We start from the raw sequence: 57,095 nt of genomic DNA on the forward strand, positions 1-57,095 counted from the left end.
GGTCTTCGCTGAAGACATCACGCTCTGGACGCTGAACTTCGACAATAACGCTGCGAACGTAGCCCTGAAGAAGGTCGCCAGCGACTTCGAGGCAGCCAATCCCGGCACCCACATCGAGATTGTTCAGCGCGCTGTCGACGAGCACAAGACGGCGTTGCGCGTCGCCGCAGGCTCAAACCGCGGCCCCGACATCTACTTTAGCTGGGCGGGTCTGGGCCTTGGCGGTGAGTACGTGAAGGCTGGTCTGTCGCTGCCGCTCGACAAGTACTACACCGAATACAAGTGGACCGACGAACTCCTGCCCTCCGCGGCCGCTTTCGCCGACCTCTATCCTGGCGGCAAGCATGGCACGCCGTTCACCTTCAAGGGTGAAGCGGTCTACTACAACAAGAAGCTGTTCGAGCAGGCCGGGATCAAGGATGAACCCAAGACCTACGACGAGCTTCTCGCGGCGGCTGAGAAACTCAAGGCAGCAGGCATTCCGGGGTTCACCTTCGGCGGGACCGTCAACTGGCACGTGATGCGCCTTATGGATGTCATCCTTGAAACAAAATGCGGCGCTGAAAAGCATGATGCGTTGAAGTCCATGAAAGTGGACTGGACGAAGGAGCCGTGTGCGACGGAGGCCTTCACGGAGTTCGCAAAATGGACGAAGGACTACACGCTGCAGCCATTCATGGGCATCGACAACAAGCAGTCGTATAGCCTGTTCACGGCTGGCCGCGCGGCCATGATGCTGGAGGGCGACTGGCTGGTCGGTCAATTGACGGGCAGCGGCGCCAATCTCGACGATTACGGGATCTTCCCCTTCCCGACCAACACCGACCGCCTCTACGGGTTTGCCGAGTACAACTACGTCAGTACGAAGAGCAAGAACCCTGACATGGCGGCGAAATTCCTCGACTATTTCCTCTCGAACAAGGTTCAGCAGGATCTGGTCGGGCAGGTCAGCTCGATCTCGGTCAACAAGAACGTGCAGTACACCAACCAGAAGCCGCTCGAGGCGGAATGGCTGGATATCTTCAAGAAGTACAGCAAGATCTACATGAACGGCGACCAAGCATTTCCGCTCGATGTGACGACGGAATATTTCCGCGTCATCAACGACGTCGCATCGGGCAACATCGAACCGGCTGAGGCCCCGAAGCAGCTGCAGAGCTTTATCGCAAGCCGGACGTAATTCCTCCCAAGTCGCCAGTCGACCGCTCCGCATGTCGGTCGGCTGGCGCACCATCATGAAGACAGGCAGCGGCCTCGCGCTGCCCGGAGGAGAGCATGTCACTACGACAAACGACACATGATCCGAGCGTGCAAGCGCTCATCCTGCTCGTGCCTGCGCTGGCGATCTACGCAGTATTCGCCCTTTATCCGATGCTCAATGTGGTCATTTTGAGCTTTCAGAAGTGGAACGGACTGGATCCGCAGCGGCAATTCGTCGGGCTTGCGAACTACTCCGCGATTTTCACGAGAGATCCGGTCTTTTGGGTCGCTTTCCGCAATACGGTCATCTGGACGCTGATGAGCCTGGTGTTCCCTCCGACGGTGGGTCTGCTGCTGGCGCTCAGCCTCAACCAGAAGATTTTCGGGCGCAACAGCCTCCGGGCCATTTTCTATCTTCCGGTTATCATTGCGCCGATCGCGGTCGCGACGATGTGGAAGTGGATGTACGATCCCTTCTTCGGACTGTTCAGCCAGCTGCTGACGTCGTGGGGTCTGCAGACCTGGATCCAGGACTGGCTGGGTAACCAGAAAATCGCCCTCTACTCGGTTTTTGTCGCCTACCTCTGGCAAACAGTCGGCTTTTCAATGGTCCTGTTCCTGGCGGGCCTCCAGAATGTCTCCCAGACTCTCGTGGAGGCTGCCCGGATCGACGGCGCTGGCCGGTGGGCCGTCTTCAAGCATGTGACCCTGCCCGCGCTCCGTCCGACCGTGACGATCGTGCTGGTTCTTTCGATCATCTCGTCGCTGAAGGCTTTCGACATCGTCTATGGTCTGACAGGCGGTGGCCCGGCGCAATCCACCCAGATGCTCGCGCTCTGGGCATTTACACAGGCCATGCAGATCTTCGATTTTGGTCGAGGCGCGGCCATATCGGTCGTCCTGCTCCTGATCACCATCGCAATCGTCATTCCCTACCTGCGATGGACCCAGAAGAAGGAGGAGGCAGAATCGTGACAGCCGTTCAGACCGACTCAACCGTTGGACAGGCTCACGCCGAGACCTCCACGCTCAAGCGCGATCCGGTCCTGATTGCTCTCTGGATCGCCTTGGTCCTGGTTGCACTCATCTGGGTGGCACCGTTCGTCTTCATTGTGTTCACATCGCTGAAGACGCCGGCCGCGGTCACGAGTACAGGCGCATTCATGCCGCCGACGGAGCTTGCCTACGACAACTACAGCGGCGCATGGAGCCGCGGGAACTTTGCCAGCTCCTTCTTCAACAGCGTCATCATCACGGTGATAAAGGTGCCGCTCGGGCTCGCGCTTTCCGCCATGGCGGCCTATGCCCTCGCGAAGATTAAGCTCAAGATTACCAAGACGCTGCTGCTGGTTGTCGTGTTCGGCACGATGATTCCTTTTCAGGTCATGCTTGCGCCGTTGTTCACGTTGGTAAACTCTTTTGGGCTTATCGACACCTATCCTGGCGTTATCCTGCCATACATCGCCTTCGGGGTGCCTTATCAGGTCTTCATCCTGCACGGCTTCTTCAAGGCAATTCCGAAGGAACTGTCGGAAGCGGCGTTGATTGACGGCGCAACTCACTTCACGATCTTCCGGCGCATATTCCTTCCGGTCTGCCTTCCTGTCCTTGCGGCACTGCTCATCCTCGACTTCGTTTCGACCTGGAATGAATTCGCCATGGCGCTGGTGCTGCTTCAGGATCAGCACATGTGGACCCTGCCGCTTGGTCTTATGTCCTTTCAGGGACAGTTTTCGAGCAACTATGGTCAGCTCAACGCCGCGATCGTCATGACCGTCCTGCCGGCGACCATCGTCTACCTGATGTTCCAACGCTACTTCGTGTCCGGCCTCACGTCCGGTGCCGTCAAAGGCTGATGGCCAGAGAAATTTTCATGAGGAGAGAATTCTATGTCTAATGCAACAGTCGAAAAATGGGGCGTGTTCGAAGCTTCCTTTGATGGACCCTCCGACGGCAACCCGTATCTCGACGTGGCATTCGATGCCGTCTTCACCCACAAGAGCCGGGAAGTTCGGGTTCCGGGTTTCTATGACGGCAATGGGACCTATCGTGTCCGCTTCATGCCCGACGCCGAGGGCGAATGGTCTTTCCTGACCCGTTCCAAGACCGCGGCACTCGACGGCAAGACTGGTTCACTGGTCGCGACGGCCCCATCGGCCGGCAACCACGGCCCGGTGCGTGTGCGCAACAAGTTTCATTTCGCCTATGCCGATGGGACGCCGTTTCTGTCTTTTGGCACGACCTGCTATGCCTGGACGCACCAGCCGCTTGAGATGCAGCAGCAGACGCTGGAGACGCTGATGAAAACACGCTTCAACAAGATCCGCATGGGCGTCTTTCCGAAAGACTATCCGTACAACGTCAACGAGCCTCTCCATGCGTGCTTTGAGAAGGGCGCCGATGGCAAGGAAGACTTCGATAGACCCAACCCCGTCCTCTTCCGGCACTTCGAAAAGCAGGTGGCAGCACTTTGCGAACTCGGGATCGAAGCCGACATCATCATCTTCCACCCTTACGATCGCTGGGGCTACGCGGACATGTCGGCCGCGCAGGATTTTCGCTATGTCGAATATCTGGCCGCGCGTTTGTCCGCCTACCGGAACGTCTGGTGGTCGCTTGCCAACGAATATGACTTCCTCATCGATACGAAGCCGATGGAGCAATGGGATCGATACTTCCACATCCTGGAAGAGAACGATCCCTACCAGCACCTGCGCTCCATCCATAATGGCGACGTGACGGCAAACTTTGACCATCGCAAGCCTTGGGTCACTCATACGTGCATTCAAAATCCCGACGTCAAGCGCACCCAGGAGTGGCGCAACGCCTACGGCAAGCCAGTCGTCAACGACGAGCCCGAATATGAAGGCGACATCATGCAGTCCTGGGGCAATCTCAGCGCCCGGGAGCTGGTGCACCGCTTCTGGATCACAATGGCGCGCGGCGGATATGCCGGCCATGGCGAGACTTATTCCCACCCGGAGGATCTGATCTGGTGGGCCAAGGGCGGAGAGCTGCGCGGCGAGGCGTGGAAGCGTATCGGCTTCCTCAGGGACCTGCTTGAGGCGGACGTGAAGCACGGGCTGGAGCCCCTTGGCGTCATCGGCGAGTGGCCCTGGTCCCGCGTGTCGGGAGCGCGCGACGGCGACGGCGATTTCCGTCTGATCTACCTCGGCGAGCACCAGCCGGTCATCTGGTCCTCGGGCTTGCCGCTCGACAGCGACGATTATGACGTCGATCTCATCGATACCTGGGAGATGACCATCACGCCGGCGAAGAAGGTGGAGGCTCCCGTTCCCCATCCCACCCGTCACGGCGCAATTGTCCGCGGAGGCAAGCCGGACGCGGCCTTTGGCGTTCAAATTCCGCGCAAGCCGTACCAGGCACTGCGCGTCCGCCGGAAGCGCTGAGGATATTACAAGAGGTCCCGATGTCAGGGTTGAGCATCAAGAACGTCAAGAAGTCCTTCGGCGCAGTGGACATCATCCACGGCGTCGACGTCGAGATCGCCGACGGTGAATTTGTCATTCTCGTCGGCCCCTCCGGCTGCGGCAAGTCGACATTGCTGCGCATGATTGCCGGGCTCGAGGAGATTACAGCCGGCCAGATCAGCATTGACGGCCGGGTTGTGAACAATCTGCAGCCGAAGGATCGCGATATCGCGATGGTCTTCCAGAACTACGCGCTCTACCCGCAAATGACGGTCGCCCAGAACATGGGATTTGCGCTCGAGCTCGCGGGCGTCAAGCGGCCGGAAATCGAGAAGAAGGTGAGTGAGGCTGCGGCCATCCTGGGATTGCAGCCCCTCCTCGATCGAAAGCCCGCCCAGTTGTCAGGCGGACAGCGGCAGCGCGTTGCCATGGGTCGCGCCATCGTTCGAGATCCGAAAGTGTTTCTCTTCGACGAGCCCCTTTCAAACTTGGACGCGAAGCTGCGTGTGAAGATGAGAGCGGAGATCAAGGCGCTGCACCAGCGCCTCAAGACCACCATCGTCTACGTCACCCACGACCAGATCGAAGCCATGACCATGGCTGACAAGATCGTCGTGCTCCAAGGCGGTCGTGTCGAACAGATCGGCAGCCCGCTAGAGCTCTACGACCGGCCTCGCAACATCTTCGTTGCCGGCTTCCTGGGCTCCCCCGCCATGAACTTTCTCGAGGGAACCCTGCAGGATGCCGGGAGTCCGGCATTGTCGCTATCGGGAGGTTCGCGCGTGAAGCTGTCGCGGGCGCCAGCCAACTCGGCAAGCCAGCCGTTGACGCTGGGCATTCGTCCCGAGGACATCGCCTTGGGTGGCGAGAACGGTGTGGACGCGGTGGTCAAGGTGGTCGAGCCTACAGGCTCGGAAACCCACGTTGTCGTGGAACTCGAAGGCAGGGAACTGACATGGGTCGTCCGCGAACGTGTCGAACTGGTTCCGGAACAGCGCGTGAAGCTTTCGTTCGCAACGGACAAGGTTCATTTCTTCGACCGAGAGACGCAGCAACGCTTGAACGCCTAGGCGCTGCCTCTTTCGTCGCGTCGACATACCACCAAGTCAGATACCGGCGCCGCTTTGGCAGCGGCGGCAATCAAGCTGTCGTCAGCGGCGAAGCCTTCGGTTGCCGCACCAGCTCGGCATCAGACAGCGCTCCTCTGTCTCGATCGGTCGGAGTGACGATCCCTATTCACATTTGAATGTCGTCGGCTGCATAGTAAATCAAAAACTTGGGAACCTTATCCCGTTTTGATCATCCAATTCAGGATTGGAGCCCGAATGAAAACGACCTATCCTGAAAACCGAAAGCTTGCATTGCCCTCAGGATCCACCGATGCGGATCTCGTCGCCGGCGCGCGTCGCAGGGAGCCTGAAGCCTTTCGCGCCATCATGCGCAGATATAACCAGCAGCTGTTTCGCATTGCCCGCGGCGTGGTCCGCGACGACAGCGTCGCCGAAGACATCGTCCAGGAGACCTATGTTCGCGCTTTTCAGCATCTCGACCAGTTCCGAGGTGAGGCGCTGCTGTCGACATGGCTGCACCGTATCGCCTTGAACGAGGCGCTGGGCAGGCTTCGGCAATCAGCGCGTCGATCCGAAGTTCCTTTGGCAGCGGAAGAAAAGGGAGCGGAGATCTTGCGGTTTCCGGCCGTTATGGATGTAGACGATCCGGAAAAGGTGATGGCGCAGCGGCAGATAGTGCGATTGGTCGAGGAGGCGATGGATACATTGCCCGAGAGTTTTCGCCTGGTTTTTATCGCGAGAGTCGTCGAGGGCATGAGCATAGACGACACGGCGAGCCTTCTTGGCATTCGGGCCGAGACCGTCAAGACGAGGCTCCACAGGGCGAGAGCGCTGCTGCGGCGCAAGCTCGACGAGCAGATCGGTCCGGCTTTTCTCGATGTTTTCCCGTTCGCCGGTTGGCGCTGCGAGCGCTTGACAGAAAAAGTCATCAATCGGCTTGGCCTTACCGAATAAGCGGGAACCTTTTTGGTCCGCGTGCATCCAAGAGGTTGTTTTGCAACACCATCGGGCCGCTTTGGCCCGCAAAGAGGAGCATCCCCATGTTTGCGCGACTAACCACAATGTACGCCGCCCTCAGCCTTCTAGGTACGCCTGCGTTTGCCGCCGGCACCGCACCGACGGACCCTCAGATCGCACACATCGCCTACACCGCGAGCGAAATCGATATCGATGCGGCCAAGCAGGCGGTCGAAGTATCGAAAAACCAAGAGGTCGTCTCCTTTGCCAAGGACATGATCCGCGACCATGAGGCCGTAAACAAACAGGCGCTCGACCTGGTCAAGAAGCTCAACGTGAAGCCCGAGGACAACGCGACCAGCAAGGATTTGACAAAGGCTGCAGGCGAGGAGAAGAAGCGTCTTGCCAAGCTCAAGGGCGCCGCGTTCGACAAGGCGTATATCGAGAACGAGGTTGCCTACCACAAGCAGGTCAATGGCGCGCTCGAAACCTTGCTCATCCCCTCCGCGAAAAACGCGGACCTGAAGGATCTGCTGCAGACGGGTCTGAAGGTGTTTCAGGGACACCAGCAGCATGCCGAACACGTCGCGGCGATGTTGAAGTAAAGTCATCGCGATGGCGGCAAAGCGCTTCCTTTCAGCGCTGGGCGGGGTGGCCATGACCTTGGCTGCCCTCCCAGCCCACGCTGCCACCGTCCAGGTGGTTCTCGACAAGCTGGGTTTTCAGCCTGTGGAAGTCACGGTGGTGGTAGGCGATACAATTGAATGGGTGAACAAGGATCCGTTCGCCCATACAGCAACTGTCAAGGGCGGCTTCGATGTCGTGATTGCACCTCACAAGTCAGCGTCGATGGTGATGAACAAGGCGGGAAGCCTCGACTATTTCTGCCGCTTTCATCCGAACATGCGGGGTCGCATTACCGTAACGGAACGGTGAGCGGCGCGGCGTCCTCTCCGCCGGGAGTAGGATGCCCCAGAGATCGTGCTGGACCCGTTCCGATCGCTCGGGTCCAGCAGCTTGCCCGTCTTCGCCTTGCTATAGCCACCGCCTAACACGGGCCTTGTAGGCGAGATAGACGTCACCGAACTTCCACTCGAGATAGGCCTCCTCGCGGGCGACAACGCCGTAGCGGATGACGAGATAGAACGGTACCAGCAGGACGATCAGCCACAGGCTGTCGAAGGCGACAGAAAGCCCGATGAGGCCGAGGAACATGCCGGTATAGATCGGGTTGCGCGTGAAGCGGTAGGGGCCTGCGGCGACGATCGTCGTCGTCGGCTGGGTGGTCGGGATCTGTGTCCCCGCGCGGCGGAAGGTCGTCGCCGCCCAGATCAGCAGCGCCAGGCCGGCGACGAACACGATGCCGCCGAGCCAGCCGCGCGGCACTGCCGACGGCAGGAACGGCAGCGGATAGACCCAATCGAGCGCAAGCCCGGCGATCACCGCAAGCGCCCAGGCGATCGGCGGCCGTATCACCGCGCCTGAACTGTCGCGCAAATTCTCGCTCGCCCCGTTCATGCCGCGTCCTATCCGCTCCTTCGTCTCCGAAAATCTAAACACCCGGCAACCTGTGTCGCAGTTTACTTCGCTGAGGCGCGGACAGCTAGGGGACCGCCGGGCTTGGTCAGACCGCAACCGGCGCTTCGATCGCAGGGTGAGAATCGTAGCCCGACACCTCGAAGTCCTCGATCCAATAACCGTCGATCCCATCGGGCTTCCGCTTCAGCACCAGCTTGGGAAAGGCCATTGGCTCGCGTGAGAGCTGCTCCTTGGCTTGCTCCAGATGGTTCAGATAAAGATGCGTATCGCCCCCGACCCAGATAAGCTCACCGCGATCCATCCCGGCCTGCTGCGCAACCATGGCAAGCAGCGCGGCCTGTTGGCAGATGTTGAATGGCGCGCCGAGGAAGATGTCGCAGGAGCGCTGGTTCACGAGCATCGAAAGCCGCGGCCGGCCCTCACCTTGCAATCCGGAGACGTGAAACTGATAGACCATATGGCAAGGCGGAAGCGCCATCTGATCCAGTTCGCCCACGTTCCAGGCGTGGAACAGCATGCGCCGGCTCGTCGGATTGGTCTTGAGGCTATGCATGAGAGCGCCGATTTGATCGTGCTCGACCCCATTGCCGTCCAGCCATCGTCTCCATTGCTTGCCGTAGACCGGCCCGAGATCGCCCCACTTTGCCGCAAAAGCATCATCCTCGAGGACCCGCCTCTCGAACGCCTCCTGGGATATCTCTTCGCCCGTCGCCTTGCGGTATGCGGCGAGCGGCCAGTCCGTCCATATCTTGACGTTTTCCCTGAGCAGCGACTGGATGTTTGTCTGTCCGGTCAGGAACCAGAGCATCTCCTTCACCGCCGTCTTCCAGTAGACCTTTTTGGTTGTGAAGGCCGGAAAGCTGCCGTCCGAGAGATCGAAGCGCATCATCGCGCCGAACATCGACAGAGTGCCTTCGCCGGTGCGGTCCATGCGCCGGTCGCCCTTCTCAAGCAGATGGGCCATGATATCGAGGTACTGATATTCAGGATGGCGCAGCATCCGTGTCTCCCTGTTTGCGATCACGTGGATTGCAGAACAATCCGCACGTCCAGCCGGCCACTCAGCGCCGCCGCACGCGCTCAAGAGAGCCGAGTGCCGACCGTCGCAACTCGTCGAGTCATTGCCGCCGCCGATTCCGTTGGGTCAATCTAAGCGCTGCCGCCGCCGAAACCAACGTCCGAATAGGCGTTGTCCCGGCAATTGTCTTGCCGCCCGCAACGCTTTTGTGACGTATCCCCTTTCCATACGCTTCTGAAAACACTATATCAGCACTGCCGGTTTTCGGACCGGCTATGGCGATAAATGAGCGGTGTAATAAACCTATTGGACCCGGGGGCGGTACCCGGCGCCTCCACCAAAAACAGGCGGTCGATCTTAGTGGTCTGGCCTGCTTTTGATGGGGGCGAAATAGGATCGACAAGGGTGTAAAGATCGACTTTTTGCTCGGCATGATACCGCCGTTATCGGGTCAAAAGTGTAGTTGCAAACGACAACAACGCTAAGGAATACGCTCTCGCTGCCTAATGGCGGTGCGGGAATTCCGCTCTAAGTCCTTGCGGTTAGCACCGAAAGGCGGGGTCCGAAGGCACCTGGCAACAGAAGCCTTCACCTTCTCCCTGCCACCCAAATCATGTATGTTTGTGACGCGTGACCCGGATACCAGACTTTCCCAAGGCTGCCGGACGTGGCATATAACCTTGAGAAAAGACTTCCGAACCAAAGAAAGACAGGAAAAGCATGGGGCAGGATCATATCCGCTACGACATTCTGGCACAGGACGCGCTGCGCGGCGTGATTCGCAAGGTCTTGTCCGAAGTCGCAACGACGGGCCGCCTGCCCGGCGACCATCATTTCTTCATCACTTTTCTGACCGGCGCCCCCGGCGTCCGCATCTCGCAGCATCTGAAGTCCAAATATCCGGAGCAGATGACCATCGTCATCCAGCACCAGTTCTGGGATCTGAAGATCACCGAATCGCTGTTCGAGATCGGCCTCTCCTTCTCCGACGTTCCTGAGAAACTGGTGATTCCGTTCAACGCGATTCGCGGCTTCTACGACCCTTCGGTGAATTTCGAACTGGAGTTCGACGTGCCGCTGGCAGACGGTGAGGAGCAGCCCGACGCTGAAATCACTGCCTATCCGGTCGCGGCCGAGAAGGGCGAAGAAGCCGCGGCCGCCAAGCCTGCCGAAGGCGGCGATGAGAAGAAGCCCGGTTCCGTCGTCTCGCTCGACGCTTTCCGCAAGAAGCAGTAAACCAAAGAGGGGAGCCACGACTTCCCTTTTTCATGCGCCCTTTCGAAGCCGGATGGAGGCAAGCCATGAGCGCCGAAATCGTCAACCTCCGCCAGTTCAAGAAAAAACAGGCCCGCTCCGAAAAGGAAAAGCAGGCCGAGCAGAATCGTATCAGCTTCGGCCGCACGAAGACTGAGAAGAACCTGACAAAGGCGCTGAATGAAAAGGCCGAAAAGGCTCACCGGCAGAGCCGCATAGAAAAAGACGAAGACCGCGAATGACGGCGCAGCGGAGCCGAAAGAACGCTCCGATCAAATTATTGGCAGAATTTCCTCACTTAGTTCTTGAGAAAACTGGCTTACGGGACGTCCGATGATCCGCAAGCACTCTGCCAGTCTGCATGGCCACCGCACCAGTTTCTCACTGGAAGATGAATTCTGGGCCGAACTGAAGGCGATCGCCGCCGCTCGCGCAATGCCCCTCGCCGCCCTTATCTCCGAAATCGATGACAAGCGCCCGCCGGACAGCAACCTCTCCTCTGCTTTACGGCTTCATGTCTTGAGCTGGCTAAAGGATCGCCGCTAGAGCCTCACTGCGGCAGCGTCACGCCCGGTAAATCCTCGAAATTGAGCTGGTTACCGATGAGCGGTGACTGATTGAGCTGCTGGGCGCGGCGCGCGGCTTCGGCTTCCGCAGCGGCCTTCGCCTCTGCTGCTGCTTTCGCCTCGGCGGCTGCCTTCGCTTTGGCTTCTGCCTCGGCGGCTGCCTTTGCCTTCGCCTCCGCCTCTGCCTTGGCTTTCGCCTCGGCCTCGGCCTTTTGCCTTGCAGCTTCCGCGGCGAGCATCCGCAGACGTTCTTCCTCGGCCCTGCGCTCGGCTTCGATCTTGGCCGCCCTGACGCGCTCGCCATCGTTGAACTTGTACAGAGCCACCTCACGCCGCAACCGCTGCTTTTCGAGCACGTTCGACTGGAGCCGTTCGACACGCCGGCGTTCGCGCTCGAAGGCGCGCAGCGACAGATATCCGGTGATGTCGGTGACATCCATGGTGCGGCCGGGCGATGCGAGCAATCCGGAGTAATCCAGCCGGATTGCTGGCTCTGCGCCCGGAAGGGTCTCCTTGCCGGGATTGAGGGCAATGTTCAGCGATGCGGTGATGCGTTTCTGCGGCAGGCTGACCTGCGCGTTTCCGGTGACCGTGGCGAGCTCGTTGGCAGCACTGACATTCTGCACGCGAAGAACGCCATCGGCGATGTTGAACGGAATCGCCGTCGGCGGGAGCTTCGCCTCTCCGTTGTTGAGCAACGTCTCAACGATCGGATGTATCTTCCCGGCGTTAAGCTGATCCTGCATCGGGTCGGTGGCGGCAAGCAGCGGCGCCAGGACTGCAAGATTGAGCCCGCGCACGCTGGTCTCCGCGAGCTGCAGTTCGCCGGATCCCGTTACGGAACCTGCGAGGTCGGCCATCGTCTTGCCGGAGGCTTCCATGCCGAGCGAAAGTCCGAACTTGCCGTTCGCCAAGGGCGCCCCGTCCCGCTGCCAGACGACGCCGCCGAGATCCGAATTTGCGAGCGAAAGCTGCGTCTGGAACAAACCGGTGCCATTGGCATTGGTGAATAGCGCATTGCCGGAAAGCTGGCCGCCGTTCCATCCGCCCTTCATGTCGTTCAGCTGCAGCTCATCGCCCTTATAGGCGACATTGCTCGTGAAACCGGTCACGGCCCCCGACCATCCCGGCCAGAACTCCTTGGCCGAAAGTTTCAGGTTGACGTCCATATCCTTGAAGATCGGCTGCCCAAGCGCGGCCGTCGAGAGGCTGCCGGTTGCAGCATCGGTCATCGGGCCATAGATGGCCTCCCCCAACCAGGTCGCATCGGCACGGTCAAGCGCAAGCTCGCCGCTCGCCGTCGATTTGTCTGCCTTGCGATCGATGATCACCGCACCCGAAAACTGATTGTCCGCCGCATGCCCCTTGAGGTCGGCAAAAACGATCTTGTCCCCATCGACGGTCGCGGTCGTTTGCAGGCCGAAGGGCAATCCGGTGCCGATCTGCGGCAGCGCCATACCGTTCATGATGAGATACGGGTCGAGATCCGCGCTCTCCAATGAGACGCCGATCTGGCCGTTCATGAAATTTCCCGGACGAACATCGACTTTGCCGTTGGCGGTGAAGGATGTGCGGTCCGTTGCAAAGGTGAGCGACGCATCGGCCGGATCGGTGCCGCTTGCCAGCACCTTCAGAGTGAGGCGTCCGTTGGCATCAGCCTCCACCGGCAGGGGATCGAGCCCCGCCTGACCGAACAGGATCGAGGTCGTGCTGTTTTCAAGCGTGGCCTCCAGGCTTGTCGTACCCTTGCCGGTCAGCGCCAGAAGGTCCGACATACGGTAATCGAGGTTCACACGGCTGCCGTTCGACACGCCGGCAAGCGTAACCGCGAGCCCATCGCCCTGATCGCCGCCGAGCGTGAGTGCACCGCGCAGGGCTGTATTGGTATACCAGGCAGCATTGCGCACCAGTCTGTCCATGACCGGATGATGCGGCAGATGCTCCTTCAGCATCGTGAAGAACGGCCCCGGATCGGCCGACTTGAAGGTGATCTCGCCGGAACCCTTGTAGTCGAGCAAAGAACCCTCGGCCCGGCCGGTGGCCGTCAATTCCGCGCCGGCCAGATTCTTGGCGTTCAGTTTGTCGACGGCAAGCGCGCCATCGGCAATCGTAAAGCTGGTCTCGACATTCTGCGCCTCGACGCCGAAAGCGCTGAATTTGTCTGCCTTCAAATGCGCAGTGATCTTGTGGTCGAGCACATTGTCGCCTGCGTCCTGCCCCGTGAAAAGGCCGGTCAAGGCCCTCAGTGCATCGAGGTCGAGGGCATCGCCGGCGAGATCGACGTTCAGCAAGGGCGTCTGGTTCTCCGGGGCCTGCCGATCCAACTTGCCTTTCAGCGTGGCAGAACCGACGGCAATCTCCAGGTTGTTGAAGCTCTGGTGCTGGTGGGTCAGGCTGACATCGGCTGAAAAGCCCGCCTGCTTCAACTGGCGGATCGCGGGGTCGACCAAGCCCGCAAGCCAGGAGGCAAGCCCGGAGGGCTGATTGGAGGCAACGGTAAGCTGGCCGTTAAAGGAAGGTTCGCCCCTGAGCTTCAGCTGGCCCATACCCTCCACCTGAGTCCGCCCCGGCAGTGTCCCGACGGCATTGTCGATCGTCCAGCCGTCGCCCGCCGGTTCCAGATCGAGCTGCACATCCCGAATGGTCGTGTCCCCCGCAACGATCGCCGGCAGCTTGACGCTCGCCTTTCCGGGCACCTGCGGCACGGGAACCTGGGCGACGATGCTGATCAACGAATTGAGCCGCTGCCGCGCAGATTGCGTGGGGTCCCGCGTGGTCTTGCCGCCCGCACCCTGATTTCCGATCCTGTTGACATCGATCTGCTGGCCATTGGCAACCAGCAGAAATTCCGGCGCGGTTCCGGTATCGAGCGTCGCCTCTCCGGTGATGATATAGGGATCGTCCGCAGACCCGATCTCCATCCGGTATTCGGGTACCCGGATGCGTTCGTTGGTCAGTTCGAAGCGGCCCTTGACGCGTGGCGGCAGCGTGCTTTTGTCGTCCGACTTGGCTCGGCTTTCAATCGCGGCCGACATGAGGCCCTGATAATTTGGCTTGCGGTCGACCAGCTTCAGTTCGCCGTCGAGATCGATTTTGACCGGATGCCGATCGGGTGCCAGCTGGGTGCGAACCTTCAACACACCGTTCTCGTCTGGCTGACCGCTTGAAATCGAGAAGCTGCCATGATCGCCATCCAGCGATGCGTCGCCTTCGATCCGCCATGGGCCTGCCAGCGACTTCGCGGACATCTCGGCGTTCAATCCCGTGATGCGGCGGGAGCGGCCCGATTGATCGTCGATGAACTGCAGGTCGCCGCCCGTCACATGGACACTTTCGAGGACGACCGTTTTTGCCGGAATCTCCGGCCGGCTGCCGCGCATCCAGTCGAGCGTTCCGTCCTTGAGCAGCCGCAAGCGCAATTTCGGATTGACGACGCGCATGTCGAAAATCAGCGCCTCGCCGGAAAGGAACGGCGCAAGCTCGGCATCCATGGCGAATTGCTCGACCTGGACGACCGGCTGGCCATCTGATTCTTGGCCAACGCGCACGTCATGCAGAGTGACCGACGGGAACGGCAAGAGGCGCGCATCGACGGTGCCATGCACCGTCACCTTCTTGCCGATGATGCGGCTGGCCTGATCCTCGAAATTCTTGCGGAAGTCGGTCCAGTCAATGAAAAGCGGAGCGAGCAGCGCCACGAAGAGCACTACGACGATCACTCCCCCCAGAAAGACGAGGAACCGGCCTATCAAATCAAGCATTCTCCAATCGGGAATCTGTTGCCGACACTACTGTTATTCATGTCGGGAGCAAGGCCGAAGATCATGAGCTTGTTCCGTTTTCAGCCAAGATGAAAGATCTTGCCGGGATTGAAGATATCGTCAGGGTCGAGCGCCTGCTTGACCTGCCGCATAAGATCGACGGCACCGCCAAGTTCCTGCTCGAGAAACGCCATCTTGCCCTGTCCTATCCCATGCTCGCCGGTGCATGTCCCATCCATGGCCAAAGCTCGCTGATTGAGCCGCGCCACGAAATTCTCCGCAACGGCGACGCCTTCAGCCGTCTTGTCGTCGAACAGCAGGAGCACGTGAAAGTTCCCGTCCCCCGCATGACCGACGATCGGCGCCAGCAGACCATGTTCCTGGATGTCGGCCTGCGTCTCGGCAACACAATCCGCAAGCCGTGATATTGGAACACAGACATCGGTCGAAAGTGCGGCAAGGCTGGGCGCCAGCGCCCGGCAGGCCCAGTACGCGTCATGCCGCGCCTTCCAGAGCTTGTTGCGCTCCTCGGCGTTCACCGTCCAAAGGAACTCCTCGCCGCCGCATTCGGCCGCAATCTCCGCAAACTGCGCCGATTGAATCTCGACGCTTTCATCCGTTCCGTGAAATTCGAGGAAGAGCGTCGGGCTTTCGGCATAGCTCAGTCCCGAATAGGCGTTGCAGGCGCGCATCTGCACCTCGTCCAGCAATTCGATGCGCGAAACCGGAATACCCATCTGGATGGTCATGATGACCGCGTCGCAGGCGGCCTTGATCGTCGGAAAGGCGCAGGCGCCCCCTGCGATCTTCTGAGGAATTCCTTGCAACCGCAACGTTACGGAGGTGAGAATTCCAAGCGTGCCCTCGGCCCCGACGAAAAGCCGGGTCAAGTCATACCCTGCCGAAGACTTGCGCGCCCGACGCGCGGTGCGGATCTCCTCGCCGTTGGCTGTCACGGCCGTCACCGACAGCACATTGTCCTTCATCGTGCCGTAGCGAACGGCATTGGTTCCGGAAGCCCGCGTGGAAGCCATCCCGCCGATCGAGGCATTTGCACCGGGGTCGATTGGAAAGAACAGACCGGTATCGCGAAGATAGACATTCAGCTCTTCACGCGTAATGCCCGGCTCGACGGTGCAATCGAGATCCTCGGCATTTACTTCAAGAACCCGATTCATTCGGCTGAAATCGATTGAAATTCCGCCATTCGGTGCATTGACCTGCCCCTCCAGCGAAGAGCCCGTACCGAAGCCGATAACCGGCACCTTGTGCTCCGCGCAGAGCTTGACCGCCGCCTTCACGTCGTCTGCGGTTTCGGCGAACAGCACGCCATCCGGCAGCTGCGCGGGAATGTAAGTGGTTGTATGCGCATGCTGTAGGCGGAAGGATTCTCCGGCCTGGAAGCGCTCGCCGAAGCGCTGCTTCAAGATGCCGAGAACGGCCGAAATGCCTGCCTCATTGCGTTTTCCGGCTTTTGCATCCTTGAGCGCCATCCTGTTGATCCCCCATCTTTTCCGCCGTCACAAGCAGGTTGGTATGGGGCAACGGATGGCGCGTGTCCAGTATCGATCAAACGAGCGGTGGATTGAGCCGGGCGAAACCCTCCTGCCGCCTGTATGGGAAATAGGGATACGGCGCCGACACGCTGCTGACCTTGTCGAGCCTCTCGACCTGCTCCTTCGTCAAAGACCAACCGACGGAAGCGAGGTTCTGGCGCAGCTGCTCCTCGTTGCGCGCCCCGATGATGACGCTGGAAACGGTTGGCCGGGTGGTTAGCCAGTTGATGGCGATTTGCGGCATCGTCTTACCGGTCTCGGCGGCTATCTCGTCAAGCACGTCGACAATATTGAACAGCGTTTCGTCATCAACCGGTGGCCCGAATTCCGCCGTCTGGTGCAGCCGGCTTCCTTCCGGCAGCGGCTGACCGCGGCGAATTTTGCCGGTAAGCCTGCCCCACGCGAGCGGGCTCCAGACCAGCGCACCCACGCCCTGGTCAGCAGCGAGCGGCATCAGCTCCCACTCGTAATCGCGGCCCGCCAGTGAATAATAGACCTGATGCGCCACATGACGCGGATAGCCATGTTTCTCAGAAACGGCGAGCGATTTCATCAGCTCCCAGCCGGCGAAATTCGAAGCGCCGATGTAGCGGAGCTTTCCGGCAGCGACGAGGCGATCGAGCGTCGAAAGTACCTCCTCGACCGGCGTCGAGGCATCAAAGGCATGCAATTGCAGCAAATCGATATAGTCGGTGCCGAGACGCCGAAGCGCGTCATCGACGGATTTGATCAGCCGCGAACGGGAGCTTCCCCAGTCCGCCGGCCCGTCGCCCATCGGCAGCGCCGTCTTCGTGGAGATGAGCACCGCGTCGCGCTTTCCGCGGATCGCCTGCCCGAGGACCTCCTCGGATGCGCCCGCGGAATAAACGTCAGCGGTATCGAAGAGGTTTACGCCCGCCTCGAGGCAGATATCGACGAGGCGCCGCGCCTCCGCCGCGTCGGTATTGCCCCATGCTCCGAAGAGCGGCCCACTGCCGCCGAACGTGCCGGCGCCGAAGCTCAAGACCGGTACTCTGAGACCGGATGCACCGAGATTCCTGTATTCCATGACTTGTCTCCTGTTGCTGCAAGAGAGATAGACACTCATGAAGGCACGATATAGATTGCCGGCAAGAAACTCATTTGTGATTTGAATTCATCATGAGCCGTCAGGACATCAATCGCTCCGGCGAAATGGAGGTCTTCGTCCGCGCTGTCGAGCTCGGCGGTTTCAGCGCCGCCGCAACGGCCTGCCGCATGACGCCGTCGGCAGTCAGCAAGCTTGTCGCGCGGCTCGAAACGCGGCTGGGCACGCGCCTGATCAACCGCTCGACGCGACGCCTGCAGCTGACGCCGGAGGGCTGCGCCTTTTACGAACGAAGCGTTTCCATCCTGGCCGATATCGCAGAGGCCGAGCGCCACGCTTCGACGGGGGAACAAGCGGCGGGCCCGATCCGCATCAATACCAGCGCTTCCTTCGGCAATCATGTGCTCGCGCCACTGCTGCCCGCCTTCATGGCGCTTCATCCCGCCGTGACACTCGACATTTCCTATACGGACAAGATCGTCGATCTCATGGAAGAGCGCGCCGATGTCGCGGTCCGCGCCGGCCCGCTTAAGGACTCCAGCCTGATTGCCCGCAAGCTCGGGGCAGCCCGCAAGCTCATCGTCGCTTCGCCGGACTACCTGCACCACCACGATGAACCGAAATCGATCGCCGATCTCGAAAAGCATTGCCGTATCGGCTTTTCCTATTCTCGGGCCATCGCCGGCTGGCCGCTTCTCGATCAGGGTGAAACCGTCCATGTGCCGGTCACGCCGGGGATTCAGATCGGCGATGGCGACGGGATGCGCCACATGGCGATCGCCGGAGTGGGTCTCGCCCGCCTTGCCGATTTCACCGTTCGTGCCGACATCGCCGCCGGGAGACTCGTCCCCGTCCTCGAAGACCTCAATCCCGGCGATATCGAAGAATTCTACGCGGTCTATATAGGCGCGGGAGGTCCGCTGCCGGCCCGCGTCCGCGCTCTGCTCGACTTTCTGGCTGCGAACGTCCGGCTTTGATCGATACTCCGCCAAAGCCAGATTTCGCAGTTGACCCCGGTACACGCTGACAAATATACCGGTGGCGTCTGCGGCAGCCCCCGCCGCTTCTTTCATCCCGCCGATACTTTCCCCAATGCGCGTGGCGGCGCTCCTGTGAATTCGCCAAGAAGAAACCGCTCCATGCTCTTTAAATCCGCAAGCCGCGCCATGCAGAAAGCCAGCCTGCCGAGATGGGCATTGCTGCTTGCCCTCTCCGCTGGTCTTGTCGCCTTTTTCGAGCTTTTCGGTCTGCCAGCCTCGCTTCTCGTCGGACCGATGATCGCCGCGATGTTTCTCGCCTTGGTCTTCGGCAAGGGTGAGGTGCGTGTTCCCTATTGGCCGCTGCAGTTCGGGCAGGTTGTCGTCGGCCTGCTGATGGCGCGCGCCATCACGCCGGATATTCTCGGCACGATGGTCAAGGACGCGCCGCTCTTCATGGTGGTCATCTTCTCGGTCATCGCGGTTGCAAGCCTGCTTGGCTATGTCCTCACGCGCTGGCAGGTGCTGCCCGGCACCACCGCGGTCTGGGGTTCCTCGCCTGGCGGCGCCTCGGCCATGGTCATCATGTCGGAGTCCTACGGTGCTGATGCCCGCCTCGTTGCCTTCATGCAGTATCTGCGCGTCGTCTTCGTCGTCATTGCCGCTTCCGCCATCTCGCATCTCTGGGTCGCCACAGACGGTGGAGAGCCGCCGCCGCTCATTCTGTTTCCACCGGTCGACTGGCCGGCTCTTGCGATGACGCTGCTGCTTGCCTGCTGCTGCGTCTATGCGGTCTTTCGTTTCCACATCAAAGGCGGAACCATCATCACGCCTCTCTTTGCCGGTGCGCTTCTGCAGGGGTTCGGCTTGATGAAGATCGAATTGCCGATGTGGCTGCTCGCGTTCAGCTATGCGATGATCGGCTGGAGTATCGGGCTCCGCTTCACCCGCTCCATCATGAAACACGTCGCCCGTGCCTTGCCGCGCGTCTCCGCGTCCATTCTGCTTCTGATCGGGATCTGCGGCCTCATGGCTGTGGCGCTGCACAAGCTTGCCGGTATCGATCCACTGACGGCCTATCTTGCCACGAGCCCCGGCGGCGCCGATTCGGTCGCCATCATCGCTGCCTCCAGCGATGTCGACCAGCCGTTCATCATGGCGATGCAGGTCGGGCGGTTTCTCGTGATTCTGTTCACCGGCCCAATGCTTGCGCGTTTCATTGCCCGCAAGAGCGGCCTGGCTGAGAAGCCCGCCTGAGCGAGGCCCACTGGCCGGGCGTCATGCCATAGGCCTTCTTGAAATGCCGATTGAGGTGGCTTTGGTCTGCGAAGCCGGTCGCGAAGGCGACATCCGAGAGCTCACCTCCCGCGCCGATCATCGCCCGCGCCTTCTGCAGCCGTCGCATCAGCAGGTAGCGATGCGGACTGGTCGCAAATGCAGCCCGGAAGTGCCGCGAAAGCGCAAAACGATCGAGCCCCGTCACGGATTCCAACTCGCCGGAACGCACTATCTGCGTCGTATGCGCTTCGAGGTAGTCGCGGGCACGGCGTGCTTGCCCCCAGGCAATGTTGCCTGGCAGCCGCCGCTGCGCTTTCGCATGTTTCGCCAGCCCATCCGCCACCCGCATCAGGAAATCGTCGACGAACAGTTCGTCGAGCTCCCCATCGAGATCGGCTAAAGCGCCAAGCAACACACCAGCAAGAGCCGCATCATCGACAACAGGCTGATCGACAAAGGGCAGCCCGAGTTTCTCCGCTTCGAGACACTCGGCAAGCAACGCGGGCTCCAGATAGAGCATGCGGTATTGCAACCCGTCATCAGAGCCTGCCCCGCCGTCATGCTCCTCGTCCGGGTGGAGCACGATGACCTGTCCCGGCAGGCTGATGCGTCTTTCGCCGCGATAGTAAAATGCCTGCGCGCCCTTGAGCGTTACCCCAAGTGCGTAGGTATCGTGACGGTGCGGCTCGAAGGCGTTTCCCCTGAACTGCGCCTCGATGCGCTCGATCCCCGGGAAAGCGGGCGCGGTCAGAATGCCGTCGCCATCCCGCAGCGTGCACAAACGTTCAAGACCTTCGAATACCGGCGGAGTTAAATCCTGGCTCAACGCGACCTCAGAAGGCATGAAAGAGACTGGAATGTTTGATACCAAAATTGCGATCATCCTGCGAAACAATCTTGCGTCATGGCAGAAGCTGAATGTGACCGCCTTCGTGATGAGCGGCATCGCCGGCCAAAGTCCGCAGATCATCGGCGAGCCCTACAAAGACCGCGCCGGCAACCTCTACAACGCCATGTCCATCCAGCCCATTATCGTCTTGTCCGCCGACGAGGCAACCATCGCGGCGATACATCGCCGGGTGCTGGAGCGTGAGATTGCCGCCTCGCTGTTCATCGAGGAGATGTTCGCGACCGGCCATGACGCCGCCAACCGTGCGGTCTTTGCCGAACACGCCCCGGAAGACGCCAAGGTCGTCGGGATCGCCTTGCGCGCCGATAAGAAGATCGTCGACAAGATCACCAAGGGCGCAAAGATGCATGCCTGAAACGACATAGCGGTTGTGAGTTCCGGCAAGGCGATCTTCGCCAATCCTAAGCGACCGAATTTACGTCTCCATTTACCGTTGCGTACTTCCGCATCTGCCGATTTTCACACACGCTTTCCGGTGCGTACTTCATCACTGCCTATTTCACCACTAGGAGACTCCCGATGGAAGATTGTGAAACCGGAAGGACGCTCGACGCGCCCACAGCGGTCAGCCGCCGCGATCTGCTGCTCGGCGGCAGTTCGCTTGCCCTCGCTGGTCTCGCTGTCGCGTCCACCGCACAACGCGCTAGCGCACAGACGGCACAGACCGCCCAACCGCAGTCAGCCGGCTCTGGAAAGCCTCCGAACATCCTCGTCATCTTCGGCGATGACATCGGCATACCGCAAATCAGCGCCTACACGATGGGGCTGATGGGCTATCGCACACCCAACATCGACCGCATTGCCAGGGAAGGCGCGATCTTCACGGATTCCTATGGCCAGCAGAGCTGCACCGCGGGCCGAGCGTCCTTCGTCCTGGGCCAGGAGCCGTTCCGTACGGGATTGCTGACGATCGGCATGCCGGGCGATCCGCATGGCATTCAGGACTGGATGCCGACGATTGCCGATGTCATGAAAACGCGTGGCTATGCGACAGGCCAATTCGGCAAGAACCATCTTGGCGACCAGGATCAGCACCTGCCGACCAAGCATGGCTTCGACGAATTCTTCGGCAATCTCTATCACCTCAACGCAGAGGAGGAGCCTGAAGGCTATTTCTACCCGAAGGACCCGGCATTCCGCAGACAGTTCGGCCCTCGGGGCGTGATCAAGTCGAGTGCTGATGGAAAAATCGAAGACACCGGCGCGCTCACCATAAAGCGCATGGAGACGGTCGACGAGGAATTCCTGGCAGCAGCCAAGAACTTTATCGATCGGCAGGCAAAAGCAGACAAGCCCTTCTTCTGCTGGTTCAACTCAACACGCATGCACGTCTTCACGCACCTGAAGGCAGACTCTCTCGGAAAGACGGGCAAAGGTATCCATGCGGACGGCATGGTCGAGCATGACGGCCACGTCGGCCAGCTTCTCGATCAGTTGGATCAACTGGGCATCGCCGAGAACACCATCGTTCTCTACACGACCGACAACGGCGCAGAGCTTGCGCTGTGGCCGGACGGAGCCCAGACGATGTTCCACGGCGAGAAGGGCACGACATGGGAGGGTGGCTTCCGCATTCCCATGATGGTTCGCTGGCCGGGCGTCGTCAAACCGGGAACCGAAATCAACGAGATCGTCACGCTTATGGACTGGATGCCGACGTTCGCGAGCGCGGCTGGCGTATCGGACCTCAAGGAGCAAATGAAGGCAGGTTTCAAATCTGGAACCAAGGACTTCAAAGTGCATCTGGACGGCTACGATCTGATGCCCTTCCTGAAGGGCGAGGTTCCGACCGGGCCGCGGGATGTCGTCTACTACTTCGATCAGGGGGGCAATCTCAACGCAATCCGTTGGAACGATTGGAAGCTGAGCTTTGCAATCGCCAGCCACGGCAATATCGCAACAGCGACCAGAGAAGTGCCTAGCTGGGCTGGGATCGCCAACCTGCGAATGGATCCCTATGAGCGTGGTATGGAAGATGGCGGCGGCGCGATCGAGTTCCTCGCCAGGAACATGTGGCTCCTTGTGCCTGTCCAGGGCAAGATCAAGGAGTTCTTCTCGGACTTCAATCAGTTCCCGTTCCAGGAGGGCAGCTCGCTCAACGCCAGCGGCATCAACTATAACATGCTGCGACAGCAGGCAGCACTGCAGCGGCTGAATGAATTGGAGCGCCTAACGCCGCAATAGTTCTCCCTGCCCTGAGACGGCTTGGTGGCATGCACCACCTAATGAATAGAAACAGCCGGGCAATGGCCCGGCTGTTTGACTCGGTTTTGCTGAGATCAGCTTTCCGTAATCGGCGCGATCTGAATTTCGACGCGGCGGTTCTGGGCGCGTCCGGCTTCGCTCGCATTCGACGCGACCGGCTGCGACGGACCAAAGCCGACGGCGGAGACGCGGCGCTGGTCGATACCCTGCCCGCCGAGATAATCGGCAACCGAAAGGGCGCGCCGCTGCGACAGATCCTGATTGTGCTGCAGGCTGCCGGTGGAATCCGTATGGCCATTGATATCGATCAACGTGCGATTGAACTTCCGCAACACGATCGCCACCGAGTTCAGCGTCGGATAGAAGCCCGGCTTTACGGCGTCCTGATCGACGTCGAAGGTGATGTTCGATGGCATGTTCAGGATGATGTTGTCGCCGTTGCGCGTGACCGAAATGCCGGTGCCCTGGAGCTGGGCGCGAAGTTCCGCTTCCTGCTGGTCCATGTAGTTGCCGATCGCACCACCGGCGAGCGCGCCGAGACCGGCACCGATCAGCGCCGCGTTGCGTGGGCCGTGGCCGCGTCCGCCAAGGGCGGCACCGGCAAGCGCACCGCCGACAGCTCCGAGCATAGCCCCGCCCGCGGTATTCGACATTTTCTGCTCGCCCGTATAGGGGTCGGTCGTAGTGCATGCGGTCAAATAGCTGGCAGCAACTGCCAAGAGTACGAATTTCTTGATCATAGACAGAAAGCTCTCCCTTCGAAGCTGATGCGAGCAAATATTAGGAAATGCGGCGACAAGATGAACGCATTCCTCTGGATAGAGCAGAATCGGTGGATTGGACACGTGCCGCTTGCACAAATCCCGGCATATTTACCGATTTGCCACAGGCGTTACCGCGGAGCGTGGAGACCAGCGGATGGCCGGGCCGCCGGAACGCAGCAGGATCGACCGGTTAAATGAGGCGCTCAGGAGCAGAAACGCCGCCGTGTTTGACGGCGGCGCGCCTTCGGGCGAGAGGTCGAATCTATTCCGCGGCCTGAAGATGCTTCGGATCGGGCACGACTTTCGGACGTGTCGCAACCGCCATTTCCTCGTGCAGCCGGGCCTCTTCGTGAGCATGAGGCGTGGCAAAACGCGCGATGAGGAAATACGCGACCGGCGTGATGAAGAGCGTGACCAGCGTCGCGAAACCCAATCCGCCGACGATGACCCAGCCAAGCGCAATGCGCGCTTCCGCGCCCGCTCCATGCGCGAAGACCAGCGGAACGCCGCCGAGAATGGTCGCGATCATTGTCATCATGACCGGACGAAGGCGAAGCGCGCAGGCACGCTCGATCGCCTCGCGAACCGCTACCCCGTGATCCCTCAGCTGGTTGGCGAATTCGACGATCAGGATGCCGTTCTTCGCCATGACGCCGACAAGCAGCACCAGGCCGATCTGGCTATAGATGTTGAGGCTCGACCCAGTGATGATCAGCGCGAAGACCGCGCAGGCAAGCCCAAGCGGAACGGTCGACATGATGATCAGCGAGGAAAGCACGCTTTCGAACTGCGCCGCCAGCACCAGGAAGATGATAACGATCGCAAAGGCGAAGGTAAGCGCCATGCCGCTTGAATTCTCTTCAAGCGTGGCCGCTTCGGCAAGCGGAACCAGACGCGCGCCAGGCGGCAGGATCGGGGCAGCAAGCTCCGACACCTGCTTGACGGCATCGCCGAGCGACATGCCATCCTTCAAGCCTGCGGTGATTGCGACCGAAGCCAGCTGCGATTCGCGGTTCAGCTGCGGCGCGACCGCCCCTTCCTTCATCGAAGCGATGACCGATATCGGTACGATCTTGCCGTCGCCTGTTTTCAGGAAGACGTTTTCGAGATCCGTCGGATCGTCGAGCGGCCGGGTGGTCGAGGTCAGCAGCACCGGGTAGGCTTCGCCCTTGACGAAGACGTCGACGACGGAGCGTCCCTCAAGCAGCGATTGCATCGCCGTCGATAGCCCCGTGATATCGATGCCAAGATCCGAAGCGCGTTCGCGGTCGATGGCGACCGAGACCTGCGCCTGCGTCGGCTCGTTGGTGAGGCGCGGCGTATCATACTGCCCGGTCGCGTCCAGCGCCTGCACCAGCTTGACCGCGGAAGCCGTCAGGCTCTCGTAATCATTGCCGACGACCGCCATCTGCAGGCCGTTACCGGCGCCGCGAATGCGTAGGCTGTTCGACTGGATCGCATTGCCGCGGAGTGCGGGAACACGCGCTGCCGCCCGGTTGATATCCTGAACGATCTCTGCCTGCGTCCGGTGACGCTCACTCCAAGGCGCCAGCGTCAGCACCATGAAGCCGCTATTAGCCGAACCGCCCTGCCCGGAGATCGTGAAGATGTTTCGGATGTCGCCGCTTTTGAGCAGCGGCTGCAGGTATTCTTCGACGAGCTGCAGCTTGTCGCGCGTGTATTCGAGGCTTGATCCCTGCGGTGCGGTGAGCCGCATCATCACCATCGCGCGGTCTTCGTTTGGCGTCAGTTCGTTTTTGACGGTCGAGAATGCGACAAGCGCTGCGCCGGCAAAGAAAATCGACGCCACCAGGACGACCAGGGGGGCGTTGAGGCAGCGCTGCAGGCCCCATTGGTAGACACGTGCGAAGATGCTGCCGAACCGGCCGAGCGCGCCGTGATCTTCCAGCATCGGCTTCGTCAGCATCCGTGACGCCAGCATCGGACATAAAGTGAGCGCGACGATCGACGAGAGACCGACCGAGAACGCCAACACGAACCCGAATTCCCGGAAGAGGCCGCCGACCTGTCCCGGCAGGAACGATAGCGGAATGAAGACCGCGGCAAGCGTTGCCGTGGTCGCGATAACGGCGAAGAAGACCTCGCGCGTGCCGAGCACCGCCGCCGCCCGCGGCCCCATGCCTTCGGCCCGCCGGCGCACGATATTTTCCAGCACCACGATCGCGTCGTCGACGACGAGACCCGTGGCCAGAACGATCGCGAGCAGCGTCAGGATGTTGATCGAGAAGCCGACGAGGTAGATTGCAGCCAGCGTGCCGATCAATGCAACCGGCATGCTGACCGCCGGGATGAGGGTTGCCCGCCAGTCGCGCAGGAAGAGATAGATGACGCCGGTAACGATGACCGCGGCAAGGATCAGCGCCAGGACGACCTCATGGATGGCGCCCTGGATGAACACCGCATCGTCGCTGGTGATCGCGATCTTGGTGCCCTCCGGCAGCGTCTTCGACAGCTGCTCGACAACCGTCTTGATGCCGCTCGAAATATTGAGCGTGTTCGATTGCGCCTGGCGAATGACGCCGAGGCCAATGCCCTGAATGCCGTTGGAGCGCAGCGCCGTCTCGCCGTCGCGCGGTCCGAGGGTCACGGTCGCGACATCACCAAGGCGTACGTGGTCCTGCAGGATGACCTTGGCGAAATCCTGCGGGTTCTGCAGGTTCGCGGTCGCGCGCACGACGATATCCTGCGTCGCACTCTTCAGCGATCCGGCCGGAACGTCGAGCGCGGAACTGGAGAGCGCCTGCGTCAGATCGCCGACCGTGAGACCGCGGCTGGCGAGCGCCCCCTGATCCACATCGACGCGGAAGATCTTTTCCTGGTCCCCATACTCCTCGACATCGGCGACGCCATCGACGGAAGCCAGGCGGTCGACGATCTCGTTTTCGACGAGAAGCGTCAGATCATCCATGTTGAGATTGGTGGACGTCACCGCAAGACGCATGATCGCCTGCGAATCCGAATCCGCCTTGACGATCTGCGGCGCGTCGGCTTCGTCCGGAAGCTGCTGCGTGATGCGGCCGATCGCGTCGCGCACGTCGTTTGCGGCAACTGCAAGGTCGACGCTGTCGGAAAACTCCAGGGTCACGCGGCTTTGGCCGAACTGCGACTGCGACGAGATCGACTTCAGGCCACTGACGCGCGCAGCCGCGCCTTCGATCACCTTGGTCAGCTCCTGATCGATCGTCTGCGGCGACGCGCCGTCGAAGGTCGTGCGTACGGTCACGACCGGGCGGTCGACATCCGGCAGCTCGCGCACTTCGATACCGGCATAGGCCGCGAGGCCCGCCACAACCATCAGTGTGTTGAAAACCAGCGCCAGGATCGGCCGGCGCACGAAGAGGGCCGTAAAGGTCTGCTTGCCGGACGCTCTCTCGGGGAGTTCGGTCACGCTCATTGTGCCGTGACCTCGCTGCTCGAGGCCACTTCATTGGCGACCCGCACCGCCCCGGCTTCGCGGACGCGCTGCAGGCCCTGCGTTACGATGGCGTCGCCATCCTTGATGTCGGCCTTGACGAGCACGAAATCCGGATTGCGCTGCACGATGCTGACCCGCACCTTGCGCGACTTGCCGTCGACGACGCGCCAGACGAAGGAACCCTGCGAATCCCACTGAACGGACAGCGGGTCGACCGCCGGGTATTTGTCGCCGGCAAACTTCATGCTGACATTGAAGGACATGCCGGCGCGAAGCTCGTCCGTACTGTTATCGATCCGTCCGCGGATGCGCAGTGTCCGGCTTGCCGCGTCGACGCGGTTATCCACCGCCTCGACTTCGCCGGTGAACACCTGGCCCGGCCGCGCGACCGACATTGCCTCGACCGGCTGGCCAACGGAAACCGTATTGGCGAAACGCTCCGGCACCCAGTAGTCGACCAGGATTTCGGAGCGGTCGTCGAGCGTCACGATCGGCGTGCTGGTGGTCACGTTGTCGCCGATGTTGACCGGGACGATGCCTACGATGCCATCGATCGGCGCGACGATATTGCGCCGGGCAAGATTGAGGTCGGCGGCCTGCAGCTGCAACCGCGCACCCTGCTCGACGATCTCGGCATCGAACACATCCATGCGCGAAACGCTGGATTTGATGTTGTGGTAGAGATTGGATTTCTCCATCGCGCTCTTCAGCGCCACCTCCGCCTGCCCCTTGGCGATCACCTGTTCTTCGCTGTCGAGCTTGGCGAGCACCTGTCCCTGTTTGACCTTGTCGCCCGACTTGATGAGGATTTCGCGGATCGTGCCTGTTGCCTGCGGCGTCACGGCCACCGAGCGGATCGCGTCACCCGTGCCGATCGCGTTCAGCCGGTCGTTCACGACGCCCTGCACGACAGCCTGCGTCACGACGAGAACGGCGCCATTGCGCGCCCCGCCGCCGTTGCGGCCTCCACCCTGGCTGCCCTGCCCCTGCTCTGATCCGCCGGCATCGGATGTCTTCATGGCCGGAGCCAGCTTGGCCACGAGGCTTTCCGGAACTCCCGCATTTCTTAAAGTATCAGCCGAACCCGGCACAAAGAAAATCCATCCGGCAAAGCCGGCCGCAATAACGATGATAGAAAGAACAATCTGCTTCCAAAAAGCCATTCACGTCTCCAGGAGGGACTCGAGGTTAGACCAGGGTCGGTCGTAAGAGGCGTCTGTCAGACACAATCGCGTGTCTGCGGCAATATCGCCTCTTTACAAACCGGCTTCAAGCGTATCCATCCGTCATTACAGAATTGTAATCTCGGCGAGATCCGAAAAGTCGAGATGCAGGTCACTTTTGCTTGAGCATCCACGTATTTTTCGACAGATTTCAGCCGCCGCTTCTTCAGTAGAACAGAAAAGCGCAGTAAAGCGGCAACGCCCGTCCCGACAGTCCGAGGGAGACCTATGCGCCCCGCCTTTCCCTTCCTCCTCAGCTTCACCGGCGGTTATGTGGACACAGCCGGGTTCCTGGCGCTCGGCGGTCTGTTCACCGCCCATGTCACCGGCAACTTCGTGACGCTCGGGGCTGCACAGGCCTTCGGGACCTCGGGCATCATCGCCAAGCTTCTGGCGCTGCCGGTCTTCTGCATCACCATCTTCCTGCTGCGTTACCTCACGCGACGCACGGCGGATGAGCGCAGCTTGCGGACGATGCTGGTCCTGAAACTGCTTTTCCTCATCGCCGGAGCCGCCATGGCAATCCGCCTCGGTCCTTTTTCCGATCCCGACGGCCTGCCGCTCGTTGTCACCGGCATGCTGCTCGTCATCGCCATGGCGATCCAGAATGCCGCGCACCGCATCCACCTCTCCGCCGCGCCGCCCGGCACGCTGATGACCGGCACGACGACACAGATCATGATCGACCTCGCCGATCTCGCCCATGGAGGCCCGGCCGATGCGGAAAAGCCCGTGAAGCCGCGGCTTGCCAAGATGGCGCTCGCAGTCGCCACCTTCGCGCTCGGCTGCGGGCTTGCAGCTCTCGCCTATGTGCTCGCAGGCCTCTGGTGCTTCGCGTTTCCGCCGCTTCTTGCGCTCGTCTCTGTAACCCTCGCCTTCCGCCCGCCGGAAAGCCCGTAAAACTTGGCGGAATGAAAGCAGAACATCTTTTCTGGTCTTTCCAGCCCGAATCACTACATTACGCGCCATGAGCAACAGTTTCGACGATATTCCCTTCTTCGACGAAGAGCCCGGCGAAGCGCCGCGCAAGCCGCAGGCGCCCGCTCCTGCAGGCGGTGGGCTCGCTGCCCGCGCCATGGCAGCGCGCGACGGCGGCAGGCGGCCGGACTACCTCGCAGGCCTCAATCCGGAGCAGACCGAAGCCGTCGAGACGCTGGACGGCCCGGTCCTGGTTTTGGCGGGTGCTGGCACCGGCAAGACCCGCGTGCTGACGACCCGTATCGCCCACATATTGAGTACCGGCCGCGCCTTCCCTTCCCAGATCCTCGCCGTCACCTTTACCAACAAGGCTGCCCGCGAGATGAAGGAGCGTATCGCGCTGCTCGTCGGCGGCACCGTCGAAGGCATGCCCTGGCTCGGCACCTTCCACTCAATCGGCGTCAAGCTGCTTCGCCGTCATGCCGAACTCGTCGACCTGCGCTCCGACTTCACCATCCTCGATACCGACGACGTCGTGCGCCTGATCAAGCAGTTGATCCAGGCCGAAGGCCTCGACGACAAACGCTGGCCGGCCAAGCAGTTCGCCGGCATGATCGACACCTGGAAGAACAAGGGCCTCGGCCCGGCCGACATTCCCGAAGGCGACGCCCGCGCCTTTGCCAACGGCCGCGGCCGCGAACTCTATTTCGCTTACCAGTCCCGGCTTTCGACGCTGAACGCCTGCGATTTCGGCGATCTCTTGATGCATCCGATCGCCATCTTCCGCAGGAACCCGGACCTGCTCAAGGAATATCACCAGCGCTTCCGCTATATCCTCGTCGACGAGTATCAGGACACCAACACGGCACAGTACATGTGGCTGCGGCTGCTGGCCCAGCGGCCGAAAGGCGAGCTGCAGAACGTCTGCTGCGTCGGTGATGACGACCAGTCGATCTACGGCTGGCGCGGCGCGGAAGTGGACAACATCCTGCGCTTCGAGAAGGATTTTCCCGGCGCCAGGGTCATCAAGCTGGAGCGCAACTACCGCTCGACCGAGCACATCCTCGGTGCCGCCGCCCACCTGATCGCCCACAACGAAGGCCGCCTCGGCAAGACGCTCTTCACCGATCGTGCCGATCCTGAGGACGTCAAGGTGCAGGTGCACGCCTCCTGGGACAGCGAGGAAGAGGCCCGCGCCATCGGCGACGAGATCGAGGCGCTGCAGCGCGACAAGCATCTCCTCAACGACATGGCAATCCTGGTGCGCGCCTCCTTCCAGATGCGCGAATTCGAAGACCGCTTCGTCACGCTCGGCCTCAACTACCGCGTCATCGGCGGCCCGCGATTCTACGAGCGTCTCGAAATCCGCGACGCCATGGCCTATTTCCGCCTCGTCGCCCAGCCGGCAGACGACCTCGCCTTCGAGCGCATCGTCAACACGCCGAAGCGCGGCCTCGGCGACACGACGGTGCGCGCGCTGCACGACTATGCCCGCGCCCGCGACATCCCGATGCTGGCAGCAGCAGCCGATATCATCGAAACCGACGAGCTGAAGCCCAAGGCGCGCAAGGCGCTCTTCGACGTCGTGCAGTCCTTCCGCCGCTGGCAAGGGCTGCTCGAAAACACGCCGCATACCGAGCTTGCCGAGCAGATTCTCGAAGAATCCGGCTATACCGACATGTGGAAGGCCGACAAGACGGCCGAAGCGCCGGGACGGCTGGAAAACCTCAAGGAACTCATCCGCTCGATGGAAAGCTTCGAATCGCTGCGCGGCTTCCTGGAGCACGTCGCCCTGGTCATGGACGCCGAGCAGAACGAAGACCTCGACGCTGTCTCGATCATGACGCTGCATTCAGCCAAGGGCCTGGAATTCGACACCGTGTTCCTGCCCGGATGGGAGGAAGGCCTCTTCCCGCACCAGCGGGCGCTGGATGAAAGCGGCCGCGCTGGTCTCGAGGAGGAACGCCGCCTCGCCTATGTCGGCATCACCCGCGCCAAGCGCCGCTGCCACATCTGGTTCGTCTCCAACCGCCGCATCCACGGCCTCTGGCAATCGACGCTTCCCTCGCGCTTCCTCGACGAGCTTCCGGAAACCCATGTCGCGGTCGCCGAGATGGAGCAGTCCTACGGCGGATACGGCCGCGGCGGCTACGGCCAGTCGCGCTTCGACAAGGCCGATCCCTTCGCCAATTCCTATTCCACTCCCGGCTGGAAACGTGCACAGCAGAACAAGACCGACGCCACCCGCGACAACTGGGGTACCCGCTCCGGCCACGCCGTCGAGCGCATCGGCTACGGCGAAAGCGGCCCCAAGGGCCGCACCATCGAAGGCGAACTGGTCGCCAAATCCACCTCCACCGAACCCTCGCGCTTCCAGATGGGCGACCGCGTCTTCCACCTGAAATTCGGCAACGGCAACATTACCGGAATCGAGGGCAACAAGCTGACGATCGATTTCGACCGCGCGGGGCAGAAGCGGGTGCTGGACGGGTTTGTGGAGCGGGTTTAGTGCCTAACCGAACGATAACGTGCGCGGCATCTCATCCCACGTTTGGCCTTGATATTCGCGTCCGGTCTTTTTCTTGTTTACGCCGCCCCACTGCTTGAAGAAAAAGGCTGTTCCCGCCTCATCGCAGGCTGCTTTGATTTCATCGATCCAAGCAATGTCCATGGGCCGAGCGCCCGGGCCTGACTCCCCACCAACTATTGCCCAGTCAATGTCCTTCAGGGCTACGTGTCCTACGCTGCGCAATAACGGCTCAAAGGATACGAATCGGACAGCAGCCGGAGTTGCACGAAGATCGTCGATGCGATCGACATAGTCGCCGCTTTCGACAGACGTGCCCAACCAAACATTTTCAAGTATTGGGAAGTTACCTGACGCAAGAATTCGGGCCATATTATCCGGCCTCTTTGTCAAAACCTGGAAGACATGCCAATGCGCATCGGCCATCGTCTCCCAAACCCGACGGATAAACTCGACGGGAACCTTATCTTGAAATAGATCGGACATTGAATTGACGAAAATCATCCTTGGCTTTCGCCAAGAAATGGGCGCCGCAACGACGCGCTCATTGAGGACCACTTTGCCTGTCCAAACATGACGTTTTCCGCTTTTGCGGGTAGTTCCTCGATAGCTACCATGCCCCATAGCATCTAAACGCGCAGCCATGCGCATGGCATAACAGTTGGTGCAGCCAGGCGAGATTATGGTGCAACCAGAGACCGGGTTCCAAGTCGCGTCTGTCCATTCGATATCCGATAGACCTGCCATTATTTCCTCGTCATGATATCGCGCGCCACCCTCTGAGCTAAGGTTTTTGCTCTGTCTCCCGGATTCGCACAAGCAAAAATCAAGGAATAATAATGTCGTCCATTCCTTCCCAACGGAAGCCACTTCTTAGATACGCCACCTCCAAAGTTCGTCTCCATGCACTCAATCATGTATCGAGTGATACCATCGGCGGTGGCAATCTTTTGCTTATCGGTATTGCTGGCCGCAAACATATCTGTCTGAGCGGACATTGTCTCCGCAACAACTTCTTTTCGCCAATCAAACGGGCCAAACATCCGATCGATCGATTCTTCAGCATCCTTCAAGATAATCCCAGACGCTTTGATTTGGCGAGCCACACCAAGCCATGCCGGAAACAGATACCAAAGATCAGCTTTCTTAGACTCAGCGATAACTCTAAGCGTGTCCCATCGCACCTGATTGCCGAAGGGGTCGAGGAAAATCAAAGCTCGATCAGAAGGCCCGAGTTTGGTGCAAAAGTCGGTTACAACATCATTCGCGTCCCCATCGCGAACCTCTATGCGGTCTTTCAAATGGGGATAGGTGTTTGCGAGTTGTTGTAGCTCGCTGGCATTCTTTCGTTTCAGATCGGAGAACACATACCTTGAAAACGGTATCTCCACATCCAACGCTCTTCGAACAGATCCGACAATGACTGCTTCAGAATCTTGGATACCCGGAAGCAAAGGCATTGCTGCCCCAACTGGGATTTCGCCTGTCCCGGCAAATGCATCAAGATAGTGAAGCCTAAACGGCCGCTGCGGAGAGGGCTTATTTTGCAAAACCCTCGTATAAAAATTTGCGTAATCGAAAACAGTATCTAGTTTGACTTTGGTATGCGTGTGCCCGAACGGTTTTTGCACCATCAATTTCCCCAACACAGAACATAGAGAGAACTTAGCAAATAGAAACGAGCAGTCAATTACGGTTGAAGAATATTTTCTTTGTACTTTTAAATTGTAAGCACCGCGTTCCATTCGTGACTTTGCATCTGCGTCTCGCGTGAGCTCGCTACACCGCTCACCCCAGCATCGGCATCCTGCCCAATCCGAGAATATCGTTGACCAGCGCAACCGCGATCCCCACGGCGACGACGATAAGCCCGATGAGGAAAAGCCGCCGCGAGCGGTCGTATTTGGCGGCAATCAGCGAATCCCGCGCCAGGAGATCGGCAAAGACCTTTACCTGGATAGCGATGCCGGCTGTCAGGAGCAGCATCGGCAGGATGTCGATGCGGCTCCAGTCGTTCGGGTTCGAAACCCAACGGCTGAGGAATGTCAGCGAAAAGCCGAGAATGATGCCTGCCGCCGTCAGCGAACCGTTGCGGAACGTCGCGTCGATCTTCTCCTCAGGACCGGGCTCGGGCATGGCTTGGTTTCCGGCTGCTCTCCTTATGCAACAAAGGCAGAAATGGCCTCAAACGGCAAGGGGCTGCCCACAGGCGTCCCGGTCTCTTCCCCGGCGCCTTCGGCTCTGAAGGCATGGATGCGAGCACCCTCACCCCTTCGTGACTTCGCATTCCGCCCTCCCTCCCGCATAATCCCGCCGGGCTGGAATAGGAGGTGCGGATGAAACGCTATTCATTGTCCCTGATCGGCCTATCTCTCGTGATCGCCGTTCTCGGCAATCCGGGACTTGCTCTGGCCTGCAACAAGATTATCGGGACCTGACCTCTGGTAGCACTCATGCAAAAAGGCGCGGCCGGGGCCGCGCCTTTTTGCTGCCCGCCATTCAGGCCGGCGTGCAGGCGATCTTTGCGCCGCGCTCTGCAAGGAGGCCGCGCAGCAGGCTGCGGTGGCAGCGGTTTTCGTTTTCGCAGTAACAGCCGACGGAGAAATTGGCTGTGTGCGAAAGTGCCGCCAGCGTGTCGAGAACATGGCTCGTGTCGTGTGCCGCCATCTCCTTGAGGTAGCCACGCGAAAAGGCCTTCCACTCGGCTTCCGTTTCCGCCGCCCGGGCCTGCGTCACCAATTCCTGGCTCGGGGCCAGCATCGGCAGCCAGACGTCGTAATAGTCGCGGCTGGAAAACTCTTCCTTCGGCACGCCGCGCGGCGGCCGCCGGACGGTGCCGATGCGCAGCCCCTCGTCTTTTTGCCGCGGCGTCCCCAGTCGTACGATGCTGATTGCCATCGCTTCCTCCGATGATCTTCCCGATGCCTATCTAGTCCCGGGGGAAGCAGCCTGACAATATGCCGCAGCATCTCAAGCGCCTTCCGGGCGCGCAGTTGCCTCCCAGGGGTGTCCCGGCTGCATTGATGCCAGCGGACGGTGAGATTTTCCGGCTCGCCCGCGCAAATCAGGGCCAAAATTCATTAGCAAATTCAAAGAAATACAAGCGGTGACCAAAAGGTTAACGCGCAAGGCTCCCCGCCGTCAATCGTACTTCTCGCCTGTCAAAACGACGCTTTGACGGTATCCGCAAATCAGCTTAGCCCGGCGTTGTCCGTCCATGAAGGCCGGGCTTCACGACGAACTCGCAAAGGAGGTTCAAGTGACCAGTGTTTCATCCTTAGGCAGTGCGCTTACCCAGTATCAAGCTCCCCTCAACCCACTCGACAAGAACGGCGACGGCGTGGTTTCCGCCGATGAGCTCGCGGCCGCCAACCAGTCGCCCGGCCCAAGCACCAGCTCCTCCGCCAGCGATGGCGGCGATAATGGCGCAAGCATCGTTCAGAAGATCACCGGCGACATTCTTTCCCTGATGCTGCAGATGCAGCAGCAGAGCGACGACGGCAGCGATGACTCTACTGACGATTCCAAAGGCGTGTTCGCCTCGATGGATACGAATGGAGACGGCAAGCTGACGACGTCGGAATTGCTCTCCGCCGAGCCAGACGCCGCCGCATCGGGTGACGCCAGCGGCGAAAGCGATCCGTTCTTCGCCAATATTGCCAACGACATGCAGACTGCCCTTCAGGCCTACCGCAATACCTACGGCGCCGCCGAGACGGCCGATGCCGCAGCACAGACGACACAGGCGCTCTGACCTCTTCGCGCCGGATCGCAACGGATGGCCTGTACGCGCCATCTCACGAACAAGGCTCCGCCGGGGGAGCCGCCAGCCCTCGATTTACAGGCCCGTTCGGGCGAAACCCTTGGTCAAAGCAGGCGCGTCCAGAGCGTCCTTGCCGACACAATCGGCGCTCAGCTGGCTTTCCTGATGCCTGTGCTCTGCTATGCGAATCCTATATTGCCTTCTATGGACTGATGAGTCCCTGGCCCCATCACACAGCCTGACAATCGAAAGAGCCGCCGAATGAAAGCATTACTGCTGACCGATATTCAGATTGGTTTTTGCCCGGGGGGCAATCTTCCCGTACCGGAAGGCCATCAGGTCGTGCCGATTGCAAACGCCCTGATCGACAGCGGTCAATACGATCTGATCGTCGCCTCGCAGGATTGGCATCCGCCCGGCCACGGAAGCTTTGCCTCCTCCCATCCCGGCAAGCAGCCCTTTGAAATGGGTGAGCTTTCCGGCATGCCGCAAATGCTGTGGCCCGATCACTGCGTGCAGAATACCTCGGACGCTGAACTGCATCCGGGGCTGAAATCCGAAGAAGTACACTTTATCCAGCGGAAGGGCGAGAATCCGCGGGTGGACAGCTACTCCGCCTTCCGCGACAACGACAAGGCGCACTCGACCGGCCTTGCCGATTTCTTTCAGGAGCGGGGCGTAACCGAGCTCGACATCTGCGGTCTGGCGACCGATTACTGCGTGAAGTTCTCGGCGCTCGATGCGCTGGACATGGTACCCGGAATCAGGGTTCGCTTCATCGAGGACGCGAGCCGCGGGATCACACCGGAAGGTGTTTCCGCCGCAATCGACGAGATGCGCGCCCGCGGCATCGAAATCATCGACAGCCGAAAGGTGCTTGCCGCCTGAGTCTCAATCTCGCGCGGCTGCTTAATCATCGCTGCTTCGGCCGCTCACCATTCAGCAAAATCGATCGGTCGATCAACGAAATTCGGTTGCCGCGCGGGCGTCAGGCAAATAGAGCAGGTGCGTTTTGAAGAAGGATAGGTGCCGATGAGTCGCGCGGATTTTGTCGAGGGTTTGCGGGGCGGCTTTACGGTGGCACTGGCGTCCGCGCCCTTCGGAGCTCTGTTCGGCGCGCTTGCCGCCGATCACGGCATGTCGCTTGCCGAACTCACCTTCATGAGCGCGACCGTCTATGCGGGCGCCAGCCAGATGGTCGGGATCGAGCTTTTCGGCGGCAATGTCCCGGCCTGGGTGATCGTCGCCTCGATCCTCGCCGTCAACTTCCGGCATGTCCTCTATTCGGCGGCGATCGCCCGCCATATCCGCCACTTCACGCCGCTGCAGAAATTCTTCGCCTTCTTCCTGCTCGTCGATCCGCAATTCGCTGAAACCGTCAACCGTGGCGAGTCGGGCAAGCCCGTGACCTTCGTCTGGTATCTCGGCTTCGGGATCATCATCTACATTCCATGGGTGCTGGTCAGCCTTATCGGCGGCATGCTCGGCAGCTTCATCGGCGATCCGAGAACGCTCGGCCTAGACATCCTGCTGCCCGCCTACTTCCTGGGGATTGTCCTCGGCTTCCGCACCCGTGACAATTTCCTGCCGGTGGCGCTCGTCAGCGCCGTTGCCTCCGTGATCGCCTATCATCTCGTCGGCTCGCCCTGGCATGTCAGCCTCGGCGCGGCCGCAGGCATCGTGCTTGCCGCCCTGCTGCCCCTGCCCGCCGTCCACCAGCCAGAACCCGCAAACGAACCGCACGAGGTCTGATCATGGAATTCGATCTTCACATGATCCTCGTCATCATTGCGGCGGCGATCGCCACCTACGCGACGCGCATCGGCGGCTACGTTCTCATCACCACGATGAAGCGCATACCGCCGCGCGTGGAGGCAGCGCTGAATGCCGTGCCCGCCGCCGTGTTGACGACCCTCGTCGCTCCGGCCTTCTTCGACGGCAACTGGGACTCCAAACTCGCGCTGGTCGTCGCTCTCATCGTCGGCCTGCGGGTGTCGCATACCTGGATGCTTGTTGCGGCCTGGTTGATCGTCATGGCCTGGCGCCGCACGATCGGCATCTAACGAAAAAGGGCGGCTGGGCCGCCCTTTCCTTTTATCGTTGGTAGTGACCGCTCAATATTCGAGCGGTAGCGTCGCATTCTCCAGCCACGCCTTCACGTCCTTGTCGTGGATCAGCGGCATCAGCGCCTCGCGGGTGCGGGCGTGATACTCGTTGAACCAATGCCGCTCGTCATGCGTCAGTAGCTCGGGGATGATGAGACTGCGGTCGATCGGGCAGAAGGTGAGCGTCTCGAAGCTCAACATCGGCATGTCGCCGCCCTCGATCGCTTCGGGCCGCCGGATATAGATGAGGTTTTCGATGCGGATGCCGAAGCTGCCCGGCCGATAATAGCCCGGCTCGTTTGAGAGGATCATGCCGGGCAGAAGTTCCTGCGTCGAAATTCGCGATATGCGCTGCGGCCCCTCGTGCACCGAAAGATAGGAGCCGACGCCATGGCCGGTACCATGCCCGAAGTCCACCCCTGCTCGCCAAAGCGCGATGCGCGCCAGCGGATCGAGATCGCAGCCGCGCGTGCCTTTCGGGAATCGTGCCGTGCTGATCTGGATCATGCCCTTCAGCACTAGCGTGAAAAACCGCTTCTGCTCCTCGGTCACCGCACCGATGCCGACGGTGCGGGTGATGTCGGTCGTGCCGTTGATATATTGCGCGCCGGAATCGATCAGGAAAAGCTCGCCCGCGTTGATCGTCCGGTCGGTATCGACCGTCACCCGGTAGTGCATGATCGCGGCATGGTCGCCAGCGCCAGAAATCGTGTCGAACGAAATGTCCTTCAGCGGGTTCTGCATGTTCTGGCCGACGCTCGCCCGCACCGACTCGAGCCTTTTGGCCGCCGCGATTTCCGTCACCGTGCCCGGCTTTTGCTCCGACAGCCAGTAGAGGAACTCGACCATGGCCGCGCCATCCTGCAGATGCGCGGCCGCCGAGCCGTTGAGCTCGACACTGTTTTTGACCGCCCGCGGCAGCTTGGCCGGGTCTGCGGCCTCCACCACCTCGCCGCCTGCCTTGCGGATGATATCGGCAAGCGCATAGGAGGCGATTTCCGGATCGATCATCACCCGTCCGCCATCCTTGGAAACGGCCGCAAGGCGTTCATCGAGCGCCGAAGGTGGAAGCTGTACGCATATCTGCGCGAGATAGGCTTCCGGTTCGATGCCTGTCTTGCGCTTGTCGAGGAACAGCTCCGCCTTCCCGTCGGCATGGATGATGGCACGCGCCAAGGGATGCGGCGTATGGGGAACGTCAGCCCCGCGAATATTGAATGTCCACGCGATCGAGGATGGATCTGCGATCAGCACCGCCGCGACATTCTTCTTCGCCAGGTCGGCGGCGGTCGTCGCGATCTTGTCTTTTGCCAGCACACCGGCCTGCACGACGTTCTGGATCGTAACGGGCCCAAGCGGCTCTGCCGGACGATCCGTCCACAGCCTGTCGAGCGGATTGTGCGGCAGGATCACCAGCGTGCCGCCGATCTCCGAGAGCGCTTTTTCAAGCCGGCGGACCTCGGCCCCGGAATGCAGCCACGGATCGATGCCGAGCCGCATCCCCTGCTTGCCGTTTCGGGGAATCCAGACATGCGGGGGTTCGTTGACGAGGTCGCCGCCGGTAAAGACTGAGCCGTCGACCTGTTCCGCAAGCTGCGTCACGTAACGGCCATCGACGAAGACGATCGCTTGGGTGCGGTTTATGAGCGCGATGCCGGCCGATCCTGTGAAGCCTGTCAGCCAGGCCAGACGCTCCGCACATTTCGGCACATATTCGCCGTTGAACTCATCCGCACGCGGGACGAGAAAGGCGTCGATTCCGAGCGCGTCAAAACTTTCGCGCAGCAGCTGAACTCGATCGCGGCCGAATTGTGGCGTGGAGGTAACCTCAAAAGACTGGAACATACTGAAAACCCGATGGCTATTTCCGAATCCGCAGAACGGCGGCTGGACCTATGTTATCGAAAAATAAGGGCGCGGGGAGAAAAACCACGCACATCACCTTACGTCAGGCCGCGCATTATTTTGGCGGAAATGTGACACCAAAACGAGAATTGGCACGCTTTATGCATTCGCTGCATGGCACCCATGAGCGAAAGCCCCTGCCAAAGACTTTCGGAATAGTTATATAGGCGGCATCAGATGGTTCGAAAACGAGCCCGCAACGAATAAGGAAATCGAAAATGACTGCCTCTCTGTCGCGCTTCGCTTACAGCAGCCCGGTGCAGGCTGGCGAGCGCCAGACTGTGCATCACGTCATCGGTGCCCGCCGCCCCCTCAATGAGGATTCCCTCAGGACGTTCGGCATGGGTCACAAGATCACGCGCCCCAAGGGCGCACCCAGCTACGCGTTCTGAACTATTTGCCGCTTCGTTTCTCCTCCTCCCTCAACGGACCGGCAATCAGAACTGTAGAACCCGCTCGAGCGCTCCTCCTCCTTTAAGCTCGCGGGTATGACCGTTAAACGGTCGAAGGCGGTGCCTCTGGCACCGCCTTCTTTTTTGTCGGATAGCTACGGGCGATCCAGGTGGATCGTCACCCAACCATTTCGCCAGATCGTCCGGATATGGCGAAGCTTCGCGCCGTTGTAAGCCGCCAGCACTTTCCAGCGCTGCTCCGCGAGAATGCCGGACAAGATCACCGAACCGCCAGGCGCCAGATGCTCCGTCAGCTTCGGCGCCATCTTGATCAGCGGTCGCGCCAGAATATTGGCGATGACGAGGTCGAACGGCCCGTATTCGGCGAATGCCGTCGAATGAAAGCCCGGCGCGGTCTTCGTGACAATTCCCGATGCAATGCCGTTTCGCCGCACGTTCTCGGCCGCGACACGCGTCGCGATCGGATCGATATCCGTCGCGAGAACCGGGATGTTCTTGAGCTTGCGCACCGCAATCGCCAGAACACCGCTTCCCGTTCCGAGATCCAGCGCATTATCGACCGGCCGCGAACGAAGCACCTTGTCGATCACCTCGAGGCAGCCTGCCGTGGTGCCATGATGGCCGGTGCCGAACGCCTGGCCGGCATCGATCTCGATCCCGATATCGCCGGAGCGCACCTTGTCGCGATCATGCGAGCCATGCACGAGAAACCGCCCTGCCCGGACAGGCTTCAAACCCTCGAGGGATTTCGCCACCCAATCGATATCGGGGATGACTTCGCGCTCGACGGCCATTGCCGGAAACGGCGCCTTCAGGGCCTCCTCGACGCGAACGCGTACCTGATCCTCATCCTCCCGCATCATATAGACGGAGGCTTCCCAGATGTCCTTCTTCTCGTCGATCTCGGTTGTCGCTATCGCAAAGTCTTCTTCGCCGAAGACCTCGGTTAGAAGATCAAGGACTTGCCCGGCCTTCTTTTCGGTCGTCGTCACATACAGGCGGATTTCACTCACGAATTCGTCTTCCTTACTGGGCACCGTCGATCCAGGGCGGAGGCGGCGTATCATAACCGGCAATGCCGCGCAGCAGGCGGTTTGCAACAAATGGAATGCGAACGGCAATAGGAGAGAGAACATTGCGCAATCCTGTCACCACCGGATTACGCATCGTCACCAGCGACGTCAAAGCATAGGTTTGCTTCAGGACGGTTTTCACGGCGGGAATGCGCCGGCCGGAATATTCCCGCCCGCGACCTTCGGAGATCAGATAGGCAAGCCAGCAGGCATCCTCGATGCCGAGATTCATGCCGCGAGCGCCTGCGGGGGAATGAATGTGCGCAGCGTCGCCTGCAAGAAAGACATTGCCGACGGACATGCGATCGACATGGCGGAAATGGATACGGAAATTCGAAACCCAGACGGCCTCTCCTCCCGCAACAGGATGCTTGATCTTCCTCTCGAAATCCGGCAGCGTCGAAAGATAGCGGACAGTGTCCGACGACACCGGCAGGCGGCCGATCATGCCCGGATTGAAGAGATCGATCTCGACATAGTGTGGATCGATAGGTTCGGGATAGCGGTAGTCGGCAAGGTAGAAGCTGCTTTCCAGCGCCTCGCCCGGAAAGCCGATCTGCGCGGCCTTGCGCACGGCGGAATGTGCACCGTCCGCACCGATCAGAATATCCGGTTCAAGCTCCTCCGCGGATCCATCCGGACGGCGCAGCACCACATGCGGCTTCTCCATGCTGCCTTCAACGCGTTCCAGTACCGTCTGCCATTCCGGCTCGACCTCGTAGTCCGACAGTTTGCCGAGCAGTAGGCGCTCGGTATGCCCCTGCGCCAAGATCTGGATCGCGTGGAATTCTCCGGCCACCCTGCCGGGATCGAGTTCGAACAGCACACGCTCGCCCGATCGCGCCCGGAAACGGTCGACTCGATAGCTTTCCTGCAGGATGGCGTCGGTGACCCTGGAGGGAGAGAGAAGCGTCAGCGTGCGTGCATTGATGCCGAGCGCCCGGCTTTCCACTACCGGCACCGGTCCGGAATCGCTGTCGATGATGCGGGGCCTGTAGCCACGCCGCGCAAGCTCCAGAGCCGCGGTCAGGCCGGTTGCGCCCGCCCCGACGATCAGAATGTCACGATGTCCCCCCGGCATGGCTCATCCCTTGCTTATCAAATTCTCCAGCTTCTTTACCGCCGTGTCGGGGTTTTCGCCATAGGCGATCGTGCCTGCGAACCGGCCTTCGGAATCAAGGAGGAAGACTGACGCGGTGTGATCCATCGTGTAATCGCCATTCGGATTGTTCTCGTCGACCGGTACCTTCTTGGCGTAAACGCGGAAGCCCTTGATGACGTCGGCGATCTTGTCCGGCGGACCGGAAATGCCGGTAATGCGCTTGGAGACGTTCGAAACATACTGGTTGAGGACATCGGGTGTATCGCGCTCGGGATCTACCGTGACAAAATAGGCCTGCAGCTTGTCGCCCGCGGGGTCGACTTTTTCCATCCAGCCGCCGAGTTCGAACAGCGTGGTCGGGCAAACCTCAGGGCAATGCGTGAAGCCGAAGAAGAGCGCCGTCGGCTTGCCGCGGAACGCCTGCTCCGTGATCGGCTGCCCGTTCTGCGCAACGAGCGTAAACGGAACGCCGAACGGTCCCTCGGCCAGCGGCATGTCCTTCGTCTTGGTGATGTTCATCGTCAGCCAGCCGAGCATGGCCGCGACAACGACGACGGCAACCCAAACGGCAACACGGAAGTACTTCATGTCGGCAACCCCTGAAAGCATGCGGACGGCGCGATCCGCGACTGCGTGCCTGATATCTCTTCAGGACAATGCGCGCAATTCAACATCCCATTTTCTTACCAGTGATTAATTGCCACATGCTGCGCGCACCGCCACCACGGCAACGGCAATCAATTTCAAGCAGAAAAGATGTCTTTACAAATACTTGACAACTATCCGGCGCGCCAGCTCAACAAAAACATCGTTAGCAAAGACTTAAGCCGTAAATTCTATATTTGCTATGCGTTCGGCGTAACCTGCGCCGCCCCGACATGATGTCCGCGCCGTATCCGGGATACGGATGTTCGCATGCGACGAAACGATATCCGGCACATCTCACCAGCGCGGGGAAGCTTTCCATGACGAATGCAACGATACCTAAATCCCTGTCGGTGAGCCAAAGGCTCTGGACGCTTGCCGCCGCTGCTTTCCTGGGCTTCGGATCGATGCTGGGTGTGGGCTGGTTTGAGGGCGAGCGCGTCGACGGAGCACTGGACCGGGCAAACAGCATTCAGCGGCGCGTGGACAGTACCAACGAGATGCGCATGGCAAGCCTTACGCTCGTTCTCGCCGCTATGGACACGATAGTCGACCGGGCCGATCGCAAGGTCGATCCTGAGCGCCTGACGGCGATGTCGAGCTCGCTCGATCGGCTTGCCGGCGGCGCAGCAGAAATGGGCACGCTTGCGCAGGAACTGCGGGAAAACAGCCTGCTGACAAGTTACGACACTGACGTCGCTGCGCTGAAACAGGCAGTTGTGGTGGATCTGAAGGCCGCCGTCGAAACCGGCGCCCCAGACGATACATTCGCAAAGCTGGATGACGCCATCGACGCGGGCGGCGAAAAGTTGACGTCGACGCTCGACAAGCTGGCCCGGGACGGTACCACTGCTGCCCAGGCCAGCATCGATGAAGCGAGCACAATTTCTCATAGCGCGCTGCTGATCCAGATCGGGCTCGGCATCTTCGCCATAATAACGATGGCGATCCTCCAATATGTTCACGGCGGCTCAATCAGCCGCGGCATCGCTGCGGTACGCCAGAGCATGCAGCGCATCATGACCGGCGATCTGCAAACCGCCGTACCTGTGACCGAGCGCGGTGACGCGATCGGCGAGATGGCCCGAGCTGCAGAAAGCTTCCGTCTGGCGGCCATCGACAAGCAGAACCTTGAGGCGCAGACCGATAGCGAACGTCGCCAGAGCGATGCGGAACGCCGCGAGCGGGAAGCGGCAAAGCTCGCCGATGCCGAAGCCCTGAATGCCGCCGTCGATGCTTTGGGCCAAGGCTTGAACCGCCTTGCCGCGGGCGACGTGACAGTCGCCATCGCCCAGCCGTTCAAGGCGGAACTGGAGCGCCTGCGCAGCGATTTCAACCAGACGACGGCCATCCTGCGCAAGACGATGACCGATATCGCGCAGAACACCAGATCAATCCAGGCCAACAGCCAGCAGATGCGCGCAGCCGCGGACGACCTCGCCAAGCGCACCGAGCAGCAGGCCGCATCCCTGGAAGAGACATCAGCTGCACTCGAGCAGATCACGGCAACCGTGCGCAACGCCACGAGCCGTGCCGAGGAAGTCGGAAACATGGTTGCGCATACCCGCGAGAACACCGCGAAATCGGATCTGGTCGTCACCGATGCGATGGCCGCAATGGAGCGAATCGAAAGCGCCTCGCGGGAGATCGGCACGATCATCAACGTCATCGACGAGATCGCCTTCCAGACCAACCTCCTGGCGCTGAACGCCGGTGTCGAAGCAGCCCGCGCCGGCGAGGCCGGAAAGGGCTTTGCGGTTGTCGCTCAGGAAGTGCGCGAGCTTGCAGGGCGCGCGGCGGGCGCGGCCAAGGACATCAAGGCGCTGATCAGCAAATCCGGCACCGAAGTGAAGACCGGAGGTGAACTGGTGACGAAGGCCGGCGAAGCGCTGCGCCAAATCGGCGAAGATGTTTCGCGCATCGACGAGAATGTTAAATCAATCGTAACCGCTGCGCGCGAACAATCCACCGGACTGAACGAGATCAACACCGCCGTCAGCCAGATGGACCAAGCCACGCAGAAGAATGCGGCCATGGTCGAGGAGACGAATGCGGCAAGCCACACGCTTGCCACGGACGCCGACAATCTGATCAGGCTTGTCAGTCAGTTCCAGACCGGCGAAGGCATGAATGCCCGTCACACGCCGCGAGAAGCAACCGCCGCCTCGCATCCTAAACCTTCACCCGCACGGAGCCTGATCGGCAAGGTCGCGGGCGCATTCAATGGCGGCGCCGCCGCCAGAGCTGGGGCCGCTCCGGCCGGAGACAATTGGGAAGAATTCTGAGCATGACTAGCGCCATCATTACACAAACCGGATCTCACCTCGAAATCGTATCGTTCCACCTCGGCGAGCAGGAATTCTGCATCGACATCATGGCCATCCGCGAAATTCGCGGCTGGGCGCCGGTCACCCCGATGCCGCATACGCCGCCTTACGTGCTCGGCCTCATCAACCTGCGGGGCGCGGTGATCCCGGTCATCGACATGGCCTGCCGCCTCGGCATGAAGATGACGGAACCCTCCGAACGCTCGGCGATCATCGTTACCGATATCGCAGGCAAGCTGGTCGGCCTGCTGGTCGAACAGGTCTCCGACATGATGACCATCAAGAGCGAAGACCTGCAGCCCGCACCGGAAATCATCCCGGAAGCCCAGCGCGCCTTCTGCCGCGGCATCGTCGCGCTGGAAAAGACGATGGTCTGCTTCCTCAACCTCGACACCGTCATCGCCGACGAGCTGGCACGCGAAGCCGCCTGATCGGACCTGGATACTCGAAAGCCGCCTGCGCGACCGCGCCGGCGGCTTTGTGATTCGGATGGGCTCTAGCCCTCTCCGCCTATTCGCGGCTCATTGCTCCCGAAAAACCACCCGACCCTGTCCCGAAGAGCAGCCCCCTGCTCTGCGCTTCCAGGGTAGTCGAAATGACCGGCATCCAGGATGAAAACTTCGTTCAATTTCGACTTCGGCAGCGCATTCACCACCGCGAACTGGCAGGGCGGCGCCACGGCGGGATCGAAAAGGGCGACTGCCATGAGCATCGGCACCCTGATGCGGCTGGCGGCGCTTGCAGCGTCGAAGAAGCGCAGGACCTCCAACACCTCGCCATGCGTCTGCTGATAGGCCTGGACCGATTGCGCGCTGCCTACGGTCGGCAGGGCCAGCCAGAGCGGGCGGTGCCCGAAGGTCGGCACGACCAGATGGCCGCGGTCGATCCGGTCATCGAACGGGATGGCGAGAGCGCCGATGCCGCCACCGAAGCTGATGCCGCTGTAGCCGATGCGTCCAGCAAGCCCGGGATAGAGCGCAACGAGCACCGACACGGCGACCCACAGATCCTCCACGCAACCGCCGATGATATAGCTTTCCGGCTTGTCGATATCGTAAAGGACATGTCCGCTCGCATCCGGTGGGATCGGTGGCCGCGCGCTGCGCGACAGCCCGCGGGAACAGGGGAACAGCACGGCCGTCTCCTTCACCGGAAGGTCGAATTCCGGCTGGTCGCGCCCGCCATAGCCGTGTCCGACGACGAGGCCGCGCCGCACCGGACCGTTCCGGGGAAGAAGCAGCCAGCCGCCGATCGGGAAGGAACCGGTCGATTCATAGACGATATCGAAAACCTGCCAGTCGGGATGCCGCGCGTCGCTCTCGCGAAGCGACGGCTTGGGATCGACGGCGACCGCCCGACGATATCTTTCCCGCCAGAAATCGTCGAAGCCCGGCGGGGCCGCGGGCGGCTCGACGGACAGGAGATCCTCAAGCCGCATGCCGTAGGTCGGATCGAACGGGAAAGGGTGCTTCGTAGGAACGCTCATGCGACGCTTGTCCCGCGAAAAGCCAGGCAGCGCAACCCGGTCCTGAAATCCTTGTCCTTAAGAAAAAGCCGGGAAACCGTCAGCGACGCTGCCGCCCTTCATCATTGCGGCTTGCCGTTCTTCCAGATGACGTTCTGGCCATAGAGCGGGATGGTCGAAATCGACATCTTCGCCGAGCCGTCCGTCAATTCGCGGGAATGGGCGAGATAGATCAGCGTGTCGTTGGTCTTGTCGTAGATGCGGTTGACGACGAGCTTCTTCCAGATCAGTGACATGCCGGCCTTGAAGACCTCGTCACCGTCTTTCGACAGGTTGATGTCGCTGATTTCGATCGGTCCCGTCTGACGGCAGGCGATCGAATTGTTCGACGGATCCTCGAACCAATTACCGTTCTTCACGCGGTCGATGATGCTGCGATCGAAATAGGTGACGTGGCACGTCACGCCCTTCACTTCCGGATCGGGGATGGCATCGACAATGATGTCGTTCCCGGTCCAGTCGACTCCGACTTTACCGACGACTTCGGCGGAGGCGGCACCCGCGCCAAGCGCGGCAACGGACGCGGCCAAGAGAACAAGCTTGCGCAAAGTGGACATGGCGGCCTCCCTGAATAACCCGCTCCTCTAGATAAGTGCGGCGGCCGTCAAAACAAGAAAGCGAAGATCACGCCTTGCGGCAGGTGCAGGGTTCGTAGCCGCCGACGGTAAGCCTGCCGGGCTTCATGCCGATTGCCGCAGGAATGGCGTGTACGGCAGCGGCTTTGACTGCCCTTGCCATTTCGATCGCCGCATGCGCACAGACGGCGGCATCCTCCGCCGCATTGTGGTGGGCAAAGCGCAGGCCCAGATGCTCGGCAATCACGTTGAGCCTGTGCGACAGGAACTGCGGCCAGATGCGCTGAGCCATCTTCAGGCTGCAGAGATAGGTGAGCTCCGGATAGGACTGCCGGTAGAGATCGAGGCTCGCCCGCCAGACGCTGAAATCGAAGGCCGCATTGTGCGCGATCATCGTCGCGCCACGGAACTCGTCGTGGAACTCGTCCATGACCTCGGGAAATTCCGGCGCATCCTCGACATGCTCGGGGCGAATGCCGTGGATCGCGATGTTCATTCCCGAAAAGCGCATCTCCTTCGGGCGGATCAGGCGCTCCTCGACCCGCGTCACCCTGCCCTCCTCGATCCAGGCGAGTCCCACCGAGCAGGCGCTTGCGCGCTGCTCATTGGCCGTTTCGAAATCGATGGCGATGGTCTTCAAGAATGCGTCCGTGATTCGGTCTCTGCCAATAGGCTTAGCCTGCGGCTGCGGACAGGCAAACGCCGCACGTTGATTTTCGGAGCAGTATCAACAGGACATCAAGCGGCTGGAGCTGACCGTCTACACCGATAATGCAGCGGCCATCCGCCTCTGCGAGAAATTCGGCTTCGAGAAGGAAGGCCTGCTCAAGTCATTCGCCTATCGCGCCGGGGAATATGTCGACGCCTATACGATGGCGCGGATCAGGGCCTAGTCTCATGGTCTAACAGGCTTGAGAAGTAACCCACGGTTTCCGAAAGGAAGCCGTGGTAACGATCCGCCTTTGCTAATAAACGCAAAATGACGCGGATCGTACTTCTTTCTTCGGCGCACGGCACCGCAGGCTTCCGGCGCTATTTCTTGCCTACAACAGATAACAATTAATCTTAACTTTGATTTAAATGCTGAAATCTACGTTCGCCCTGCAGCCAGTCTTACCGATTGATGAAACGTCGGTTCCTCTCGCTAAAAACAACTTTTGCAACGTAGGATGACGGCGCCTTCGGCGTTTCGTTTTTCTTTGGGGGCTTGAATGAAACGTCCGAATATTAAGACCGCCATGACCGGTATCTTTGCCGTCTTTGCGGTCCTTTTTGCAATCACTGCGGTTGTATCGCTCAACGGTTTGAACACCTTGAATGAAAATACGCAGGACCAGGTAACTTCCATTCAGCCCAGCATCTCGCGCGCCAAGGACATCCAGATCGCCCGCTATTCGCTGCGCGGCTCCTACGGCGACTACGCGATGGGACGTTCGTCCGGCGACCCGGCCCTCTACCCCGACAAGATCGCCAAGAAGGAAGTCGAACTCACGGATGCGATCAAGGGCTACAAGGACCTGGTCAACAACGACGCCGAACGGGCCGCCTTCGACGAGGTCGAGGCTTCGGCCAACCAATATACGCAGACCGGTCAGGCGATGGTGGCTCTCATTAAGGCGGGCAAGGCCAAGGAAGGCCTAGCCTCTTTCGACAACGATCTCGGCCCGATCGCCGATGCGCTGTCTGCGAGCGTCGACAAGCTGGTCAAGCTGAACCAGCAGCAGTCCGACGAGGGCATCGTCGCCGCCCGCGATCAATACGTCCGGACGATGACCATGATCTACACGGTCCTCGCCATCGGCGCACTGATGGTTTGCGGCGGGACCTATTTCGGCATCTCGGGCATCGCAACCCCGATCACCCGCATCACCATGGCCATGCGCAATCTCGCCGACGGCGATACCGCCGCCGAAATTGCCAGCAAGGACCGCACCGACGAGATCGGCGAGATGGCAAACGCGGTCGAGATCTTCCGCCAGGCCGCCATTGCGAACAGACAGCTCCAGGCAGAGGCCGAGGTCAACCGGAACAAGGCGGAAGCGGAACGGAACCGCCTGATGTCGGACGCCGAAGAGGCCGCCCAGGTCAAGCTGCAGACGGCGACTGCCGGTCTCGCGGCGGGCTTGCGCCGCCTGGCCTCCGGCGATCTCGCCTTCCAGCTGAGCGAGCCTTTCGCTCCGGATTTCGAATCGCTTCGTCACGATCTCAACACGGCGGCCTCGCAGCTTGGCGATGCCCTGAGCGCAGTCTCCAATTCAGCGAACGCGATCGATGCCGGGACACAGGAGATCAGCCGCGGAGCGGACGATCTTTCCAAGCGCACGGAGCAGCAGGCCGCATCGCTCGAAGAAACTGCCGCCGCGCTGGACGAGATCACGGTCAACGTGTCGAATTCATCCAAGCGCACCGACGAGGCGCGTCAGGTCGCCGTTCAAGCCAACGAGAGTGCTGCCCAGTCGGGCAAGGTCGTCGCCAACGCCGTGGAGGCGATGGAGAAGATCGAGGACTCCTCCAACCAGATTTCCAGCATCATCGGCGTAATCGACGAGATCGCGTTCCAGACCAACCTTCTGGCGCTCAATGCCGGTGTCGAGGCTGCCCGCGCGGGCGAGGCCGGCAAGGGTTTTGCGGTCGTGGCCCAGGAAGTCCGCGAACTGGCGCAGCGTTCGGCGCAGGCCGCAAAGCAGATCAAGGACCTCATCCGCAATTCGAGCGCCGAGGTCGAAGTCGGCGTGAGGCTGGTTCGCGAAACAGGCGAAGCCCTTCAGAATATCGAAGGCCTGATCGTCACCATCAACCACCACATGAATGCGATCGCCACATCCTCCAAGGAACAGTCGACGGGCCTTTCGGAAGTCAATGCCGCCGTCAACCAGATGGACCAGGTGACCCAGCAAAACGCTGCCATGGTCGAAGAGACCAACGCGGCAAGCGCGACACTCGCCGCCGAAGCAGCCCGGATGCGCGAATTGATCGGCGGGTTTCAGCTGAGCGGCGGCATGGCCGCCGGCAGCCAGGTGAGCCGTCTGCGCCAGGCCTCAGCCGCAATGGCCAAACCTCAGGCCCGTTACGCCGCACCCGTCACCCACGGGAATGCTGCGGTCAAGCAGGAATGGTCCGAGTTCTAACGGCCGCTGGCCGAAAGCTCCAGGAAACGATGTTGGGGATGGCAGGAATGCCGTCCCCAATTCTTTTCGTCCTCCGCCGCGCCGAGTCGTCCCGCTGCACCCGGATGGAGATGCAGCGCTCCCGCGATCAGCCGCCGATCAGCGCCAGCCACTCGTCCTCGTCCATGGTCTGGACACCCAACTCGCGCGCCTTGTCGAGCTTGGAACCGGCGCCCGGTCCGGCCACGACATAGTCGGTCTTCTTCGAGACCGAGCCAGCCACCTTGGCGCCGAGGCTTTCCGCTCTTGCCTTCGCCTCGTCACGGGTGAATTTCTCCAGCGATCCGGTGAAGACAACGGTCTTGCCGGCGACAGGGCTGCCGGAGGCTGCGACTTGCTCGGCCGGTAGCGGCGTCCCGTCATTGAGTTCCGCAAGCAGAGCGGTAATCACTTCGACGTTGCGCGGTTCCTTGTAGAATTCGACGATGGCCCGAGCGACGATTTCGCCAATGCCTTCGATGGCGTTCAAGCCGTCCCAGGCATCGCCGGAAAGCGATGCGGCGTCCTTCATTGCCGTCGCAAAGGCTTGGTATGTGCCATAGGAGCGCGCGAGCAGCTTGGCCGTCGTCTCGCCGACATGGCGGATGCCGAGCGCGTAGATGAAGCGGTGAAGCGCGATCTCGCGCCGCTCATTGATGGCCGCGAAAAGCTTGCCGACGCTGACCTTGCCGAAGCCTTCAATATTCTCGAGTTTCGTCAGCGAATCCCGCTGGCGTCTTTCCAGGGTAAAGATCTCGGGCGCCGTGCGGATCTTCAGCGCCGGGTCCTCGCTCTCGAAGAAGAAGTCGATCTGCTTCGAACCGAGCCCTTCGATGTCGAAGGCGTTGCGCGAGACGAAATGCTTGAGATGCTCAGTCGCCTGCGCGCGGCATACGAAGCCGCCGGTGCAGCGGGTGACGGAATCGAGCTTTCCCGTTTTCTCGTTTCTTTCACGCACCGCATGGCTGCCGCAGACCGGGCATTTCTTCGGGAACTCGTAGGGCACTGCGTCGGCAGGCCGCTTTTCCATCACGACGTCGAGCACTTGCGGGATCACGTCGCCCGCCCGCTGCACGATCACCGTATCGCCGACCCGGATATCGTGCTCCATCTCGCGGATGGGCTCGCCGGAATTGCCCAGGCCCTTGATATAATCCTCGTTGTGCAAGGTCGCGTTGGTCACAACGACACCGCCGACGGTGATCGGCGTAAGCCGCGCGACCGGCGTCAATGCGCCCGTGCGTCCCACCTGGATCTCAATCTTCTCGACGGTGGTGAAAGCCTGCTCGGCCGGGAATTTATGCGCCGTCGCCCAGCGCGGGCTGCGCGAACGGAAGCCGAGGCGCCGCTGCAGTTCGAGGCTGTCGACCTTGTAAACGACACCGTCGATGTCGTAGTCGAGGTCGGGACGCAGCAGACCGATCTCGTCGTAGTGCGCAAGAATATCGGCGACCGAGTTCAGCCGCTTCATCAGCGGATTGATTGGAAAGCCCCATTCCTTGAACTTCTGCACCATGCCGAACTGCGTGTCGGATGGCATCTCCGACATCTCACCCCAGGCATAGGCGAAGAACTTCAGCTTACGGCTCGCCGTCACCTTGGCGTCGAGCTGGCGAAGCGACCCGGCAGCGGTGTTGCGCGGGTTGACGTAGGTCTGCTTGCCTTCCGCCTCCATCTGCTTGTTGAGCGCCAGGAAATCGCTCTTGGCCATATAGACCTCGCCGCGCACTTCGACGACGGCAGGCGCGCCCTTCGGCAGTTCGTTCGGGATTTCCTTGATGGTGCGGATATTGGCCGTGACGTTTTCACCGGTCGTGCCGTCCCCGCGCGTGGCCGCCGTCACCAGCTTGCCGTTCTCATAGCGGATCGACATGGAAAGGCCGTCGATCTTCGGCTCGGCGGTGAAGGCGATCGACTGGTCCGGCAGACGCCCGAGGAACCGGTAGACGCTGGCGACGAAATCCTGCACGTCCTCTTGCGAAAAGGTGTTGTCGAGCGACAGCATCGGACGCGCGTGGACAACCGGTGCGAAGGTGACCGACGGCGCAGCACCCACATGGCGAGAAGGACTGTCTTCGCGGATCAGCTCCGGAAACCGCGCCTCGATCGCGTCGTTGCGCCGCTTCAGCGCGTCATACTCGGCGTCCGAGATTTCCGGCTGGTCCTTGCCATGATAAAGCGCGTCGTGATGGGCGATCTCCCTTGCCAATCGCGCCAGTTCTGCGGCGGCCCCTTCGATCGTCAGATTTTCTATGGTTATCGGCTCGACTGACATTCAGATCACTCCGGAGAATCTTCAGAGGTTTTAGACGAATTGGCGAAAACGCAAAACCGGAAAGCGCAGAGCAGAAAAGTCGTCAGGTGCAACTGTTGCATTCACATCATGATAAACGGAAAAGCCAGACGGCTGCTCTGCAAATTCAGTCGTAACGAAGGATCGCCAAATGGCTGACATAACCTCCACACTCAGAATCTTCGAGCCATATCCGGGCCTGTTCGCCTACTACGACGGCCGCATCGAAGGCAGGCGCCTGCATTCCGACACGCCCAACTGGCTCGACGACGGGGCGTACTCGCTTGGCATTGCTTCCTATGCGATCGTCGACGGCAGCAGCGCGCTGGTCTATGACACCCACATGTCGCTACCGCATGCGCGGGCGATCCGGTCGCATCTCGAAGGGCTCGGCGTAACCTCGATCAGCGTCGTTCTCAGTCACTGGCATACGGACCATATCGCCGGAAACGAGGTCTTTGCCGATTGCGAGATCATCGCCCTGAGGCTGACTGCAGATGCGCTTGAACGAAACCGGGAGAAGCTTGAAACCGGTAATCCGCAAATCCGTCCCGTAGTGATGCCGAACCGGCTTTTCGAAGGGAGCCTCGCCCTTGATGTCGGGAAGCGTCGCGTCGAACTCCACCACTTCGATATTCACAGCGCGGACGGCAACATCATCTGGCTGCCGGAAGAGAACGTGGTTCTGGCCGGTGATACGCTGGAAGACACCATCACCTACATTTCCGAGCCGCAGCATATCGCCACGCATATCCGCGAACTCGCCCGCATGCGGGAGTGGCCGATCCATCGAATCCTGCCGAATCACGGTGACCCGGCGCGCATCGCCAGCGGCGGCTACCCACCTGCCCTCATCGACGCAAATCGGCGCTATCTGGAGCGGTTGAGCAATCCCTCCGAGCGAGAGAAGGCGGAGGCGACATCCCTGAAGGAGTTCCTTGCAGACGATCTGGCATCAGGGATCGTTCTCTATTTCGAACCCTACGAGGCGATTCATCGCAAGAACATCGCTGACATCAAATCCGCCGGACAGTCCTGAAGCTTAGTCCGCAGCCGCGAGCAGACGCGCGGCTGCCGCCCGCGCCTCCTCGGTGACAGAAGCGCCTGCAAGCATGCGTGCGATTTCTTCGGTCCTGTCTTTTTGCGCCATGGTGGCAACGCGGGTCGCGATCTTTTCCGACTCGCCCGGAATGGGACCCTTCGAGATGAGAAGATGGGTGGCAGCCCGCGCGGCAACCTGCGGCGCATGGGTGACCGAAAGCACCTGTACACGCTTGGAGAGCCGCTTCAGGCGCTGGCCGATAGCATCGGCAACGGCGCCGCCGACTCCGGTGTCGATTTCGTCAAAGACAAGCGTCGGCGCCGAACCGCGATCGGCGAGCGCCACCTTCAGCGCCAGCAGGAAGCGCGAGAGCTCACCGCCCGATGCCACCTTCATGATCGAGCCCGGACGCGTGCCCGGATTCGTCTGAACGTGAAACTCGACGACATCGATGCCCTCGGCGGTCGGTTCCGCGGCATCGGTCGTAATCTCGACCATGAAGCGGGCGCGCTCCAGCTTCAGCGCCGGAAGCTCGGCCATGACGGCGGCAGCAAGCGCCTCGCCTGCATGGTGACGCTTGTCCGAGAGCGAGCGGGCGGCGGCATCGTAATTGGCCTTGGCGATGCCCACTTCGGCGTCAAGTTTGACGAGCTTTTCCTCGCCGGCATCAAGATCGGCCAACTCGGTAATCATACGCACGGCGAGCGCCGGAAGCTCGGTCACAGGCACCGAATACTTGCGGGACGCAGCGCGCAGCGCGAAGAGGCGCTCCTCGACGCGCTCAAGTTCCTTCGGGTCGTATTCCGTCTTGCGCAGAGCCGCCTCTACTTCCATCTGCGCGTTGGAAAGCTGATCCAGCGCCGCGTCGAGCAGCGCCACGGTGTCTTCCAGCAGTCCGGGCGCCTCATGGCTCTTCCGCTCCAGCCGGCGCACCAATGAAGCGATATGCGGCACGGGAGAAGCGTTGCCATTCAGAAATTCGGAGGCTTCGGCAATGTCGCCGGCAATCCGCTCCGCCTTCATCATCTTCTGGCGGCGGTCGGCAAGCTCATCCTCTTCGCCATCCTGCGGCGAAAGCTTTTCCAGCTCATCGACGGAGGAGCGGAGATAATCGGCTTCGCGCGCCGCGTTCTCCACCTTCTCGCGATGCTTTTTCAGCGTTTTCTCGGCATCGCGCCAGATGCGGTAAAGCTCGGACACAGAAGCCGCATCCTCGTTGATACCGGCGAAGGCATCGAGCAGAAGGCGGTGGGCATGGGTGTCGACGAGCGCGCGGTCATCGTGCTGCCCGTGGATTTCAACGAGCATCTGGCCGGCCTGGCGCATCAACTGCACGCTGACCGGCTGATCGTTGACATAGGCCTTGGTGCGGCCGTCGGCGGATTGCTGACGACGGAAGATCAGATCGCCTTCGTCGTCGATGCCGTTCTCGCGCAGAAGCTTGCGGGCGCCGTGATCCATGCCGACATCGAAGACGGCCGTCACCTGCCCCTTGTCCTCCCCATGGCGCACAAGGCCGCCATCGCCGCGCCCGCCGAGTGCAAGCGAAAGACTGTCGAGCAGGATGGACTTGCCAGCGCCGGTCTCACCCGTCAGAACCGAAAGACCGGTTTCGAAGGCGAGATCCAGCCGCTCGATCAGGACGATATCGCGGATCGAAAGCTGGATCAGCATTGCGTTTCAGGCCTCACGTGCCGAGCAGGAGTTTCTTGCCTGCAGCAGCGATCCAGGAACCCGGGTTTTCGCGCGGCTCGGTACCACCGTTCTTCAAAAGCTTGAAGGAGTCTGCGTACCACTGGCTATCCGGATAGTTGTGACCGAGAACAGCGGCCGCCGTCTGCGCCTCTTCCACGATACCCATCGCGTAGTAGGCCTCGACCAGACGCGCCAGCGCTTCTTCGATCTGATTCGTGTTCGGATACTTCTCGACCACGATACGGAAGCGGGAGATAGCCGCAAGATATTCCTTGCGCTCAAGGTAATACCGGCCGATCTGCATCTCCTTGCCGGCGAGTTGGTCTCGAGCGAAGCGGATCTTCGCCTGCGCATCGTCGACGTATTCGGAGTCCGGATAATTGTCGACGACGGCCTGCATGGCTTCGATGGTCTTGCTGGATGCCCGTTGATCTTGCGTCACGTCGGAAATCTGCTTCGAATAGCTGAGGCCGATCAGGTACTGAACATAGGCTGCATCTTCGGACTTCGGGTACTGCGCCATATAGCGGTTGCCCGAAGCCAGCGCATCGTCGATCTTGCCCTGGCGGTATTTGACGAAGGTGCTCATGACGAGAGCCTTGCGCGCCCATTCGGAGAACGGGTTCTCGCGGTCGATCGCGTCGAATTTCCGTGACGCCTCGACCATGTTGCCCGCCTTCATGTTGGCAAGCGCCTGGTTGTAGAGGACATCCGGCGGATCGTTGTTGACGCCGAGCTTGGTGATGTCGATATCGGGGTCCGATGTGCAACCGGAAATCAGGGCGCCTGCACTCAGAACCACGAGCGATGCGAGCAAAGCGCGCGCTGTCTTCATCATACCTTCAGACCTTGCATAACCCATAAAAGAATCCCAAGTGCCGCTATCCACCCCGCGGCAGCCACGCCCTCGCGGCGTTTCTAGCCACAAATATGCGGCAAGAGCAACGCAATGATGAGGCATTAACGCATTTTTGTGGCAGTAGGCGGCAGAATACCTCGGTTTTTGTCTTTAATTGCGCGTTTTGCACTTAAACATATGCTGGAGAACATTTATTCGCTGTCGAATGCCCATAAAAAAACCGCCCCTCGAAGGGGCGGCCTGGCCTAAATTTCGGTTTGGAGGTCATGCCGACCAGGGAGCGAATCCGGGTGCGTTGACCGCGATGAAATCGCGGGGCGCCGTGCGTGGGCGTGTAGCGGATGTCTCGACAACTTCATAGGCCGTCGGATCACTGAGCAGGGCTTTCAAAGCATTGGCATTCATCTTGTGGCCGCCGCGATAGGAGCGGTAGCAGCCGATGAACGGAGCCCCAGCAAGCGCCAGGTCGCCGACGGCATCGAGCGTCTTGTGACGCACGAACTCGTCCTTTGCGTAGCGCAGGCCTTCGACGTTGACGACGGTATTGTCGTCGGAAATGACGACGGAATTCTCCAGCGACGAACCGAGCGCATGACCGGAGGCCCAGAGACGTTCCACGTCACGCATGAAGCCGAAGGTGCGCGCGCGCGCAAGCTCGGACTTGAATCTCGCGGCAGTCAGGTCGCCTTCCCATTTCTGGCGGCCGATCAGCGGGCAGTCGAAATCGATCTCTACTTCGAAACGGGTACCGTCATACGGGCGGAATTCGCTCCAGGAGCCGCCGTGCTCGATGCGGACCGGTTTGGTGATGCGGATATAGCGGCGCTTCACACCCTGCGAGACGAGGCTGACCTGCTCGATCGCTTCGATGAAGGGCATCGAGCTGCCGTCCATGATCGGCATTTCGGCGCCATCGACTTCGATCAGGACGTTGTCGAGGCCAAGCGCATAGACTGCTGCCATGACATGTT

50 protein-coding genes, 1 other RNA gene and 1 pseudogene (2 of these 52 cut by a window edge) are annotated in these 57,095 nt (G+C 60.7%); 28 read left to right on the top strand and 24 right to left on the bottom strand.

The window, feature by feature from the left end; translation table 11 throughout:
* The 8 genes from ACPYOJ_RS01850 to ACPYOJ_RS01885 form a co-directional block, all read left to right on the top strand.
* Positions 1 to 1,180, top strand: partial view of an extracellular solute-binding protein gene (locus ACPYOJ_RS01850; protein WP_481414726.1) — the 3' portion only. The gene continues 74 nt to the left of window position 1, outside the view; the window shows 1,180 of its 1,254 coding nt (coding positions 75-1,254); the start codon falls outside the window, past its left edge; the stop codon is at positions 1,178 to 1,180.
* Between the two features lie 95 nt (positions 1,181 to 1,275).
* The gene (locus ACPYOJ_RS01855; protein WP_481414727.1) at positions 1,276 to 2,175 is read left to right on the top strand and encodes a carbohydrate ABC transporter permease; all 900 of its coding nucleotides are present in this window, start codon (positions 1,276 to 1,278) and stop codon (positions 2,173 to 2,175) included.
* Complete coding sequence (locus tag ACPYOJ_RS01860) at positions 2,172 to 3,056, top strand: carbohydrate ABC transporter permease (protein WP_481414728.1); 885 nt, start codon at positions 2,172 to 2,174, stop codon at positions 3,054 to 3,056. Before ACPYOJ_RS01855 ends, ACPYOJ_RS01860 begins: the two co-directional genes overlap by 4 nt.
* 33 nt (positions 3,057 to 3,089) lie before the next feature.
* Positions 3,090 to 4,610: a DUF5060 domain-containing protein gene (locus tag ACPYOJ_RS01865; RefSeq protein ID WP_481414729.1), complete on the top strand. Its 1,521-nt coding sequence runs from the start codon at positions 3,090 to 3,092 to the stop codon at positions 4,608 to 4,610.
* A gap of 20 nt (positions 4,611 to 4,630) precedes the next feature.
* Positions 4,631 to 5,701 carry an ABC transporter ATP-binding protein gene (locus ACPYOJ_RS01870; RefSeq protein ID WP_481414730.1) on the top strand — a complete coding sequence of 357 codons (1,071 nt, stop codon included), beginning with the start codon at positions 4,631 to 4,633 and terminating at the stop codon, positions 5,699 to 5,701.
* A 255-nt stretch (positions 5,702 to 5,956) separates the two neighbouring features.
* A complete protein-coding gene (locus ACPYOJ_RS01875) occupies positions 5,957 to 6,655 on the top strand; it encodes an RNA polymerase sigma factor (protein WP_481414731.1) in 699 nt (232 codons plus the stop codon).
* Between the two features lie 86 nt (positions 6,656 to 6,741).
* Positions 6,742 to 7,263 (top strand): DUF4142 domain-containing protein, encoded by a 522-nt coding sequence (locus ACPYOJ_RS01880; protein ID WP_481414732.1) that lies wholly within the window; start codon positions 6,742 to 6,744, stop codon positions 7,261 to 7,263.
* 52 nt (positions 7,264 to 7,315) lie between these two features.
* Complete coding sequence (locus tag ACPYOJ_RS01885; RefSeq protein WP_481414733.1) at positions 7,316 to 7,594, top strand: cupredoxin domain-containing protein; 279 nt, start codon at positions 7,316 to 7,318, stop codon at positions 7,592 to 7,594.
* A gap of 99 nt (positions 7,595 to 7,693) precedes the next feature.
* Here ACPYOJ_RS01885 and ACPYOJ_RS01890 read toward each other — a convergent pair whose 3' ends face one another.
* Together ACPYOJ_RS01890 and ACPYOJ_RS01895 are read right to left on the bottom strand one after the other, a co-directional pair.
* Positions 7,694 to 8,176 (bottom strand): methyltransferase family protein, encoded by a 483-nt coding sequence (locus ACPYOJ_RS01890; RefSeq protein ID WP_481414734.1) that lies wholly within the window; start codon positions 8,174 to 8,176, stop codon positions 7,694 to 7,696.
* A 106-nt stretch (positions 8,177 to 8,282) separates the two neighbouring features.
* Complete coding sequence (locus ACPYOJ_RS01895; RefSeq protein ID WP_481414735.1) at positions 8,283 to 9,197, bottom strand: thymidylate synthase; 915 nt, start codon at positions 9,195 to 9,197, stop codon at positions 8,283 to 8,285.
* 235 nt (positions 9,198 to 9,432) lie between these two features.
* On the opposite strand from ACPYOJ_RS01895, the gene ssrA reads away from it, so the two are divergent.
* From ssrA to ACPYOJ_RS01915, 4 genes are all read left to right on the top strand, one after another.
* Positions 9,433 to 9,808: a transfer-messenger RNA gene (ssrA, locus tag ACPYOJ_RS01900) on the top strand.
* Positions 9,809 to 9,935: 127 nt separating this feature from the next.
* Complete coding sequence (locus ACPYOJ_RS01905; RefSeq protein WP_481414736.1) at positions 9,936 to 10,451, top strand: SspB family protein; 516 nt, start codon at positions 9,936 to 9,938, stop codon at positions 10,449 to 10,451.
* A gap of 65 nt (positions 10,452 to 10,516) precedes the next feature.
* On the top strand, positions 10,517 to 10,711 hold the full coding sequence (locus ACPYOJ_RS01910) for a DUF4169 family protein (RefSeq protein WP_481414737.1): 195 nt from the start codon (positions 10,517 to 10,519) through the stop codon (positions 10,709 to 10,711).
* A 91-nt stretch (positions 10,712 to 10,802) separates the two neighbouring features.
* On the top strand, positions 10,803 to 11,015 hold the full coding sequence (locus tag ACPYOJ_RS01915) for a ribbon-helix-helix domain-containing protein (protein WP_168830731.1): 213 nt from the start codon (positions 10,803 to 10,805) through the stop codon (positions 11,013 to 11,015).
* Between the two features lie 4 nt (positions 11,016 to 11,019).
* On the opposite strand, the gene ACPYOJ_RS01920 is transcribed toward ACPYOJ_RS01915, so the two are convergent.
* The 3 genes from ACPYOJ_RS01920 to ACPYOJ_RS01930 form a co-directional block, all read right to left on the bottom strand.
* Positions 11,020 to 14,787 (bottom strand): AsmA family protein, encoded by a 3,768-nt coding sequence (locus ACPYOJ_RS01920; RefSeq protein WP_481414839.1) that lies wholly within the window; start codon positions 14,785 to 14,787, stop codon positions 11,020 to 11,022.
* An 89-nt stretch (positions 14,788 to 14,876) separates the two neighbouring features.
* On the bottom strand, positions 14,877 to 16,289 hold the full coding sequence (locus ACPYOJ_RS01925) for an FAD-binding oxidoreductase (protein ID WP_481414738.1): 1,413 nt from the start codon (positions 16,287 to 16,289) through the stop codon (positions 14,877 to 14,879).
* A gap of 76 nt (positions 16,290 to 16,365) precedes the next feature.
* A complete protein-coding gene (locus ACPYOJ_RS01930) occupies positions 16,366 to 17,400 on the bottom strand; it encodes an aldo/keto reductase (RefSeq protein ID WP_481414739.1) in 1,035 nt (344 codons plus the stop codon).
* A gap of 92 nt (positions 17,401 to 17,492) precedes the next feature.
* Here ACPYOJ_RS01930 and ACPYOJ_RS01935 point away from each other — a divergent pair, with 92 nt between their 5' ends.
* Positions 17,493 to 18,395 (top strand): LysR family transcriptional regulator, encoded by a 903-nt coding sequence (locus ACPYOJ_RS01935; RefSeq protein ID WP_481414740.1) that lies wholly within the window; start codon positions 17,493 to 17,495, stop codon positions 18,393 to 18,395.
* A gap of 162 nt (positions 18,396 to 18,557) precedes the next feature.
* Entirely contained in the window at positions 18,558 to 19,652 is a 1,095-nt protein-coding gene (locus ACPYOJ_RS01940; protein ID WP_481414741.1) for an AbrB family transcriptional regulator, read from the top strand.
* Here ACPYOJ_RS01940 and ACPYOJ_RS01945 read toward each other — a convergent pair.
* The gene (locus ACPYOJ_RS01945; RefSeq protein ID WP_481414742.1) at positions 19,612 to 20,499 is read right to left on the bottom strand and encodes an AraC family transcriptional regulator; all 888 of its coding nucleotides are present in this window, start codon (positions 20,497 to 20,499) and stop codon (positions 19,612 to 19,614) included. The two genes, ACPYOJ_RS01940 and ACPYOJ_RS01945, sit on opposite strands and share 41 nt — an antisense overlap.
* A gap of 31 nt (positions 20,500 to 20,530) precedes the next feature.
* On the opposite strand from ACPYOJ_RS01945, the gene ACPYOJ_RS01950 reads away from it, so the two are divergent.
* Positions 20,531 to 20,938: a DUF2000 family protein gene (locus tag ACPYOJ_RS01950; RefSeq protein ID WP_481414743.1), complete on the top strand. Its 408-nt coding sequence runs from the start codon at positions 20,531 to 20,533 to the stop codon at positions 20,936 to 20,938.
* A 164-nt stretch (positions 20,939 to 21,102) separates the two neighbouring features.
* On the top strand, positions 21,103 to 22,767 hold the full coding sequence (locus ACPYOJ_RS01955) for an arylsulfatase (RefSeq protein WP_481414744.1): 1,665 nt from the start codon (positions 21,103 to 21,105) through the stop codon (positions 22,765 to 22,767).
* Positions 22,768 to 22,862: 95 nt separating this feature from the next.
* Here the strand turns inward: ACPYOJ_RS01955 and ACPYOJ_RS01960 are convergent, their stop codons facing one another.
* The 3 genes from ACPYOJ_RS01960 to ACPYOJ_RS01970 form a co-directional block, all read right to left on the bottom strand.
* Positions 22,863 to 23,528 (bottom strand): YiaD family glycine zipper/OmpA-like lipoprotein, encoded by a 666-nt coding sequence (locus ACPYOJ_RS01960; protein ID WP_481414745.1) that lies wholly within the window; start codon positions 23,526 to 23,528, stop codon positions 22,863 to 22,865.
* A 286-nt stretch (positions 23,529 to 23,814) separates the two neighbouring features.
* Complete coding sequence (locus ACPYOJ_RS01965; protein ID WP_481414746.1) at positions 23,815 to 26,967, bottom strand: efflux RND transporter permease subunit; 3,153 nt, start codon at positions 26,965 to 26,967, stop codon at positions 23,815 to 23,817.
* On the bottom strand, positions 26,964 to 28,151 hold the full coding sequence (locus ACPYOJ_RS01970; RefSeq protein ID WP_481414747.1) for an efflux RND transporter periplasmic adaptor subunit: 1,188 nt from the start codon (positions 28,149 to 28,151) through the stop codon (positions 26,964 to 26,966). Before ACPYOJ_RS01970 ends, ACPYOJ_RS01965 begins: the two co-directional genes overlap by 4 nt.
* Positions 28,152 to 28,439: 288 nt before the next feature.
* Here ACPYOJ_RS01970 and ACPYOJ_RS01975 point away from each other — a divergent pair, with 288 nt between their 5' ends.
* Together ACPYOJ_RS01975 and ACPYOJ_RS01980 are read left to right on the top strand one after the other, a co-directional pair.
* Positions 28,440 to 29,111 carry a YoaK family protein gene (locus tag ACPYOJ_RS01975; RefSeq protein WP_481414748.1) on the top strand — a complete coding sequence of 224 codons (672 nt, stop codon included), beginning with the start codon at positions 28,440 to 28,442 and terminating at the stop codon, positions 29,109 to 29,111.
* 67 nt (positions 29,112 to 29,178) lie between these two features.
* A complete protein-coding gene (locus tag ACPYOJ_RS01980) occupies positions 29,179 to 31,638 on the top strand; it encodes an ATP-dependent helicase (RefSeq protein WP_481414749.1) in 2,460 nt (819 codons plus the stop codon).
* Positions 31,639 to 31,641: 3 nt separating this feature from the next.
* Here the strand turns inward: ACPYOJ_RS01980 and ACPYOJ_RS01985 are convergent, their stop codons facing one another.
* The 4 genes from ACPYOJ_RS01985 to ACPYOJ_RS02000 form a co-directional block, all read right to left on the bottom strand.
* Positions 31,642 to 32,403, bottom strand: coding sequence for a DUF5131 family protein (locus tag ACPYOJ_RS01985; RefSeq protein ID WP_481414750.1), 762 nt, complete (start codon positions 32,401 to 32,403; stop codon positions 31,642 to 31,644).
* A complete protein-coding gene (tcmP, locus tag ACPYOJ_RS01990; RefSeq protein WP_481414751.1) occupies positions 32,403 to 33,401 on the bottom strand; it encodes a three-Cys-motif partner protein TcmP in 999 nt (332 codons plus the stop codon). The genes ACPYOJ_RS01985 and tcmP overlap by 1 nt, the downstream gene beginning before the upstream one ends.
* A gap of 43 nt (positions 33,402 to 33,444) precedes the next feature.
* Positions 33,445 to 33,792 carry a hypothetical protein gene (locus tag ACPYOJ_RS01995; RefSeq protein WP_481414752.1) on the bottom strand — a complete coding sequence of 116 codons (348 nt, stop codon included), beginning with the start codon at positions 33,790 to 33,792 and terminating at the stop codon, positions 33,445 to 33,447.
* Between the two features lie 363 nt (positions 33,793 to 34,155).
* The gene (locus ACPYOJ_RS02000) at positions 34,156 to 34,554 is read right to left on the bottom strand and encodes a DUF488 domain-containing protein (RefSeq protein ID WP_481414753.1); all 399 of its coding nucleotides are present in this window, start codon (positions 34,552 to 34,554) and stop codon (positions 34,156 to 34,158) included.
* Positions 34,555 to 34,915: 361 nt separating this feature from the next.
* On the opposite strand from ACPYOJ_RS02000, the gene ACPYOJ_RS02005 reads away from it, so the two are divergent.
* From ACPYOJ_RS02005 to ACPYOJ_RS02020, 4 genes are all read left to right on the top strand, one after another.
* On the top strand, positions 34,916 to 35,410 hold the full coding sequence (locus tag ACPYOJ_RS02005) for an EF-hand domain-containing protein (protein WP_481414754.1): 495 nt from the start codon (positions 34,916 to 34,918) through the stop codon (positions 35,408 to 35,410).
* 270 nt (positions 35,411 to 35,680) lie between these two features.
* Positions 35,681 to 36,307, top strand: a complete 627-nt coding sequence (gene pncA / locus ACPYOJ_RS02010; RefSeq protein WP_481414755.1) for a bifunctional nicotinamidase/pyrazinamidase — start codon at positions 35,681 to 35,683, stop codon at positions 36,305 to 36,307.
* Positions 36,308 to 36,451: 144 nt separating this feature from the next.
* Positions 36,452 to 37,171: an AzlC family ABC transporter permease gene (locus tag ACPYOJ_RS02015; protein WP_481414756.1), complete on the top strand. Its 720-nt coding sequence runs from the start codon at positions 36,452 to 36,454 to the stop codon at positions 37,169 to 37,171.
* 2 nt (positions 37,172 to 37,173) lie between these two features.
* Positions 37,174 to 37,482: an AzlD family protein gene (locus ACPYOJ_RS02020; RefSeq protein WP_481414757.1), complete on the top strand. Its 309-nt coding sequence runs from the start codon at positions 37,174 to 37,176 to the stop codon at positions 37,480 to 37,482.
* Positions 37,483 to 37,533: 51 nt separating this feature from the next.
* Here ACPYOJ_RS02020 and ACPYOJ_RS02025 read toward each other — a convergent pair whose 3' ends face one another.
* Positions 37,534 to 39,369: an aminopeptidase P family protein gene (locus ACPYOJ_RS02025; RefSeq protein ID WP_481414758.1), complete on the bottom strand. Its 1,836-nt coding sequence runs from the start codon at positions 39,367 to 39,369 to the stop codon at positions 37,534 to 37,536.
* Between the two features lie 278 nt (positions 39,370 to 39,647).
* Between ACPYOJ_RS02025 and ACPYOJ_RS02030 the strand changes: the two genes are divergently transcribed.
* Positions 39,648 to 39,821, top strand: a complete 174-nt coding sequence (locus tag ACPYOJ_RS02030; RefSeq protein WP_168830708.1) for a hypothetical protein — start codon at positions 39,648 to 39,650, stop codon at positions 39,819 to 39,821.
* Positions 39,822 to 39,976: 155 nt separating this feature from the next.
* On the opposite strand, the gene ACPYOJ_RS02035 is transcribed toward ACPYOJ_RS02030, so the two are convergent.
* Genes ACPYOJ_RS02035 through ACPYOJ_RS02045 form a run of 3 tightly spaced genes read right to left on the bottom strand, consistent with a single transcriptional unit; the run spans position 39,977 to position 42,605 of the window.
* The gene (locus ACPYOJ_RS02035; RefSeq protein ID WP_481414759.1) at positions 39,977 to 40,855 is read right to left on the bottom strand and encodes a 50S ribosomal protein L11 methyltransferase; all 879 of its coding nucleotides are present in this window, start codon (positions 40,853 to 40,855) and stop codon (positions 39,977 to 39,979) included.
* A 13-nt stretch (positions 40,856 to 40,868) separates the two neighbouring features.
* A complete protein-coding gene (locus tag ACPYOJ_RS02040; RefSeq protein WP_481414760.1) occupies positions 40,869 to 41,996 on the bottom strand; it encodes an FAD-dependent oxidoreductase in 1,128 nt (375 codons plus the stop codon).
* A 3-nt stretch (positions 41,997 to 41,999) separates the two neighbouring features.
* On the bottom strand, positions 42,000 to 42,605 hold the full coding sequence (locus ACPYOJ_RS02045) for an SCO family protein (RefSeq protein ID WP_481414761.1): 606 nt from the start codon (positions 42,603 to 42,605) through the stop codon (positions 42,000 to 42,002).
* Between the two features lie 377 nt (positions 42,606 to 42,982).
* Between ACPYOJ_RS02045 and ACPYOJ_RS02050 the strand changes: the two genes are divergently transcribed.
* A complete protein-coding gene (locus tag ACPYOJ_RS02050) occupies positions 42,983 to 44,947 on the top strand; it encodes a methyl-accepting chemotaxis protein (RefSeq protein WP_481414762.1) in 1,965 nt (654 codons plus the stop codon).
* Between the two features lie 2 nt (positions 44,948 to 44,949).
* Positions 44,950 to 45,420, top strand: a complete 471-nt coding sequence (locus ACPYOJ_RS02055; protein WP_168830703.1) for a chemotaxis protein CheW — start codon at positions 44,950 to 44,952, stop codon at positions 45,418 to 45,420.
* 65 nt (positions 45,421 to 45,485) lie between these two features.
* Here the strand turns inward: ACPYOJ_RS02055 and ACPYOJ_RS02060 are convergent, their stop codons facing one another.
* The 3 genes from ACPYOJ_RS02060 to ACPYOJ_RS02070 form a co-directional block, all read right to left on the bottom strand.
* The gene (locus ACPYOJ_RS02060) at positions 45,486 to 46,475 is read right to left on the bottom strand and encodes an acetylxylan esterase (protein ID WP_481414763.1); all 990 of its coding nucleotides are present in this window, start codon (positions 46,473 to 46,475) and stop codon (positions 45,486 to 45,488) included.
* A gap of 101 nt (positions 46,476 to 46,576) precedes the next feature.
* Positions 46,577 to 47,071, bottom strand: a complete 495-nt coding sequence (locus ACPYOJ_RS02065) for a CreA family protein (RefSeq protein WP_481414764.1) — start codon at positions 47,069 to 47,071, stop codon at positions 46,577 to 46,579.
* Positions 47,072 to 47,138: 67 nt separating this feature from the next.
* A complete protein-coding gene (locus ACPYOJ_RS02070) occupies positions 47,139 to 47,729 on the bottom strand; it encodes a 3'-5' exonuclease (RefSeq protein WP_481414765.1) in 591 nt (196 codons plus the stop codon).
* Positions 47,730 to 47,823: 94 nt separating this feature from the next.
* On the opposite strand from ACPYOJ_RS02070, the pseudogene ACPYOJ_RS02075 reads away from it, so the two are divergent.
* Positions 47,824 to 47,982, top strand: a pseudogene (locus tag ACPYOJ_RS02075) (GNAT family N-acetyltransferase); the annotation flags it as partial.
* Positions 47,983 to 48,300: 318 nt separating this feature from the next.
* Positions 48,301 to 50,217 carry a methyl-accepting chemotaxis protein gene (locus tag ACPYOJ_RS02080; RefSeq protein ID WP_481414766.1) on the top strand — a complete coding sequence of 639 codons (1,917 nt, stop codon included), beginning with the start codon at positions 48,301 to 48,303 and terminating at the stop codon, positions 50,215 to 50,217.
* Positions 50,218 to 50,344: 127 nt separating this feature from the next.
* Here ACPYOJ_RS02080 and ligA read toward each other — a convergent pair whose 3' ends face one another.
* Positions 50,345 to 52,510: an NAD-dependent DNA ligase LigA gene (gene ligA, locus ACPYOJ_RS02085; protein ID WP_481414767.1), complete on the bottom strand. Its 2,166-nt coding sequence runs from the start codon at positions 52,508 to 52,510 to the stop codon at positions 50,345 to 50,347.
* Positions 52,511 to 52,679: 169 nt separating this feature from the next.
* Here ligA and ACPYOJ_RS02090 point away from each other — a divergent pair, with 169 nt between their 5' ends.
* Positions 52,680 to 53,567 carry an MBL fold metallo-hydrolase gene (locus ACPYOJ_RS02090; RefSeq protein ID WP_481414768.1) on the top strand — a complete coding sequence of 296 codons (888 nt, stop codon included), beginning with the start codon at positions 52,680 to 52,682 and terminating at the stop codon, positions 53,565 to 53,567.
* A 3-nt stretch (positions 53,568 to 53,570) separates the two neighbouring features.
* Here ACPYOJ_RS02090 and recN read toward each other — a convergent pair whose 3' ends face one another.
* From recN to lpxC, 3 genes are all read right to left on the bottom strand, one after another.
* Positions 53,571 to 55,244, bottom strand: a complete 1,674-nt coding sequence (recN, locus tag ACPYOJ_RS02095; protein WP_481414769.1) for a DNA repair protein RecN — start codon at positions 55,242 to 55,244, stop codon at positions 53,571 to 53,573.
* Between the two features lie 13 nt (positions 55,245 to 55,257).
* Complete coding sequence (locus ACPYOJ_RS02100) at positions 55,258 to 56,127, bottom strand: outer membrane protein assembly factor BamD (protein ID WP_205927172.1); 870 nt, start codon at positions 56,125 to 56,127, stop codon at positions 55,258 to 55,260.
* Positions 56,128 to 56,388: 261 nt separating this feature from the next.
* Positions 56,389 to 57,095, bottom strand: the 3' portion of a protein-coding gene (gene lpxC, locus ACPYOJ_RS02105; protein ID WP_481414770.1) for a UDP-3-O-acyl-N-acetylglucosamine deacetylase. 250 nt of this gene lie beyond the right edge of the window; only the last 707 of its 957 coding nucleotides appear in the window; the start codon falls outside the window, past its right edge — the gene reads right to left on this strand; it ends in the stop codon at positions 56,389 to 56,391.

The sequence above is a fragment of the Rhizobium sp. SVR5-9E genome (assembly GCF_056755095.1).

Coding starts and splice junctions, on each gene's coding strand:
- ACPYOJ_RS01855 (WP_481414727.1), top strand. CDS start 1,276: ATGTCACTACGACAAACGACACATGATCCGAGCGTGCAAGCGCTCATC.
- ACPYOJ_RS01975 (WP_481414748.1), top strand. CDS start 28,440: ATGCGCCCCGCCTTTCCCTTCCTCCTCAGCTTCACCGGCGGTTATGTG.
- ACPYOJ_RS02060 (WP_481414763.1), bottom strand. CDS start 46,475: ATGAGCGTTCCTACGAAGCACCCTTTCCCGTTCGATCCGACCTACGGC.
- ACPYOJ_RS02065 (WP_481414764.1), bottom strand. CDS start 47,071: ATGTCCACTTTGCGCAAGCTTGTTCTCTTGGCCGCGTCCGTTGCCGCG.
- ACPYOJ_RS01915 (WP_168830731.1), top strand. CDS start 10,803: ATGATCCGCAAGCACTCTGCCAGTCTGCATGGCCACCGCACCAGTTTC.
- ACPYOJ_RS01880 (WP_481414732.1), top strand. CDS start 6,742: ATGTTTGCGCGACTAACCACAATGTACGCCGCCCTCAGCCTTCTAGGT.
- pncA (WP_481414755.1), top strand. CDS start 35,681: ATGAAAGCATTACTGCTGACCGATATTCAGATTGGTTTTTGCCCGGGG.
- ACPYOJ_RS01875 (WP_481414731.1), top strand. CDS start 5,957: ATGAAAACGACCTATCCTGAAAACCGAAAGCTTGCATTGCCCTCAGGA.
- ACPYOJ_RS01965 (WP_481414746.1), bottom strand. CDS start 26,967: ATGAGCGTGACCGAACTCCCCGAGAGAGCGTCCGGCAAGCAGACCTTT.
- recN (WP_481414769.1), bottom strand. CDS start 55,244: ATGCTGATCCAGCTTTCGATCCGCGATATCGTCCTGATCGAGCGGCTG.
- ACPYOJ_RS01870 (WP_481414730.1), top strand. CDS start 4,631: ATGTCAGGGTTGAGCATCAAGAACGTCAAGAAGTCCTTCGGCGCAGTG.
- ACPYOJ_RS01865 (WP_481414729.1), top strand. CDS start 3,090: ATGTCTAATGCAACAGTCGAAAAATGGGGCGTGTTCGAAGCTTCCTTT.
- tcmP (WP_481414751.1), bottom strand. CDS start 33,401: ATGGAACGCGGTGCTTACAATTTAAAAGTACAAAGAAAATATTCTTCA.
- ACPYOJ_RS01960 (WP_481414745.1), bottom strand. CDS start 23,528: ATGATCAAGAAATTCGTACTCTTGGCAGTTGCTGCCAGCTATTTGACC.
- ACPYOJ_RS01940 (WP_481414741.1), top strand. CDS start 18,558: ATGCTCTTTAAATCCGCAAGCCGCGCCATGCAGAAAGCCAGCCTGCCG.
- ACPYOJ_RS01910 (WP_481414737.1), top strand. CDS start 10,517: ATGAGCGCCGAAATCGTCAACCTCCGCCAGTTCAAGAAAAAACAGGCC.
- ACPYOJ_RS01995 (WP_481414752.1), bottom strand. CDS start 33,792: ATGCCCGAGCCCGGTCCTGAGGAGAAGATCGACGCGACGTTCCGCAAC.
- ACPYOJ_RS02100 (WP_205927172.1), bottom strand. CDS start 56,127: ATGGGTTATGCAAGGTCTGAAGGTATGATGAAGACAGCGCGCGCTTTG.
- ACPYOJ_RS01895 (WP_481414735.1), bottom strand. CDS start 9,197: ATGCTGCGCCATCCTGAATATCAGTACCTCGATATCATGGCCCATCTG.
- ACPYOJ_RS01930 (WP_481414739.1), bottom strand. CDS start 17,400: ATGGAATACAGGAATCTCGGTGCATCCGGTCTCAGAGTACCGGTCTTG.
- ACPYOJ_RS02045 (WP_481414761.1), bottom strand. CDS start 42,605: ATGAAGTACTTCCGTGTTGCCGTTTGGGTTGCCGTCGTCGTTGTCGCG.
- ligA (WP_481414767.1), bottom strand. CDS start 52,510: ATGTCAGTCGAGCCGATAACCATAGAAAATCTGACGATCGAAGGGGCC.
- ACPYOJ_RS02030 (WP_168830708.1), top strand. CDS start 39,648: ATGACTGCCTCTCTGTCGCGCTTCGCTTACAGCAGCCCGGTGCAGGCT.
- ACPYOJ_RS02015 (WP_481414756.1), top strand. CDS start 36,452: ATGAGTCGCGCGGATTTTGTCGAGGGTTTGCGGGGCGGCTTTACGGTG.
- ACPYOJ_RS01925 (WP_481414738.1), bottom strand. CDS start 16,289: ATGGCGCTCAAGGATGCAAAAGCCGGAAAACGCAATGAGGCAGGCATT.
- ACPYOJ_RS01955 (WP_481414744.1), top strand. CDS start 21,103: ATGGAAGATTGTGAAACCGGAAGGACGCTCGACGCGCCCACAGCGGTC.
- ACPYOJ_RS01890 (WP_481414734.1), bottom strand. CDS start 8,176: ATGAACGGGGCGAGCGAGAATTTGCGCGACAGTTCAGGCGCGGTGATA.
- ACPYOJ_RS02000 (WP_481414753.1), bottom strand. CDS start 34,554: ATGGCAATCAGCATCGTACGACTGGGGACGCCGCGGCAAAAAGACGAG.
- ACPYOJ_RS02050 (WP_481414762.1), top strand. CDS start 42,983: ATGACGAATGCAACGATACCTAAATCCCTGTCGGTGAGCCAAAGGCTC.
- ACPYOJ_RS01970 (WP_481414747.1), bottom strand. CDS start 28,151: ATGGCTTTTTGGAAGCAGATTGTTCTTTCTATCATCGTTATTGCGGCC.
- ACPYOJ_RS01985 (WP_481414750.1), bottom strand. CDS start 32,403: ATGGCAGGTCTATCGGATATCGAATGGACAGACGCGACTTGGAACCCG.
- ACPYOJ_RS01905 (WP_481414736.1), top strand. CDS start 9,936: ATGGGGCAGGATCATATCCGCTACGACATTCTGGCACAGGACGCGCTG.
- ACPYOJ_RS01885 (WP_481414733.1), top strand. CDS start 7,316: ATGACCTTGGCTGCCCTCCCAGCCCACGCTGCCACCGTCCAGGTGGTT.
- ACPYOJ_RS01980 (WP_481414749.1), top strand. CDS start 29,179: ATGAGCAACAGTTTCGACGATATTCCCTTCTTCGACGAAGAGCCCGGC.
- ACPYOJ_RS02020 (WP_481414757.1), top strand. CDS start 37,174: ATGGAATTCGATCTTCACATGATCCTCGTCATCATTGCGGCGGCGATC.
- ACPYOJ_RS02025 (WP_481414758.1), bottom strand. CDS start 39,369: ATGTTCCAGTCTTTTGAGGTTACCTCCACGCCACAATTCGGCCGCGAT.
- ACPYOJ_RS02040 (WP_481414760.1), bottom strand. CDS start 41,996: ATGCCGGGGGGACATCGTGACATTCTGATCGTCGGGGCGGGCGCAACC.
- ACPYOJ_RS02055 (WP_168830703.1), top strand. CDS start 44,950: ATGACTAGCGCCATCATTACACAAACCGGATCTCACCTCGAAATCGTA.
- ACPYOJ_RS02090 (WP_481414768.1), top strand. CDS start 52,680: ATGGCTGACATAACCTCCACACTCAGAATCTTCGAGCCATATCCGGGC.
- ACPYOJ_RS02080 (WP_481414766.1), top strand. CDS start 48,301: ATGAAACGTCCGAATATTAAGACCGCCATGACCGGTATCTTTGCCGTC.
- ACPYOJ_RS01950 (WP_481414743.1), top strand. CDS start 20,531: ATGTTTGATACCAAAATTGCGATCATCCTGCGAAACAATCTTGCGTCA.
- ACPYOJ_RS01935 (WP_481414740.1), top strand. CDS start 17,493: ATGAGCCGTCAGGACATCAATCGCTCCGGCGAAATGGAGGTCTTCGTC.